52 protein-coding genes and 1 pseudogene (2 of these 53 running past the window's edge) are annotated in these 56,576 nt (G+C 71.4%); 25 read left to right on the top strand and 28 right to left on the bottom strand.

From position 1 onward, the window contains the following. On the top strand, window positions 1-193 hold the final stretch of the coding sequence (locus tag GA0074694_RS28120) for a transposase (protein WP_176737983.1). Its footprint begins 1,583 nt before the window's first position; 193 of the gene's 1,776 nt are visible here — the last part of the coding sequence; the start codon falls outside the window, past its left edge; the stop codon is at window positions 191-193. A gap of 166 nt (window positions 194-359) precedes the next feature. After that, the gene (locus tag GA0074694_RS28115; RefSeq protein WP_218105831.1) at window positions 360-665 is read left to right on the top strand and encodes a hypothetical protein; all 306 of its coding nucleotides are present in this window, start codon (window positions 360-362) and stop codon (window positions 663-665) included. A gap of 159 nt (window positions 666-824) precedes the next feature. On the opposite strand, the gene GA0074694_RS28110 is transcribed toward GA0074694_RS28115, so the two are convergent. The 4 genes from GA0074694_RS28110 to GA0074694_RS28095 are packed head-to-tail and all read right to left on the bottom strand — an operon-like array spanning window position 825 to window position 1,878. Further along, window positions 825-1,175, bottom strand: coding sequence for a hypothetical protein (locus GA0074694_RS28110; protein ID WP_091462952.1), 351 nt, complete (start codon window positions 1,173-1,175; stop codon window positions 825-827). Window positions 1,176-1,235: 60 nt separating this feature from the next. Then, window positions 1,236-1,436 (bottom strand): hypothetical protein, encoded by a 201-nt coding sequence (locus tag GA0074694_RS28105; protein WP_091462951.1) that lies wholly within the window; start codon window positions 1,434-1,436, stop codon window positions 1,236-1,238. Between the two features lie 35 nt (window positions 1,437-1,471). Then, window positions 1,472-1,693 carry a hypothetical protein gene (locus GA0074694_RS28100; RefSeq protein ID WP_245714953.1) on the bottom strand — a complete coding sequence of 74 codons (222 nt, stop codon included), beginning with the start codon at window positions 1,691-1,693 and terminating at the stop codon, window positions 1,472-1,474. Continuing rightward, window positions 1,690-1,878 (bottom strand): hypothetical protein, encoded by a 189-nt coding sequence (locus GA0074694_RS28095; protein ID WP_176737957.1) that lies wholly within the window; start codon window positions 1,876-1,878, stop codon window positions 1,690-1,692. The genes GA0074694_RS28100 and GA0074694_RS28095 overlap by 4 nt, the downstream gene beginning before the upstream one ends. A gap of 261 nt (window positions 1,879-2,139) precedes the next feature. Here GA0074694_RS28095 and GA0074694_RS28090 point away from each other — a divergent pair, with 261 nt between their 5' ends. Further along, window positions 2,140-3,915 (top strand): transposase, encoded by a 1,776-nt coding sequence (locus GA0074694_RS28090; protein WP_176737983.1) that lies wholly within the window; start codon window positions 2,140-2,142, stop codon window positions 3,913-3,915. Between the two features lie 7 nt (window positions 3,916-3,922). On the opposite strand, the gene GA0074694_RS28085 is transcribed toward GA0074694_RS28090, so the two are convergent. The 3 genes from GA0074694_RS28085 to GA0074694_RS32040 form a co-directional block, all read right to left on the bottom strand. After that, window positions 3,923-5,098, bottom strand: a complete 1,176-nt coding sequence (locus GA0074694_RS28085; protein WP_091464198.1) for an IS110 family RNA-guided transposase — start codon at window positions 5,096-5,098, stop codon at window positions 3,923-3,925. A gap of 656 nt (window positions 5,099-5,754) precedes the next feature. Next, on the bottom strand, window positions 5,755-5,961 hold the full coding sequence (locus tag GA0074694_RS33435) for a hypothetical protein (protein ID WP_245714952.1): 207 nt from the start codon (window positions 5,959-5,961) through the stop codon (window positions 5,755-5,757). Next, the gene (locus GA0074694_RS32040) at window positions 5,937-6,383 is read right to left on the bottom strand and encodes an AAA family ATPase (protein WP_176738146.1); all 447 of its coding nucleotides are present in this window, start codon (window positions 6,381-6,383) and stop codon (window positions 5,937-5,939) included. Before GA0074694_RS32040 ends, GA0074694_RS33435 begins: the two co-directional genes overlap by 25 nt. A gap of 130 nt (window positions 6,384-6,513) precedes the next feature. Here GA0074694_RS32040 and GA0074694_RS28070 point away from each other — a divergent pair, with 130 nt between their 5' ends. Further along, the gene (locus GA0074694_RS28070) at window positions 6,514-6,891 is read left to right on the top strand and encodes an SAM-dependent methyltransferase (protein ID WP_425413671.1); all 378 of its coding nucleotides are present in this window, start codon (window positions 6,514-6,516) and stop codon (window positions 6,889-6,891) included. 355 nt (window positions 6,892-7,246) lie between these two features. Here GA0074694_RS28070 and GA0074694_RS28065 read toward each other — a convergent pair whose 3' ends face one another. Continuing rightward, on the bottom strand, window positions 7,247-8,494 hold the full coding sequence (locus tag GA0074694_RS28065) for an IS4 family transposase (RefSeq protein ID WP_091464188.1): 1,248 nt from the start codon (window positions 8,492-8,494) through the stop codon (window positions 7,247-7,249). On the opposite strand from GA0074694_RS28065, the gene GA0074694_RS28060 reads away from it, so the two are divergent. Continuing rightward, window positions 8,493-8,834: an SAM-dependent methyltransferase gene (locus tag GA0074694_RS28060; RefSeq protein ID WP_091462949.1), complete on the top strand. Its 342-nt coding sequence runs from the start codon at window positions 8,493-8,495 to the stop codon at window positions 8,832-8,834. The genes GA0074694_RS28065 and GA0074694_RS28060 overlap by 2 nt on opposite strands. A 161-nt stretch (window positions 8,835-8,995) precedes the next feature. On the opposite strand, the gene GA0074694_RS28055 is transcribed toward GA0074694_RS28060, so the two are convergent. The 6 genes from GA0074694_RS28055 to GA0074694_RS28030 form a co-directional block, all read right to left on the bottom strand. Further along, window positions 8,996-10,090, bottom strand: coding sequence for a terpene synthase family protein (locus GA0074694_RS28055; RefSeq protein ID WP_141714293.1), 1,095 nt, complete (start codon window positions 10,088-10,090; stop codon window positions 8,996-8,998). After that, a complete protein-coding gene (uppS, locus tag GA0074694_RS28050; protein ID WP_091462947.1) occupies window positions 10,087-10,833 on the bottom strand; it encodes a polyprenyl diphosphate synthase in 747 nt (248 codons plus the stop codon). The genes GA0074694_RS28055 and uppS overlap by 4 nt, the downstream gene beginning before the upstream one ends. 74 nt (window positions 10,834-10,907) lie before the next feature. After that, the gene (locus GA0074694_RS28045; protein ID WP_091462946.1) at window positions 10,908-12,347 is read right to left on the bottom strand and encodes a cytochrome P450; all 1,440 of its coding nucleotides are present in this window, start codon (window positions 12,345-12,347) and stop codon (window positions 10,908-10,910) included. Window positions 12,348-12,724: 377 nt separating this feature from the next. Continuing rightward, window positions 12,725-14,101: a cytochrome P450 gene (locus GA0074694_RS28040; RefSeq protein WP_218105830.1), complete on the bottom strand. Its 1,377-nt coding sequence runs from the start codon at window positions 14,099-14,101 to the stop codon at window positions 12,725-12,727. A gap of 750 nt (window positions 14,102-14,851) precedes the next feature. Beyond that, on the bottom strand, window positions 14,852-15,436 hold the full coding sequence (locus tag GA0074694_RS28035; protein ID WP_245714950.1) for a GNAT family N-acetyltransferase: 585 nt from the start codon (window positions 15,434-15,436) through the stop codon (window positions 14,852-14,854). Next, a complete protein-coding gene (locus GA0074694_RS28030; protein ID WP_218105829.1) occupies window positions 15,423-16,643 on the bottom strand; it encodes an RNA-guided endonuclease InsQ/TnpB family protein in 1,221 nt (406 codons plus the stop codon). The genes GA0074694_RS28035 and GA0074694_RS28030 overlap by 14 nt, the downstream gene beginning before the upstream one ends. A gap of 38 nt (window positions 16,644-16,681) precedes the next feature. On the opposite strand from GA0074694_RS28030, the gene tnpA reads away from it, so the two are divergent. Further along, complete coding sequence (gene tnpA, locus GA0074694_RS28025) at window positions 16,682-17,077, top strand: IS200/IS605 family transposase (RefSeq protein WP_091460663.1); 396 nt, start codon at window positions 16,682-16,684, stop codon at window positions 17,075-17,077. Window positions 17,078-17,323: 246 nt separating this feature from the next. Here tnpA and GA0074694_RS28020 read toward each other — a convergent pair. Next, window positions 17,324-18,078 (bottom strand): annotated as a pseudogene (locus tag GA0074694_RS28020) (IS5 family transposase); the annotation flags it as partial. Window positions 18,079-18,312: 234 nt separating this feature from the next. Next, window positions 18,313-18,552 (bottom strand): winged helix-turn-helix domain-containing protein, encoded by a 240-nt coding sequence (locus tag GA0074694_RS28015; RefSeq protein ID WP_245714949.1) that lies wholly within the window; start codon window positions 18,550-18,552, stop codon window positions 18,313-18,315. Between the two features lie 191 nt (window positions 18,553-18,743). Here GA0074694_RS28015 and GA0074694_RS28010 point away from each other — a divergent pair, with 191 nt between their 5' ends. Continuing rightward, window positions 18,744-18,941 (top strand): hypothetical protein, encoded by a 198-nt coding sequence (locus GA0074694_RS28010; RefSeq protein ID WP_091462944.1) that lies wholly within the window; start codon window positions 18,744-18,746, stop codon window positions 18,939-18,941. A gap of 16 nt (window positions 18,942-18,957) precedes the next feature. Then, the gene (locus GA0074694_RS28005; protein WP_141714292.1) at window positions 18,958-20,121 is read left to right on the top strand and encodes a helix-turn-helix domain-containing protein; all 1,164 of its coding nucleotides are present in this window, start codon (window positions 18,958-18,960) and stop codon (window positions 20,119-20,121) included. 26 nt (window positions 20,122-20,147) lie between these two features. Here GA0074694_RS28005 and glgA read toward each other — a convergent pair whose 3' ends face one another. Then, entirely contained in the window at window positions 20,148-21,350 is a 1,203-nt protein-coding gene (gene glgA / locus GA0074694_RS28000; protein WP_091462942.1) for a glycogen synthase, read from the bottom strand. 105 nt (window positions 21,351-21,455) lie between these two features. On the opposite strand from glgA, the gene glgC reads away from it, so the two are divergent. From glgC to wecB, 3 genes are all read left to right on the top strand, one after another. Then, entirely contained in the window at window positions 21,456-22,688 is a 1,233-nt protein-coding gene (gene glgC, locus GA0074694_RS27995; protein WP_091462941.1) for a glucose-1-phosphate adenylyltransferase, read from the top strand. Window positions 22,689-22,731: 43 nt separating this feature from the next. Beyond that, window positions 22,732-24,375 carry a phosphoglucomutase (alpha-D-glucose-1,6-bisphosphate-dependent) gene (gene pgm, locus GA0074694_RS27990; RefSeq protein WP_091462940.1) on the top strand — a complete coding sequence of 548 codons (1,644 nt, stop codon included), beginning with the start codon at window positions 22,732-22,734 and terminating at the stop codon, window positions 24,373-24,375. Between the two features lie 73 nt (window positions 24,376-24,448). After that, window positions 24,449-25,579: a non-hydrolyzing UDP-N-acetylglucosamine 2-epimerase gene (wecB, locus tag GA0074694_RS27985; protein WP_245714948.1), complete on the top strand. Its 1,131-nt coding sequence runs from the start codon at window positions 24,449-24,451 to the stop codon at window positions 25,577-25,579. A gap of 114 nt (window positions 25,580-25,693) precedes the next feature. Here wecB and GA0074694_RS27980 read toward each other — a convergent pair whose 3' ends face one another. Beyond that, window positions 25,694-28,804 (bottom strand): M14 family metallopeptidase, encoded by a 3,111-nt coding sequence (locus tag GA0074694_RS27980; RefSeq protein ID WP_091462939.1) that lies wholly within the window; start codon window positions 28,802-28,804, stop codon window positions 25,694-25,696. Between the two features lie 262 nt (window positions 28,805-29,066). Here GA0074694_RS27980 and GA0074694_RS27975 point away from each other — a divergent pair, with 262 nt between their 5' ends. Genes GA0074694_RS27975 through GA0074694_RS27960 form a run of 4 tightly spaced genes read left to right on the top strand, consistent with a single transcriptional unit; the run spans window position 29,067 to window position 34,614 of the window. Then, window positions 29,067-30,509 (top strand): oligosaccharide repeat unit polymerase, encoded by a 1,443-nt coding sequence (locus tag GA0074694_RS27975; RefSeq protein WP_091462938.1) that lies wholly within the window; start codon window positions 29,067-29,069, stop codon window positions 30,507-30,509. A gap of 47 nt (window positions 30,510-30,556) precedes the next feature. Beyond that, window positions 30,557-31,912, top strand: a complete 1,356-nt coding sequence (locus GA0074694_RS27970; protein ID WP_091462937.1) for an O-antigen ligase family protein — start codon at window positions 30,557-30,559, stop codon at window positions 31,910-31,912. After that, window positions 31,909-33,300 carry a hypothetical protein gene (locus GA0074694_RS27965; protein WP_141714290.1) on the top strand — a complete coding sequence of 464 codons (1,392 nt, stop codon included), beginning with the start codon at window positions 31,909-31,911 and terminating at the stop codon, window positions 33,298-33,300. Before GA0074694_RS27970 ends, GA0074694_RS27965 begins: the two co-directional genes overlap by 4 nt. Window positions 33,301-33,348: 48 nt before the next feature. Next, window positions 33,349-34,614, top strand: coding sequence for a glycosyltransferase (locus GA0074694_RS27960; protein ID WP_091462935.1), 1,266 nt, complete (start codon window positions 33,349-33,351; stop codon window positions 34,612-34,614). Window positions 34,615-34,617: 3 nt separating this feature from the next. Here GA0074694_RS27960 and GA0074694_RS27955 read toward each other — a convergent pair whose 3' ends face one another. After that, window positions 34,618-36,006 carry a hypothetical protein gene (locus tag GA0074694_RS27955; protein WP_091462934.1) on the bottom strand — a complete coding sequence of 463 codons (1,389 nt, stop codon included), beginning with the start codon at window positions 36,004-36,006 and terminating at the stop codon, window positions 34,618-34,620. Window positions 36,007-36,206: 200 nt separating this feature from the next. Between GA0074694_RS27955 and GA0074694_RS27950 the strand changes: the two genes are divergently transcribed. Both GA0074694_RS27950 and GA0074694_RS27945 read left to right on the top strand, forming a co-directional pair. After that, window positions 36,207-37,244, top strand: coding sequence for a polysaccharide biosynthesis protein (locus GA0074694_RS27950; protein WP_281190358.1), 1,038 nt, complete (start codon window positions 36,207-36,209; stop codon window positions 37,242-37,244). Beyond that, the gene (locus GA0074694_RS27945) at window positions 37,241-38,371 is read left to right on the top strand and encodes a polysaccharide biosynthesis C-terminal domain-containing protein (RefSeq protein ID WP_091462932.1); all 1,131 of its coding nucleotides are present in this window, start codon (window positions 37,241-37,243) and stop codon (window positions 38,369-38,371) included. Before GA0074694_RS27950 ends, GA0074694_RS27945 begins: the two co-directional genes overlap by 4 nt. Window positions 38,372-38,457: 86 nt before the next feature. On the opposite strand, the gene GA0074694_RS27940 is transcribed toward GA0074694_RS27945, so the two are convergent. Next, entirely contained in the window at window positions 38,458-39,045 is a 588-nt protein-coding gene (locus GA0074694_RS27940; protein WP_091462931.1) for a sugar transferase, read from the bottom strand. After that, window positions 39,042-40,196 (bottom strand): DegT/DnrJ/EryC1/StrS family aminotransferase, encoded by a 1,155-nt coding sequence (locus GA0074694_RS27935; protein ID WP_091462930.1) that lies wholly within the window; start codon window positions 40,194-40,196, stop codon window positions 39,042-39,044. The genes GA0074694_RS27940 and GA0074694_RS27935 overlap by 4 nt, the downstream gene beginning before the upstream one ends. A gap of 117 nt (window positions 40,197-40,313) precedes the next feature. Here GA0074694_RS27935 and GA0074694_RS27930 point away from each other — a divergent pair, with 117 nt between their 5' ends. From GA0074694_RS27930 to GA0074694_RS27920, 3 genes are read left to right on the top strand one after another with little or no spacing between them, the layout of a single operon-like run. Then, window positions 40,314-41,558 carry a glycosyltransferase family 4 protein gene (locus tag GA0074694_RS27930; RefSeq protein WP_091462929.1) on the top strand — a complete coding sequence of 415 codons (1,245 nt, stop codon included), beginning with the start codon at window positions 40,314-40,316 and terminating at the stop codon, window positions 41,556-41,558. Then, on the top strand, window positions 41,555-42,202 hold the full coding sequence (locus GA0074694_RS27925; RefSeq protein WP_091462928.1) for a GNAT family N-acetyltransferase: 648 nt from the start codon (window positions 41,555-41,557) through the stop codon (window positions 42,200-42,202). The genes GA0074694_RS27930 and GA0074694_RS27925 overlap by 4 nt, the downstream gene beginning before the upstream one ends. 57 nt (window positions 42,203-42,259) lie before the next feature. Then, window positions 42,260-43,234 carry a DUF389 domain-containing protein gene (locus tag GA0074694_RS27920; protein WP_091462927.1) on the top strand — a complete coding sequence of 325 codons (975 nt, stop codon included), beginning with the start codon at window positions 42,260-42,262 and terminating at the stop codon, window positions 43,232-43,234. Here the strand turns inward: GA0074694_RS27920 and GA0074694_RS27915 are convergent. Further along, the gene (locus GA0074694_RS27915; RefSeq protein WP_091462926.1) at window positions 43,197-43,631 is read right to left on the bottom strand and encodes a hypothetical protein; all 435 of its coding nucleotides are present in this window, start codon (window positions 43,629-43,631) and stop codon (window positions 43,197-43,199) included. The two genes, GA0074694_RS27920 and GA0074694_RS27915, sit on opposite strands and share 38 nt — an antisense overlap. Window positions 43,632-43,890: 259 nt before the next feature. Then, the gene (locus GA0074694_RS27910; RefSeq protein ID WP_091462925.1) at window positions 43,891-46,365 is read right to left on the bottom strand and encodes a Tex family protein; all 2,475 of its coding nucleotides are present in this window, start codon (window positions 46,363-46,365) and stop codon (window positions 43,891-43,893) included. Window positions 46,366-46,444: 79 nt separating this feature from the next. On the opposite strand from GA0074694_RS27910, the gene GA0074694_RS27905 reads away from it, so the two are divergent. Further along, window positions 46,445-47,956, top strand: a complete 1,512-nt coding sequence (locus GA0074694_RS27905) for a deoxyguanosinetriphosphate triphosphohydrolase family protein (RefSeq protein ID WP_091464163.1) — start codon at window positions 46,445-46,447, stop codon at window positions 47,954-47,956. 17 nt (window positions 47,957-47,973) lie between these two features. Here GA0074694_RS27905 and GA0074694_RS27900 read toward each other — a convergent pair whose 3' ends face one another. The 5 genes from GA0074694_RS27900 to GA0074694_RS27880 form a co-directional block, all read right to left on the bottom strand. Continuing rightward, entirely contained in the window at window positions 47,974-49,107 is a 1,134-nt protein-coding gene (locus GA0074694_RS27900) for an MBL fold metallo-hydrolase (RefSeq protein ID WP_091462924.1), read from the bottom strand. Between the two features lie 52 nt (window positions 49,108-49,159). After that, window positions 49,160-50,065: a serine hydrolase gene (locus GA0074694_RS27895; RefSeq protein WP_245714947.1), complete on the bottom strand. Its 906-nt coding sequence runs from the start codon at window positions 50,063-50,065 to the stop codon at window positions 49,160-49,162. 159 nt (window positions 50,066-50,224) lie between these two features. Continuing rightward, window positions 50,225-51,409, bottom strand: coding sequence for a zinc-dependent alcohol dehydrogenase (locus tag GA0074694_RS27890; RefSeq protein ID WP_091462922.1), 1,185 nt, complete (start codon window positions 51,407-51,409; stop codon window positions 50,225-50,227). A 77-nt stretch (window positions 51,410-51,486) separates the two neighbouring features. Then, the gene (locus GA0074694_RS27885) at window positions 51,487-52,665 is read right to left on the bottom strand and encodes a sensor histidine kinase (RefSeq protein WP_091462921.1); all 1,179 of its coding nucleotides are present in this window, start codon (window positions 52,663-52,665) and stop codon (window positions 51,487-51,489) included. Then, window positions 52,662-53,318 (bottom strand): response regulator transcription factor, encoded by a 657-nt coding sequence (locus tag GA0074694_RS27880; RefSeq protein ID WP_176738144.1) that lies wholly within the window; start codon window positions 53,316-53,318, stop codon window positions 52,662-52,664. The genes GA0074694_RS27885 and GA0074694_RS27880 overlap by 4 nt, the downstream gene beginning before the upstream one ends. Window positions 53,319-53,453: 135 nt before the next feature. Between GA0074694_RS27880 and GA0074694_RS27875 the strand changes: the two genes are divergently transcribed. The 4 genes in view from GA0074694_RS27875 to GA0074694_RS27860 are tightly spaced (at most 59 nt apart) and all read left to right on the top strand, a layout consistent with a single transcriptional unit that may run on beyond the window. After that, window positions 53,454-53,996 (top strand): hypothetical protein, encoded by a 543-nt coding sequence (locus tag GA0074694_RS27875; protein WP_091462919.1) that lies wholly within the window; start codon window positions 53,454-53,456, stop codon window positions 53,994-53,996. Next, complete coding sequence (locus tag GA0074694_RS27870) at window positions 53,993-55,147, top strand: peptidoglycan-binding protein (protein ID WP_245714946.1); 1,155 nt, start codon at window positions 53,993-53,995, stop codon at window positions 55,145-55,147. Before GA0074694_RS27875 ends, GA0074694_RS27870 begins: the two co-directional genes overlap by 4 nt. Then, window positions 55,140-55,853: an ABC transporter ATP-binding protein gene (locus GA0074694_RS27865; protein WP_245714945.1), complete on the top strand. Its 714-nt coding sequence runs from the start codon at window positions 55,140-55,142 to the stop codon at window positions 55,851-55,853. The genes GA0074694_RS27870 and GA0074694_RS27865 overlap by 8 nt, the downstream gene beginning before the upstream one ends. Window positions 55,854-55,912: 59 nt before the next feature. Continuing rightward, window positions 55,913-56,576: the 5' portion of an ABC transporter permease gene (locus GA0074694_RS27860; RefSeq protein ID WP_091464155.1), read on the top strand. Its footprint extends 512 nt past the window's final position; 664 of the gene's 1,176 nt are visible here — the first part of the coding sequence; the start codon lies at window positions 55,913-55,915; the stop codon falls past the right edge of the window.

The raw sequence follows: 56,576 nt of genomic DNA, 5'->3' as shown, positions 1-56,576 counted from the left end.
CACCATCCACCAAGCCATCTCCCACGGCGCCCGCCGCGCCCGCTACCGCGGACTACCCAAGACCCGCCTCGACCACATCTTCATGGCCTGCGCCCTCAACCTGCTCCGCCTCGAAGCCTTCTGGAACGGAACACCACTGGACCGACGAAGAACCAGCCACCTCTCACGCCTCGAACTCGGCCTCGCTGCATGACCCGTAATTAACCACCAGGATCTTTCTCCGCTGGTCGTAGCGGACGTGGCGACGAGGGCGAGCGGATCGTGGTGCGGGCCCGGACGCCGCAGGACACCGCGGCCAGCAACGCCCCGGCGGTGTCGGCCCCGACGCCCTTGATCGCCATGAGCTGCGGCGCCGCCTGGTGGGCGAACTCACAGGCTCGCAGGTTCGCATCGCTGGCCTGTTCGGCGGCGGCCTGCATACCACCACTGATGACGGCTGGACCCTCGACGTCGTCGCACCGGACTGGCCCCACCACCGCGTGCTGCTGTCCGACGACGGCGGCCTCTGCCGAGGCCCTGCTGGCGAGCACTGGTGGCACATCTTCCATGCGAACTACTCCGAGCTGCGCGCCGCAGGATTCTCTCCCTCCGGGCACACCCTCGTCATCGCCACCAGCAGCGACATCACATTCTTCGTCCGACCAGCAGCGGAGCCCTCGAAGTAGTCGTCACGGTCAGCGACCACGGGAAGGACCGCAGGCAGGAATACGAGACAGTTGGATTACATGACCCTGCCAGTCGGCTGGGCCTGACGGCGGCAGCAGACGGTGGGTACGGCACGAGGGGCATGGTCGCCAGCGAGGCCGGTTAGCGTCCCACCGCGCTCAGCGGGCCGGCGCCGCAGTCCGGGCCGACGGGGGGTCCGGCTGGACGTCTCCGCAGCCCGGCCAGCCGCAGGTGTGGATGATGTGGCCGCCGCAGGCGCACTCCCGCCAGCCGAGGGCGGCCCGGGTCGCGGATCCGCCGCCGTACCGGTGGCCGCGCCGGCAGACGTCCGGCGGGTCGCCGACCAGTTCCCGGACCCGTCGGTGCCGGACGGCGGTGACGTCGGGGTGCTGGCGGGCCCAGGTGACCAGCTGGCGGAGTTCGGCCACGGTGTCGACCCGGCGGGCGGCAAGCCGGTCACCGGGCAGGCCGGGCCGCCAGCGCACGTCAACCTGCAGCGGTGGGCCCATTCGGACATGACGCGACCCTACCGAACAGGTGTTCGATTGGATCGTGGGTCAAGGCCAGGTTCATGCAGCCGTCAGCTGGTCCGGGTCAATCCCGCGCTCGACCAGCCACGCCCCGAGCGCCTCAATGTCCCGAACGTCACCCAGGGGCGCGTTCGACACCCAGCGGTTCGTCATCCGGAACACCCGCACCCGCCCTCCCGGCCAGACCTCCAGCCGCCAACGGCAGCCCTCATGGTCGACGGGCGTCAGCCACACCCACACACCCGGACCGTACGGGCGGCACGGGTGAGGGAAGGTCAGATCGGGATGATCGGCCCGCCGCCGGCCAGGCCGGCATACAGGCCGGGCTGCCCGGTGAGTACGTCGCAGCCGAGGTCGATCGCGGCGAGTACCGCGCTGGCCGCGTCAAGCCGGCCCACGGTCTCGTAGGTGACCGCGAGGGCCCGCCAGCCTTCCGGGTCGGGGGTGATGACCAGGGCGGCGGGGTGGTTGACGACCCGGACGATGACCTCGTTCACGCGGCGGTCTGGTGGTGCAGGCCCAGCTGCTCACGCACGGCGGCGTCCAGCTCGGGCGTCCAGCGCTCACGGGCCGCACGCAGCCGGCGGCGCGCGCGTTCCTTGCCCTCGGGTGTGACCGTGATACCGACCGCGGCGAGCATCGCTGTGGTCTCGGTGCCGGTCTCCGGGGTGTCGCTGGACATGCTCGTGGTCCCCACCCGCTGCTCGGGATCCACCAGAAAGACATCCCAGGAGCTTGAATGTCAAGCAGCAGCCTCGTTGAGGTGATGCGACCAGGCGGTTGCCTCGTCGTACGGGGTGCCGGTTTTGAGGCATCCGTGGATCCTGGTGGTTAATTCGCGACGCGCCGGTCGGGGTGACGGCCCCGGGCCGTAGTGTGGGTGATGGTGTCGGTTCGCTGCCGGTGTTTCTCCCTTCGTCCCGGCTGCGGGATGGGGATTGTGGTGTCTGTGCAGCCCGCGCCGTGGCCGGAGCCGGACCGGCGGATCGCGGCGGCGATCGCGGCGAAGTATCGGGGTCGGCGTGCCCGGCCGTTGGCGGTGCAGATCCGTGACCGGCTGGGTGAATGGCTGCATGATGCGGACTTCGTCGCGGCGTTCGGGGTTCGTGGCCGGCCGGGTTGGTCGCCGTCGCGGTTGGCGCTGGTGACGGTGTTGCAGCGGGTGGAGAATCTCACTGACCGGCAAGCGGCCGAGGCGGCGCGTAACCGGCTGGACTGGCAGTATCTGCTCGGTCTGCCGTTGGACGATCCAGGGTTCGACCACACGGTGCTGGCCGAGTTCCGCACCAGGGTGGCCGACGCCGGTCTGGAACACCTCGTGCTGGACGCGTTGCTGACCCGGCTGGCCGAGGCTGGTCTGCTCTCCGCTGGCGGCAAGCAGCGCACCGATTCCACACATGTCGCCGCGGCGGTGGCCGCGCTCAACCGTCTGGAACTGGTCGGGGAAAGCATCCGGGCGGCTTTGGAGGCCCTGGCCGCGGCGCATCCACAGTGGCTGGCCGGGCGGATCTGCGTGCCGGATTTCGCCGATCGTTATGGCAGCCCGATGACCGGTTGGCGGCCGCCGGTCTCGCAGGCCAAACGCGACGCACTGGCGATCGTCTACGCCCGCGACGGCTACCGGCTGCTGGAGGCGGTCCACGACCAGCACGCACCGGCCTGGCTGGCCCAGATACCGGCGGTGGACGTGCTGCGCCAGGTACTGGTGCAGCACTACACCCGCACGGTCACCAGTCGCGGGCGGGAGGTGATTACCCGGCGGGAGAAAGCGCCTGAGGGCGACGGTCTCCCGCCCGGCCATATCCGCATCGCTTCCCCGTACGACACCGATGCCCGGTGGGGTGTCAAACGAGAAGAGTTCTGGCTGGGCTACAAACTGCACGTCACCGAGACCTGCGACGACGCTGCGCCGTGCGGCTGCCGACAGCCCGGCGGGCACACCCCGGCAGGGCGACCGGGGCGCACCGGCGACAGGCACGAGGCCGCCTGCCCACAGCTACGGCCGAACCTGATCACGCATGTAGCCACCACCGACGCGACCGTGACCGACAACCGGATGACCGAACCCATCCACGACGCCCTCGCCGATATGAGCCTCACCCCCGGCCGGCACTACCTCGACTCCGGCTACCTGTCCGCCGCGCTCGTGGTCTCCGAACTCGCCCGGCACGGCATCACGCTGATCGGCCCGTTGCTGGCCGACTGTTCCGCCCAGGCCCGCGCCGGCAAGGGCTACGCCCGCGCCGACTTCACCATCGACTACGACACGCGCACCGTGACCTGCCCACAAGGCAGAAAGGCCACCTCCTGGACACCGTGCACCCAGTACGGCAAGCCCGCCATCGTGGCCACCTTCGCTACCAGCGACTGCGGCCCCTGCCCCGCCCGGACCCTATGCACCACCGGAAGACGACGACAACTGTCCCTACTACCCCGGGAACTGGCCGAGGCCCAGACCACCATCCGGGCCGCCGAACACACCCTCGGCTTCCAAGCCGACTACGCCCGCCGTGCCGGAGTGGAAGGCACCATCCACCAAGCCATCTCCCACGGCGCCCGCCGCGCCCGCTACCGCGGACTACCCAAGACCCGCCTCGACCACATCTTCATGGCCTGCGCCCTCAACCTGCTCCGCCTCGAAGCCTTCTGGAACGGAACACCACTGGACCGACGAAGAACCAGCCACCTCTCACGCCTCGAACTCGGCCTCGCTGCATGACCCGTAATTAACCACCAGGATCTCCGTGCAGGATGCCGACGAGTCGGTTGGCGAGCTGGCGCAGCGCGGCGTTGTAGCTGGCGCCGCGGGCGCGTTGCCGGTCGTAGTAGGCGCGGGCGCCCGGGGAGGCCTTCAACGCGGAGAACGCCTGGGTCATCAGCGCGTCGATGAGCCGGTCGTTGTGCACGAACCGGGCCGCGACGGTCCTCTTCTTCCCGGACGCGCGGGTGATCGGGCTGGTCGCGGCGTAGTTCTTGCGGGCCTTCGCCGAGACGTAGCGGGCGTGGTCGTCACCGAACTCAGCGAGCACCCGGGCACCGAGAACCGTGCCCAGTCCGGGCTGGGACAGGATGATCTCAGCGTCCGGGTGCCGGCCAAAATGGGCCTCCACCTGCCCCTGCAGGACCTTGACCTGCTCGTTGAGGGTGGACAGCAGCGCGATCAGCGCGCGGACCGAGGCCGCGTAGGCGGCGGTGACCACGGCGGGCTGGCCGAGGTGCTCGGCGCGCAGCGTGGTCTGGATCGCGGCCGCCTTGGCCGGAATGTCACGCCGGCGGGCCCGTTTGAGGGCCGCGCTGATCTGCGCCAGGCTCAACCGGGCGGCGCTGGCCGGGTCCGGCGCCTTCGCCAGGAGTTCCAGGGTGTCGGCGGCGTCGAGGTCCTCGAACGCGGCGAGGGCGGCCGGGAAGTACTCCCGCAGCGCATGCCGCAGCCGCTGGCCGGCGCGGGTACGTTCCCAGATCAGCGTCTTGTGCATCCGCGAGACGACCTTGACCGCCTCCGCATCAGCGCTGTCACCGGCCATCGGGCGCAGTTGGTGCGAGTCGGTACGCACCATGTCCGCCAGCATGTGCGCGTCCGCCGCGTCGCTCTTGGCCCCGGACACCGCCAGGCGCTCCCGGTAACGGGCCGCCTGCAACGGATTCACCGGATACACCGTGTATCCGGCGGCGACCAGCGCTTGTACCCACGGACCCCGATCGGTTTCGATACCGATCCTCACCCGCCCGGACACGTCCTCGGCATCGATGTCGTCACCGAGCGCCTGACCGATCATCGCGTGCAGCCTCGTCATGCCCGCCATGCCTTCCGGCAGTCGGGCCTTGGCCAGCCGGCGACCGGACGCGTCCATCACCTCGACGTCGTGGTGGTCCTCCGCCCAGTCATCTCCCACGAACAGCAACACGTCTCCCACCTTCCGAGCCGATCACCTTCGGTAGCCAGGAGGAGAACCATCAGCGACCTAATGAAGCAGTGCTCACGCCGCGACCGGGCGGGCACGACATCCCATCAGCGATCAACTCTCCACACCGACCGACAGCGGCACGCTCTTTCATCAGGACTCCACGTCCAGGCACCACGAGTGCTCGCCTGCCGGCGGCTACCTACCCACCAGGAGTTTGCCGGATGGCTCACTCCCAGAACTCATTAGGCATCGCCGGGGTCGATCCGGCACGCGGCCTCACGCTCACCAAGGCCGGTCCACCGCTGGAGGACAGGATGATCACTTGCTACTACGGCGCCGTTCCTCGGCACCCAATGCACGCACCACTGGGAGATCAACGCGGCAACACTTGGAGTCGTCACACGAAGATCTAATAGGGAAGCCCACGCAGCACGACCGGGGCCAGTCGATGCCGTACCAGCGTCGCAGCTGGAACAGGCACCGGCCGCGGTCCCAGCCCTCGTCCACCAGCGGGTACCAGGGAGTCTTGCCGCTCTCGTCGGTGATGTCGCCCCGTACGGCGATGCCCCGCCGCCCGGCCTCCTCGATCAGCCGGACCGTGTCGCGGGCGTCGGCGGCTTCGGTCGCATCTGTCGCGTCGTGCCCGGCGGGGACTACTGCTGCTCAGGCTGACCCTGCGCGTACTGCTGGGTCGGATCCTGCTGGGTGTACTGGTCCTCGCTCACTGCCGTCTCCTCGCGCTCGCCGGCCGGGTCCTGCTCTGCCCTACCCTGCGGCGTCGCCCGGAAACAGCGGGCGTGTCCCGCCGCGCGGGCGGCCCCCGGCTCCCTGCCAGCTATCCGGCGTCGAGCACCCGGCACCGGCCCTCGTCGGCTATCCGGCGAATGACGTCTCCACCCACCAGCCGGCCACCGCCGGCACCACGGGCCGCATCTCGGGCGATGCAGGTTTCCACCGGCACCTCCCGCAGGTCGACCGCCACCAGGTGCGCCCCGGCCTGCTCGGCAAGCTGCCGCCACTGCTCCACCGACGCGTCCGGCAAGTTCGTGTCGTCCGCGATCACACTCAGGCCGGCGCGCAGCAGCGCGAGCACCTGCGCTTTCTGCGCGGTGGTCACCGCGTCCTCCTGCCACCGCACACCGGCCCTACCGCCGTGGCCCATGGCCCGCAGGTCGTCGCGGTTCACGCGGAAGCGGCGCTCAGGATCCTCGGCCACCCACCGCTTGGCGTAGGTGGTCTTACCAGAGCCGGGCAGGCCACGGGTAATGACAAGTGCGGGCATCATTCCTCCTTGGCGAACATGCGGCGGACAACTCCCGGTGATCGGCGAGCCGGGCGCGACGTGGAACTTAGTACCGGAACCACGTGCTCCCACCTGACTCACGGCCGGGAGCGCCTCGTGGTTCACGAAACTGTCGAGCAATCTCTCCCACCACCGCCACGTCACCTCTGCCTTTGCCCTCTGCCGCCGGCATGAGGCCGGCGACAACGATCCGAAGGTGCTGGCCCGCTCGCGCGCCTTGAAGATCACCGAGGCCGGGAACACGAGCGTGATCACGGCGGACCTGCGCGACCCGGATGTCATCCTCGACCACCCCGACACCCTGGCGCAGATCGACTTCGACCAGCCAGTGGCCATCCTGCTGGTGGCCGTCCTTCACTTCATCGACGACGAAACTGACCGTACGGGATCGTCGCCCGCCTCCGCGACGCCATGGCCCCGGGTAGCTACCTTGTCATCAACCACGCCACCGCCGACCCCAGACCCAATGCCACGTAGCCTAATTTGATCATGTTGTTGTGCTGGTCGTTTGTGCCCGGACGGGCTTCCGGCGGGTGTGGTGCGGCGGGCGGGTCAGCGTGTCCGGGCTGTGGTGTTGACGCCGGCTGGCTGGGCGGGTCTGGCCGGGTGTTTCTGGTAGTCCTTTCTGGCTGGTGGCGGCGGGCGGGTCCGCCGGTGGTGGGGGTTTGAGGCCCCAGAACCGGATGGTCGCTGGGCCGTCGTGGCGGATGCTGGCCGGTTCGTGGTGTTTCTTGACGCGGTAGCTGTTGTGGCGGGCTCGTTTGACCGCCCGGGGGCAGCTGCGGTGCCGGCGGGGCGGTAGCGGCTTGCGGCCCAGCTCGGCGAGTGCGTGGGGCAGGTGGTCAGTCCAGTCTCCAGGGGGGAATGCCCGCCGTCCCGGTGGCGGTACGGCGGGCGATTCGCAGCGCGCGGGTGAAGCTGATCCGGTCGGGGTCGAGGTCGGCGGCTTCGGCCGCGCGGGTGATCAACGCGGCGAGGGCGTGGTGGACGATCAGCCAGGCCCAGATTTCCTGGTAGGCCAGCTCCGGCAGCCTTGAGCGCAGCAGACGGCCCGGGCCGCGTAGGTGCGTCTTGAGCTGGTCGTTGCTGGTCTCTTCTTCCCAGCGCAGGTGGTAGGCCTCGGCCAGCTCGTCCGCGTGGGCCTCGGCCGGGTCGAGGACGGTGGTCAGCAGCACGATCAGCTCGCCGGTGCCGTTGCCGTCGCGGTCGGGCACGTCGTACTCGACCACTCGTACCAGATACGCCAGCTCAGGGGCCAGATCCTGCCCAGCGCGGGCAGCGGCGACGATGCGGTCCCGGCGGGCGCCGCGGATCTTCGGGTTGATCACCACGGACACATACGTGCCGTCGGCCAGCACCCGCACGACCGGCAGCCGCAGCCCGGTCGGCGCCCGCCACAGCAACGCCGCCCCGGTGCCCGCCGCAGCAGACCAGGCGTCGAAGGAGTAGAACCCCCGGTCGGCGGTCAGCAGCTCATCGCGGCGCAGCCGCGGGTACAGCCGCATCGCCAATGTCTGCTCCCCGGTGCCATAGCCGGACACCTCCCCGGCCAGGAACGCGTGCGTGCCGCACTCGGCCAACGCCACCACCCGAGCCTTCGGATACGCCGACCGGTTGCCCCCCGAGCCGGCGTAGCCAAACTCGGCGGCGTTACCCGGCGTGTCCGGCAGGTCCACATCGAAGCCGTCAATAGCAAGGACTCGCCACCGCCGCAGCCACACCCCCCGCGTATCAGTCGTGCCCACCGGCTGCACCACCGACTCGAAGATCTCCTCCATGACCGGCGCGCCCAGCCGCTGCCGCGCCTGGCTGATCCCCGACGCGGTCGGCACCGACCAAGCGGCGTCCCAGCAGCCGAACCGGGTCAACGCCCCGGTGACCTTCGTGGCGACCTCTTCGTAGTCATCCTCACCGAACAGGCACAACGCCATCGTCAGATAGGCCACCACATGCGGCGGAAGCTTCCCATCCGACCGCTTGGCCCCAACCCCAAACCGGGCCACCGCCGCGTCCACCGCATCCCGCGGCACCGCGGACACCAGCACCCCCAACGACACCTGATCCGCCGTCACCGCCACCGTCTCGGACATGACCGGCAAGCACACCAGCACCCGACCTGCCGGTCACGCCACCACGCCGACCATCCACAAAGACCCAGTCCAACCCCATGATCAAATTAGGCTACGTGGCATTGACCCCAGACCGGACAACGCCGGTGGCGCCAAAGATGTCTACAAGAACACCAAGTATCCGGCCACCCACCGTTCGCGCGAGCAGATCGAACGCTTCTTCGACGGCGTGCACCTCGTCGACTCCGGCCTGGTGTGCGTTTCCGACTGGCGGCCCGACACCGAAACCGACATCAGTCCGGAGGAGGTCTGGATCCTCGGCGGCGTAGGCCGGAAACCGACTGCGGATCAACCTCACTGAGGTGATCTCCGCAACCGCGTACGGGTTGATTGGTGCGACACGGGCGAAGGCGGCCACTCCGGCGGCAGGGGAAACAGGCGTGGAGCCAGCGATAGACACGTCCTTGCGACAGAAACACGTCTTCGAGAGGGCTCCACGTAATTGCCTAATTACGCCCGCACCTACCAAGGCATCCCGCTCGGCGCGGGGCTTGTGATGTCGAAGTGGCTGCGATGGTAGGTCGCGATGCCGGAGGTGATTCCGTCCCAGATGAAGCCGTCTCCCCGGTAGCGGGATGTGGCGAACTCGAAGAGGACGTCGCCGGGGAGCATCAGGCTGAGTTCGGTGAGGTAACTCTCCAGCCCTTCGAGGCCCGCCCACCGCCCCTCGCGGATGCGGTTCGAGCGTAGTGCCAACTCCTGTTGGAGCTTGCGCAGATGTGCGGCAAGCTGGTCCACGGACGCTTGGAGGTCGAGTCCTTCGGCCACGTGCCACACGGCCAGCGCGTTGGTCTGCCAGTGGCCGCAGGCAATCTCCTTGCCGAAGGAGACCAGGTCATTGACGAACGCGGTGTGCTCCGAGACGAGCGCCAGCGCTTCAACGACGTCAGGGTCCGTGAAGAACTCCTCCGGGAACGACAACCCGAGAACGAAATCCGCCACTCTCACATAGACCGGCGTGCCGACATTGAACCGCCTGAAGCGTCGGTAGTCTTCGAACCGAAAGATGTCGCCCGCGTCTGCCATTTCGATGCCCCGCAGTTCGGCTTCGACGAACTCCTTCAGGGCGGCTGTGAGCCGGGCCTTCTGCCCTGTGGTCATGTCCGAGGTGACGGACGTCCACGCATCGGCCAGCATCCCGGTAAGGGGGTCCAGGTCCGGGATTGACGAGCTGGACGAGAGGGAGACCAACCGCTTTGCGAGGCTGGCGGTGCGCTCCGACACCTCCTCGGCGTCCAACCGGTCGGTCAGGTCGTCGAAGGCACACATGAACTGGATGAGCCTGGCCATGGCGACCAAACGGTCGGGAACGCCGTGAGGATATATGAGGATCAGCCACCAGGGCTGGCGTCGCGCGAGAAATGCGGCGATCGTCTGCTCATCGAATTCCATTCGTTCCAGATAAGGGCGAGTCCACGCGTCGATCTTCCGCTCCATGTCGGCGGTTTCGGGGTGGAACTGCGGCTCGATCCCGGTAACTAGTTCCGGTACGACGAAAGGGCGTCCGAAGACATCGGGGCTGGGCGGAACGGGCATTTCAATCTCCTTGCCGGTCACAGACCGCTGCGGCGCTGGCGTTTGGCATAGACGGACAGAGCGTCGTCGAAGTCTCCTCGGCTGAAGTCGGGCCAGCATACGGGTGCGAAGTGGTATTCCGCATACGCCGTCTGCCAGGGCATGAAGCCGGACAGCCGTTGCTCCCCCGATGTGCGTATGACCAGATCGGGGTCCGGCTGCCCGGCCGTATACAGGTGCCGGGCCAGCTCCGATTCGTCCACGATCGGACCGGGCACGGCCCTCCCCGGCGACACGGCACCGGACGAGTGCTCATTCATCAGGGCGCGGGCCGCCTGCGCGATCTCCTGGCGTCCGTCGTAGGCGATTGCCACATTCGCCACCATGCCTTGAATGTCAGCGGTATCGGCCTCTATTCCAGACAGCAGATCCTGGGTGCGATCGGGTAGGGCCTCCAGTACGCCGATGGGTCGGATCCGCCAACGCCGCTGATCGGCAAGTTCCCGAAGCCCAGTTGTGATGACCTCGAGAAGCGCCCGCACCGCCTCATCGGACCGGCGCAGATTGTCCAACGACAACACCCACACGGTCACATAACCGATGCCCAACTCCTCGCACCAGTCCCACAAGTTACTCACTTGCACCGCGCCCCGCCGGTACCCCTCGACAGCGGGCAGCCCGTGACGCTGCGCCCAGCGCCGATTGCCGTCGAGGATGACGGCCACATGTTCCGGCATATCAAGACTCTGACCCTGCAGCCTGCCCAACGGTTTCTGCTCACTCATAACACTTCACGTCCCCTCAGGCGTTCTGATGGTGCGTGCGCCAGGGCACCTGGAGCACTCGGTCAGCGGAAGCGTCACGAGCCTTGGCCGGTCTCATGCGGGGTGCCGGCCGATCCCTCCTGCCCCCGTGCGGGCACGGGATCCTCCGTCGCGGAGGGGAGGGGACGGGTCGGCGTTCTCGGGGTGACACGCAGGCGCAGCCCCTTGGGATGTAGCACCACGCCGACCTTCAGCGTGGCCTGTGATCCGGCCACCGGCTGAACCCGCCAGCGCTGCAAGAGCACGGCCAGGGTCGAGGCGGCCTCGGCCAGGGCAAAGGCGTCACCGATGCACTTGCGGACTCCGGCTCCGAAGGGGAGGTACGCCTCGCGCTGTTCGCGTGTGCAGTTCCCTTGCCGCCAACGGTCGGGATCGAACCGGTCAGGATCGGCGTAGATCGTCGGATCACGGAGCAACGTACGAATGCTGAAGTAGAGTTCCGCGCCCTCGGGTATCCGGTAGCCGCCCAACGCGGTCCGCGCGCGGGTCACCCGGCTGACCACCCAACCCGGTGGGTACAGACGCAGTGTCTCGGTCAGGACACGCTGTAGCTGGGGCAGTCGTGCCAGGTCGGCATGGGAGGGCGGTGCTCCGTCGAGCACCGTGTCGATCTCCTTCTCCACCCGTGTGTACCAGTGCGGATGGCGGACCAGAAGGCTGAGGGTCCAGGCCAGCAGCGCGGCCGTGGTGTCGATGCCTCCGATCATGAAGCTCCAGATGTGGCCCTGGACCTCTTCGTCGCTCAGCGCGACGGTGCCGTCCGGTCCACGTACCAGAAGCAGGCTGAACAGGTCTTCGTAGTCACCTGGATCATCGCGGCGGTGGCGGATCATCGAGTCGATGGCCGAGCGCGTCCGCGCTTGCGCCTCGCGGTATCGGCGATTGGCCGGCAGCGGCAGTCGGCCATAGGCCGGCAGGATCGTCCTGGCAAGGAGACCGCTGCTGATGACCGGCAGGTCGTGCTGGAACTGATCGACACACCGGACCGAGACGGGATCGGTGAACAGTGAGTTCGTCAGCGTCTTCGTGGTCAGGCACGTCATTTCCCGGTCGATGTCGACTACCTGACCCGGTCGCCACCGCCCGACAATTTCCGTCGCGTTGTGCACCATCTGCCGGTTGTAATCCGGTATTCGGCTGGGGTGGAAAGCGGGCTGCATCAGCGGCCTTGCGACCCGGTGCGCCTCGTTCGGGCACGCCGCGAGGCCGCCGTTTCCGCCCCATAGCTTGATAAACGCCTCGACGACCCCGCCCCCTTTGTCGAAGTCGCCGCGGCCGGAGATCAGCATGTGCCGCAGCAGGGCGGGGTCATTTACTACACAGGCGGTCTTGGGGCCGAGCCCGATGCGGACCAGAGGGCCGTGCCGAGCTGCTCTGTCGAAGAAACCGAAGGGGTCGCGGGCCAGTCCCGGCAGGTGCCCCAGGAACGGCAGTTTTCTCGGCAGGTAGGGAACTTCCTTCAGCCGATCACTCATCGAACTCCTCGTATGAAGAGCGGACGTGGCTCAGCAGGCCCCGCCCTGGTTCGTAAGGCGCACCAGCGGGCGCACCACATTACGCATCACGTGCGCGGGTGGACAGCGAAGCGACCATTGCGTAGCCGGCTACTGTTCGGCTCCGAGTGTGCCGATTCGCCGCACTATCGCGAAGTGCACGGGCATTCCGCGGGGGACGCGCGTTTCGGTTCATGGGCTCTCACCCCCCCCCGGATTCCGCACCACCAATGAAGTGGTGAGGCCTGGGATCCGGTCGGCTTCATGCTGCCCTGAACGAAACGTCTGATGAAGACGGAGAACCCTCGGCAAGGGCGCGGCCAGCCAGGCGGTGCAGTGCGCCAACCGGAGCCGGAGAATCAGGTCCTGGAATGCCTGGGGTGTGGAATGATCCGTAGTTCGGTGGGGCTCAGGTCTGAGCGAAAGCGTTTGCGTACACGGCTGTTGGGCGCCGGCCGGAGGTGCCACCGGGTCAAAATCGTACTCAGAGCGATGGTTGCTTCCGCCATACCGAAGGTGTCGCCGATGCACTTCCGGCGCCCTTGGCCGAAGGGTATGTGCGCCTGCCGTGTGGAGGCGCTGACGGGTGTGTCCCAGCGGTCAGGGTCGAACCGCTCGGGTTGAGGAAAGTGAGCGGGATCGTGTTGAAGCTGGTAGGCGCTGAAGAGGAAATCGGTCCCGGCGGGGAAGCGGTGGTCGCCGAGGGTGACCTCTCGTGTGTTGACCCGGGTCATCATCCAGACGATGGGGTACAACCGCAGGGTCTCCTGTAGCACGTTGCGGGTCAGCCGGAGCTTTCTGAAGTCCTCCGGGCCGACCGTGCGCCCGTTCAGGACGCTGTCCATTTCGTCCTGAAGGCGTCGTTGGATGTCGGGGTGCTGGGTGAGGAGGTGTACGGCCCAGGCGAGGGTGCAGGCCGTGGGTTCCGTTCCGCCGAGGAGGAGGGTGATGATCTGGTCGACCAGCTCTTGGTCGGTGAGGGCGTCCCCGTCGGTATCGCGGGCTGCCATGAGGTTGTCCACCAGGCTTCCCGCGGTCGGCCGGGTGCGAGCCGCTGCGATGGCCCGGCGTGCCGAGGACTGTAGTTGGCTTCGGGCCTGCTCGAAGCGCCGGTTGGCGGGGAGCGGGAGCCGGCGGATCCAGGGATGAGGCAGGGCGGTGCGGATCAGCAGTCCGGCCTGGAAATCAGCGATCTTGTCCGCGAGCCAGCTGGACTCGGGCAGCTCGGCTTCGGGCAGCAGGGTCCGCGCGAGTGTCCGCGCGACCAATGCGTGGGCCTCGGCAAGAAAGTCGATCTCTTTTCCAGCTGCCCAGGACGAGATCATGGCGTCGCTTTCCTGCTGGAACACAGAGGCGTAACCGTCGATGAGGCCGGGACCGAAGGCCGACTGCATGATTCTCCGCTGCCTTCGGTGCTCCGCGTGTGCCGAGGTCACCAGCCCGTTGCCCACGAACGGCCGCGCGTTGTCCAGGATGGGGCCGCCCTTGTCGAATGCCTCGACATCAATCACCAGCATGCGGTGCACCAGTTCGGGGGCACAGACGAGGTAAGCGGGTCGTGGGCCGAGGCGAACTCGCACGATGGAGCCGGCCTGCCGGCAGGCAGCCAGCCAGGGCGGCGGATTCCTCGCCAGGTAGGGCGCATGCCCCACCAGGGGGTATGCCCCCGGAGCGTCGGGTATGGAAGAGCCCGAGCGGATCACTGCGCGGTCGGATTCGCGCGTCATGGCAACCATCACCGCCTCATAGAGCGAAGTGTCGGATGGGTGAGGGCGGCCCGGAGAAGCCCGCCGTCGGCCAGGAGACTCTGATCGTCACCTCGTACGCGAACCCGCGCAGAGTCTCGATGACGTGGAATCTCAGAGCACACGTAGGGTCACAAGTTGCTGATGTTACGTTGTGAAACCGAATGTTACAGCTGTGAACTATAGCCTTGACCTGGTGCGTCGCACCAGAGAAGACCCGCTGCCCCTGACGCCGCCGCTCACGAAACTGGCGTGAGTCGCTGTCGTCCCCTTGCGTCAGCGGCCGGGGTTGTCGGGAGTAAAGGTCGTCTCCGTACGGCACGACACGGGCCGCCGAAACAACCTGCACCCCGAGACGATCCACCACGGACCAGCCACCGAGTTACGAGACGTCCCTTAGGTGTTCCTGGACTGTCCGGGCTGCGAACCTGCTGAGCGCCATCCCCCGTCTCCACCCTCCGCCGTCAGCACTGAGGGGGTCGGACGGGCCCCTTCACCGTGGCCACGGTTCGCCCGTGCGTACCTCTCAGGCGACGACCTACCGCCTGGCCTGGCGCGGCGGCTCCCACAGATCCCGGTCCGTGCCGAGCTGACAGAGGAAGGCGGGTGGTAGTCCGCAGGAGGGGTTCTGGCCGGTGTGGAGGGGTTGCCCAGCCGGTGCGGGAGTGCAATGGGCCGACCCCAACAACTCAGCGGAACGAGCGCCCGGAGGCCGGACGCCGTCTCGCGAGCGAGGAGGATTCAGCGGGCGGAAACCGGCTCGGACGACGGCCGCCACTCCCGCATGAGCAGCCCGTACACCCACGAGTCCGAGACCTCGCCGTTCACGATGCAGTCCTCCCGCAACGTCCCTTCACGCACGAAACCGAGCTTCTCGAGGACGCGGGCAGATGCCACGTTTCGCGTATCGGTCTCGGCCTGGACTCGATTCAGGTCCAGCGTGTCGAATGCCCACCGCAGCAAGGCGTGCGCGGCCTCCGTCGCGTAGCCGTGGCCCCATGCTGCATCGTCGTAGCAGTAGCCCAGCGACGCGCTGCGGTAGTCGGGGTTCCACCGGGTCAGACTGCACCAGCCGATGAAGCCCCCGTCGGAAGCACCGTCCACGGCCAGCCGCGTCCCGGTGCCTTCTTCCGCCATCTGCCGGCAAGCCGTGATGAACCGCTCGGCGCGCACACGTTCGGTCCAGGGCGGCGCGTCCCAGTAGCGCAGCACGTAGGCGCTGCTGTGCAGCGCGAAGAGGGCGGTCGCGTCCGCGTCGTTGAAGGGACGCAGTCGCAGGCGAGCGGTGTGTAGCGTGGGGATGGGCAGGGACTTAACGATCCCCACGAATGAATCCGGGGGATTTTCCTCCGGGGCCAGGCCCTGGGTTCCCAGCTCGGACCGCAGCTGATCCACCGTCCCGGAAGGAGGCGATCAGATGTCTTACGTCGTCGGCACTGGCACGGTCGCGTTCGGCCGTGGCGAGGATCGTCCTCGCGGCGTTTCGGTCGCGGCATGCGGTATAGCCGCATGCCGCGCACTCGAAGGTACGGATACCCAGTCCGAGGCGAAGATTGGCTCTCTCGCCGCACTCGGAGCAGGTCATCGTGGTGTAGGCGGGCGGTACCAGCACCACCTTGCGGCCCGCCCGCGTACCACGCTCGATCAGTTCTTTCTTACATGCGCCGATCGCCGCGTCGGCCGCTTTGCGGGCCATCGTGGTGCGGGCGAGGAATGTCGGCTTGAAGTCCTCGACCGCGATCAGCGCGTGGTGGTCAGTGACGTTCTTGGCCCAGACGCGGGCGTCGTGGGTGTTCTGTCGGGCGGCCTTTGTCGCGACCCGGGCGGCCTGCCGCTTCGCGGTCTGGTAGCCCTTCGACGGGGCGTGTCCCTTGGGACGACGGCGGCGGGCCATCGTGCGCTGGGCCTTGGCCATCTCGGCGGCGCACCGGCGGCGATGGCCGAGGTGCGGCAGGTCGAACGCCGGGTCGGTCGTGGCGGCGGTGGTCTTGATACCCCAGTCGACGCCGATACCCGGCGAGTCCGACTCGGGTGCGGTGGTGATCTCACGGCGGACCACGAACGAGGCGTACCAGTGGCCGAGGGTGTCTTGGTAGACGCGCACGCTGGTCGGCTCGGACGGCAGTTCCCGCGACCAGACGACCGCAACGGTCACCGTGCCCGGCAGGCACAGCCGGCCGTCTTTGATCCGGAAGCCGCGGGTGGTGTACTCCAGGGTCGGCAGCGAGTCCTTGAGCCGCTTGACCTTCGGTCGGCCCCGGCCCTTGACCGTGAACGAGTGGGCCAGGGCGGCACCATAGGTGCGCAGTGTCTGCTGCTGTGCGACCTGCGATCCCTCGCGCAGCCAGGCATGACGGCTGCGGGCCTCGGCCAGCAGTTTCGACAGCCTCCCGAACGTCGGCTTGCGGCCGGTCTTCTGCTGGTGCACAGCTTCGTTCCACAACCACCGGCACCGGCCCCACTCGTCGAGCAGTGCGGCCTGCGCGATACGGCCGGGCCGCAGGCGACAGGTGTAACGCACTGTCTCGTCCACCCCGAACACTATACACCACACTGCTATATAGTCTCGGCGTGGACGAGGTCAGGTCGAACAACAACGTCGTGTACCGCTGCCACTACCACGTCGTCTGGTGCCCGAAGTACCGGCGCAAGGTCATCGACGGCACGGTGGACGAGCGGCTCAAAGAGATCATCCGTGAGGTTTGCGCCGAGCGGAACGCACCGATCGAGGCGATCGAGACGATGCCCGACCACGTGCACCTGCTCGTGGTCGTGGACCCGCAGTACGGCATCCACCGCCTGGTCAAGCAGATCAAGGGTCGATCCTCCCGTCTGCTGCGCCAGGAGTTCCCGCACCTCAAGTCCCGGATGCCGACCCTGTGGACCAACTCGTACTTCGTCGCCACGACCGGCGGCGCCACTTCGGAGGTGGTCAAGAGGTATGTCGAGAACCAGCGCAACGTGTGACCAGACGCCCATCCGCCTTGGCAGCGAACGGGCTATCCCTGACCTGCTCCGCAAGGGTTCCGTTTCCTCCCCACGGCCAAAGCCGGGGGTTTCCACGGAAGACATCCGATGAGTGCCATGATGCCTCTCTGGCGGGCAGTAAGAGACCGTCGGGTAACCGGGTGACTACGTGGCGAGAAGTCGCTCAACGTTGATGCGTTGGGCGGCTTCGCGCTCGGTGGCGTTGGCCCAGCGGACTGTTTGACCGGCCAGACGTATCGTCATGAGTCGAATCATCGCTACCTTGATCATGGCCTCGGAGTTGGCGGTGAGCCGCTCGTAGTCGCGGGCCAGACGCCGGTTGCGCACCAGCCATCCGAGAGTCCTCTCACCATCCACCTGCGTGGGAGGACCTGGAAGCCCTTGACGTCGTCGGTGCGCTTGACGATCTCCAGCAGCATGCCGAGCTTGTCTTTCGCCCAGCTCACCAAGGTGGAGTCGATGCTGTTGGCATACCCGCCGTCGGCCCAGACGAGGGCGATGGTGGTGAAGGTCTCGGCCAGTCGTTGCAGGATCCGGAGGCCGCCGGGACGGTCGTTGACCGAGGCGGAGGTGACCATCACGACCAGGATCAGCCCCATCGTGTCCACCACCAGGTGCCGCTTGCGGCCGGTGGTCTTCTTGCCCATGTCGAACCCGCGGCATTCGCCGCCCTCACTGGATTTGATCGACTGGGCGTCCAGCACCGCCGCTGTCGGCTCCGGCTCACGACCGGCCGCGACCCGCACCTGCCGGCGAAGCTCGTCGTGGATCGCGTCCCACGTCCCATTCTTCCGCCACGTCGTGAACCAGCGATGTGCCGCGTCCGGCGGCGCCAGATCCCGCGGCATCATCCGCCACGGACAGCCCGACCGCAGCACATAGAAGATCGAATCCAGGATCAACCGATCTCCCCACTTGCGCGGCCGGCCGCCTTTACGCAGGTCACGGACCGGCATCAAGGGCGCGAGGACCGCCCACATCGCATCGGTCAAGCTCGACGGATAGCATGAACGGGCGTCATCCCCGCCACAGTTGCAGTTGCGCACACAACGCGATCACGGCGGGGATGATCTATTTATCGAGCACCCGGCATCGACGTGTCTCCCCGTAACAGAAAGCTCCGAGCTGGTTACCCGACGGTCTCTAAGACGTGCCGCCCATCCGCGCGCCTCTCCACAGACGAACTGATGGAACCGCTGCGCGGCCCGTAGAACCTAGGCGGGCGGGCTCGCTGCCACGAACGACCCCTTGCCCTGCCGGGTGATGATCCAGCCCCGCTCTTCCAAGATCCGGAGGGCGTATCGGACTGGCCACGCGCTCGACTGGTACTGCTCGCGCAACTCGGCGATGGACGGCAACTTGTCGCCAGGTTGGAGCGTGCCCTCGCGGATCGAGGCCGTCACGTCGGCGATGACCTGCTCGTAAAGCGGTGCCTGCGGCATGGTGATGCCCACCTCTCGTCAGCGATCCGATCTTCGCACCAGAGGTGACGCGCTGTGCATGCTCTGTTGACTGTGCAGGCAGTGCCTTCTAAGTTGATTGGCGGTGGAGGTCCTCTCGTCAGCAGCGGAGTACCTCCGTACCGGGCGGGGTGGTTCCCCCGTGCCACCCCGCCCCTCCCACCCACGACCCCGAGGAGGCACGGATGCGTGAGCGTCCGCATGACGGACCGTTGCCGGCGGCGCACCCGGTGCCAGGTGCCCGACCGCCCCACCCCGACGGGGACCGGGTGCCGGGTCCGGCGCGTCCGGGCCGCGCGCCGCTAACCCGGAGGCAGTACGCCTACGGTGTGACGGTCGCGCTGCTCGTCCTGGTCCTGCTCGTGGTCGGGATCCTTCGGTGAGCGGGACGGGCCGGCGGTGAACGAGCTACCGGTGGGCCGCCGGGTCGCCCAGTGGCGGGTACGGCGGAACATGACCCAGCAGCAGTTCGCCGACCGCCTCGGCAGGTCGAAGAGCTGGGTGGACAAGATCGAACGCGGGGTGCGTCGGCTGGAACGGGTGTCCAGCCTCCGGGAGGTCGCCGACGCGCTCCGGATCGACCTGGGACTGCTGCTGGCCGACCAGCCCAGCCGACCGGACCCCGCCGCCGCAGGTGTGGAGGGGGTACGGACCGCCCTGTCGCGGTACCACGTCGAGCCTTCGACCGGGCCGGTCGACGTCGCCGAGTTGCGGGCCCGGCTGGGCCACGCGGAGCAGAGCTACCGGCACGCCCGGTACCCCCAACTGCTCGCCCTGCTGCCCGGCCTGCTCGACGCCGCCCGTGCGGCGCGGGCCGCCCGCCCCGACCGGTCGACCGCCGCGCTGCTGGTCTCCGGGTACGGGCTCACCGCCCTGGCGCTGGTCAAAGTCGACCAGGGGGAGCTGGCCTGGCTGGCCGCCGACCGGGGAATGGCGCTCGCCCTGGCCACGGGTGCCCCGCAGGTCGCCGCCGCTGCCACGGTGCCCCTGGCGCAGGTCCTGCGGCACGGTGACCGCCGACGCCCGGCGATGGAGACGGCCGTCGTCGCCGTACATCGGCTGAGGTCGGCGCGGTCCGGTGCCGCCGCAGATCCGTCCCTGCTCGGGACGCTGCTGCTCCAGGCCGCCCTCGCCGCCGCCGGCCGAGGGCTGGACCGTGACGCGCGGCAGTTGCTCGACCGGGCTGCGGAGATCGCCGGGGACGTCGGGGCCGGTGACGGCGGGTTCGGTCGGGCGGCGGTCGAGGCCGCGCGGGTGGTGGCCGAGACGGCCCTCGGGGACGTCACGGCGGCGACGGTACGACACGAGCGGCTGACGGCCGGCGGCGAGTGGCGGCGGCTGCCGACCGAGCACCGGGCCGCCTACCTCCTCGACGTGGCCCGCGCGTACGTGCTGGCCGGCGACCTGCGGCGGGCGGGCCGGGTGCTGCTGGAGGCGGAACGCACCGCCCGCAGCGAGGTGCACGACCGGCCAGCGGTACGGGACCTGGTCGCCGTCGTGGCACGGTCCGCTGACGCCCCGACTGACCTGGCCCGCCTCGCCGCCGCCCTCTACGTCACCTGAGTCGCGACCTTCACGCCAGCCGAGCCCTACGACAGCAGTGAGCGGTAGACCTCGACGGTGCGTTCGGCGATGGCGTCCCAGGAGAAGTGCTCGACCGCCCGGCGGCGACCGGCGCGGCCGAACGTCTCCACCCGCTCCGGGTCGGCGAGCAGCGCGTTGACCGCCCCGGCCAGGTCGGCCACGAACCGGTCCGGGTCCAGCGGGGTGCCGCTGCCGTCGGTCGCCTGCTCGATCGGCACGAGCAGCCCGGTCTCGCCGTCGGCGACCACCTCGGGGATGCCGCCGGTGGCGGTCGCCACCACCGCCGTCTCGCAGGCCATCGCCTCCAGGTTGACGATGCCCATCGGCTCGTAGACGGACGGGCAGACGAAGACGGTGGCGTGGGTGAGCACCTGGATAACCTCGTGCTTGGGCAGCATCTCGGCCACCCAGACCACCCCGGACCGCTTCGCCCGCAGCTCGTCGACGAGCCCCTCCACCTCGGCGGCGATCTCCGGCGTGTCCGGTGCGCCGGCCAGTAGCACGAGCTGCGCGTCCGCCGGCAGCGACCGGGCGGCCCGGAGCAGGTACGGCAGGCCCTTCTGCCGGGTGATCCGCCCGACGTAGACGACGCTGGGGCGGGACGGGTCGACGCCGAGCCGGGCCAGCACGTCGGTGCCGTGGTCCGGGGCGTACTGCGCGGTGTCGATGCCGTTGTGCACCACCCGGACCTTCGCCGGGTCCACCGCCGGGTACGCGGCCAGCACGTCGCGCATCATGCCGGCGCTCACCGCGATCACCGCGTCGGCCGCCTCGATGGCGGTCCGCTCGCACCACGAGGAGAGCGCGTACCCGCCGCCGAGCTGCTCGGCCTTCCACGGGCGCAGCGGCTCCAGGCTGTGCACGGTGACCACGTGCGGCACCCCGTGCAGCAGCTTCGCGGTGTGCCCGGCGAGGTTGGCGTACCAGGTGTGGCTGTGCACCACGTCGGTGCCGGCGCAACCGGCGGCCATCGCCAGGTCGACGCCCATGGTGCGCAACGCCGCGTTCGCTCCGGCCAGCTCGGCCGGCTCGGCGTACGCGGTGACACCGGGTTCGGTACGCGGCGCGCCGAAGCAGTGCACCCGCACGTCGGCGAGTCGGCGCAGCTCACGGGCCAGATACTCGACGTGTACCCCGGCCCCGCCGTACACCTCCGGCGGGTACTCCCGGGTGAGCAGGTCGACGCGAAGCGGCGCGAAGTCGGTCATGTCCGCAATCTAGTGCACACCCGGTCGCGCCACCCGGCGTGGAACCAGCCGTGAAGTGTGCCCGTACGAGTGGTGAAGTCGGACGCGGATGGTTAGCGTCGGTGCATGGCTGAGAAGGTGCTCGCGATCGTCCTGGCCGGCGGGGAGGGCAAGCGCCTGATGCCGCTCACCGCCGACCGGGCCAAGCCCGCCGTGCCGTTCGGTGGGATGTACCGGATGGTGGACTTCGTGCTGTCCAACCTGGCGAACGCCGGGTTCCTGAAGATCGTCGTGCTTACCCAGTACAAGTCCCACTCGCTGGACCGGCACATCACCAAGACCTGGCGGATGTCGACCCTGCTCGGCAACTACGTCACCCCGGTCCCGGCCCAGCAGCGACGCGGCCCGTGGTGGTTCGCCGGCTCGGCCGACGCGATCTACCAGAGCTTCAACCTGATCCACGACGAGCAGCCGGACTACGTGATCGTCTTCGGCGCGGACCACATCTACCGGATGGACCCCCGGCAGATGGTGGAGGACCACATCGCCTCCGGGGCCGCGGTGACCGTCGCCGGCATCCGGCAGCCGCTGTCGATGGCCGACCAGTTCGGCGTGATCGAGGTGGCCGAGGGCGGCCGGCGCATCCGGGCGTTCCGGGAGAAGCCCACCGACGCGGTCGGGCTGCCGGACGCCCCGGACCAGATCTACGCCTCGATGGGCAACTACGTCTTCACCACGAAGGCGCTCTGCGAGGCCGTCGAGCGGGACGCCGAGGACAAGACCAGCAAGCACGACATGGGCGGCAGCATCATCCCGATGCTGGTCGAGCGGGGCGAGGCGAACGTCTACGACTTCCGCGACAACGAGGTGCCCGGCAGCACCGACCGGGACCGGGGCTACTGGCGTGACGTGGGGACGCTCGACTCGTTCTACGACGCGCACATGGATCTGATCAACGTCCACCCGGTCTTCAACCTCTACAACTTCGACTGGCCGATCTACACCGGGCAGCAGACGTACCCACCGGCCAAGTTCGTGCACCAGTGGGGCGAGCGGGTCGGCCGGGCGGTCGCCTCGATGGTCTCGCCGGGCGCGGTGATCTCCGGGTCGCTGGTGGAGAACTCGGTCGTCTCGCCGAAGGTGAAGGTGCACTCCTGGGCGCAGGTGGACGGCGCGGTGCTGATGGAGGGTGTCGAGATCGGCCGGCACGCGGTCGTCCGCCGGGCCATCCTGGACAAGAACGTGTACGTCCCCGAGGGCGCCGAGATCGGCGTCGACCTCGAAAAGGACCGACAGCGCTACACCGTCTCGGACAACGGCGTCGTCGTGATCGGCAAGGGTCAACGCGTCGAGGTCTGAGACCGCCGTCCCCGTCCCACCCTGTCAGCAGGAGGTTGCAGAAGTGGCCCACGCCCGTGCCGGAAAGCCCGCCGAGCCCGCCGACCTGGTCGACGTGCCCCGGCTGGTCACCGCCTACTACGCCGCGCACCCCGATCCGGCCGACCCGGCGCAGCAGGTCTCCTTCGGCACGTCCGGGCACCGTGGGTCGAGTTTGCGCAACGCCTTCAACGAGCACCACATCCTCGCCGTCACCCAGGCGCTCTGCGACTACCGGCGGGCCAACGGCGTCGACGGTCCGCTCTTCCTGGCCCGGGACACCCACGCGCTATCCGCCCCGGCGGCGGTGACCGCCCTGGAGGTGCTCGCCGCCAACGACGTGACGGTGCTGGTGGACAGCCGGGACGGCTACACCCCGACCCCGGCCCTGTCGCACGCCGTGCTCACCCACAACCGGGGCCGCACCGCCGGGCTCGCCGACGGCATCGTGATCACCCCGTCGCACAACCCGCCGGACGACGGCGGGTTCAAGTACAACCCCACGAACGGCGGCCCGGCCGACACCGACGCCACCCGCTGGATCCAGGACCGGGCGAACGCGATCCTCGCCGCCGGGCTCACCGGGGTGAAGCGGGTGCCGTACGCGCGGGCGCGCGCCGCCGACACCACCGGGGAGTACGACTTCCTCGCCGGCTACGTCGACGACCTGCCCGCCGCGCTGGACATCGCGGCGATCCGGGACGCCGGGGTGCGTATCGGCGCGGACCCGCTCGGCGGGGCGAGCGTGGCGTACTGGGGCGAGATCGCCGAGCGGCACAAGCTCGACCTGACCGTGGTGAACCCGACGGTCGACCCGACCTGGCGGTTCATGACCCTGGACGGCGACGGCAAGATCCGGATGGACTGCTCGTCGCCGAACGCGATGGCCTCGCTGATCGCCGCCCGCGCCGACTACCAGGTCTCCACCGGCAACGACGCGGACGCCGACCGGCACGGCATCGTCACCCCGGACGGCGGCCTGCTCAACCCCAACCACTACCTCGCGGTGGCGATCGGGCACCTCTTCCGTACCCGTACCGAATGGGGTCCGGACGCGGCGGTCGGCAAGACCCTGGTCTCCTCCTCGATGATCGACCGGGTCGCGGCCGACCTCGGACGGCCGTTGCTGGAGGTGCCGGTCGGCTTCAAGTGGTTCGTGCCGGGGCTGCTCGAGGGCACGGTCGGCTTCGGCGGTGAGGAGAGCGCGGGGGCGTCGTTCCTGCGCCGGGACGGCAGCACCTGGACCACCGACAAGGACGGCATCCTGCTCTGCCTGCTCGCCGCCGAGATCATCGCCACCACGGGCCGGACGCCGAGCCAGCACTACGCCGACCTGACCGAACGGTTCGGCGCACCCGCCTACGCCCGGATCGACGCCCCGGCCGACCGGGAGCAGAAGGCGGTGCTCGGGAAGCTCTCCCCGGAGCAGGTCGGCGCGACCGAGCTGGCCGGTGAGCCGATCACCGCGACGCTCACCACCGCCCCCGGCAACGGCGCGTCGATCGGTGGCCTGAAGGTGACCACCGCCTCGGGTTGGTTCGCCGCCCGCCCCTCCGGCACCGAGGACGTCTACAAGATCTACGCCGAGTCGTTCCAGGGCCCGGAGCACCTGGCCCGGATCCAGGAGGAGGCGCGGGAACTGGTCTCGACGGTGCTCCGACAGAGCTGAGCGCCGGGGTGGCCCCGCGTCACCGCAGCGACCGTCCCCTCGTTGGCCTCTCCGTGGCGTCGACGAGGGGAGCGTGACCGTGACCAGGGTGATGACGGTGGTCGGCACCCGGCCGGAGATCATCCGGCTGTCCCGGGTGATGGACCGGCTGGACCGGACCGTGGACCACGTCCTGGTGCACACCGGGCAGAACTGGGACCACTCGCTCTCCGAGGTGTTCTTCAGCGAGCTGCGGCTGCGCCGACCGGACCGCTTCCTCGACGTGGACACGGCGTCGCTCGGGCGCACTCTCGGCGGCGTGCTGGTCGGCATGGAACAGGCGATCGCCGACGTGCGCCCGGACGCCCTGCTGGTGCTCGGCGACACGAACAGCTGCATCGCCGCGCTGATGGCCCGCCGGATGCGGGTGCCGGTCTACCACATGGAGGCGGGGAACCGCTGTTTCGACCTGAACGTGCCGGAGGAGACCAACCGCCGCCTCGTCGACCACGTGGCCGACTTCAACCTGGTCTACACCGAGCACGCCCGGCGGAACCTGCTCGCCGAGGGGCTGCACCCGCGCCGGATCCTGCTCACCGGCTCGCCGATGCGGGAGGTGCTGGAGCACCACCGGCCGGACATCGACGGCTCGACCATCCTCGACCAGCTCGGCCTGGCCCCACGTGGGTACTTCCTGGTCAGCGCGCACCGGGAGGAGAACGTCGACGCGCCCGCCCGGCTCGGCCGGCTGCTGGACTGCCTGCGGGCGGTCCGGGACGAGTGGGGCCTGCCGGTGCTGGTCTCCACCCACCCCCGCACCCGCAAGCGGCTGGAGGCGCTCGCCCCGGACGACAGCACCCTGGACGGGATCACGTTCCACGAGCCGTTCGGCCTCTTCGACTACGTACGCCTCCAGCTCGGGGCCAGTTGCACCCTGTCGGACAGCGGGACGATCAGCGAGGAGGCGGCGATCCTGGGGTTCCCGGCGGTGACCCTGCGGGAGTCGATCGAACGCCCCGAGGCCCTGGACGCCGGGGGGATCATCATGACCGGGCTCGACCCGGCCGGTGTGGTCGAGGCGGTCCGGGTGACGGTCGACCAGGTCACCGCCGACGGGGTGCCCTGCCCGGCCGACTACCGGGTGCCGGACACCTCCCGCCGGGTGGTCGACTTCATCCTCTCCACGGTCCGCCGGCACCACGAGTGGGCCGGCGTCCGGCGCTGACCCACCCGGCCCTCCACTCCCGCCGGCCCGAGCCGGTCGGGGTGGAGGGTCGTTCCGCGTGGGGCCGTCGGGTCAGCGGCGGGGGTGGAGGGCCGTCCCGCGTGGGGCCGCTGGTCAGCGGCGGGGGCGGCCGAGCAGGTGGGTCAGTGACCGGGCCACCAGGTCGTCCCGGGCCGCCGGGGCCAGTCCCTCCAGCCCGAACCCGAGGTAGACGGTGTCGGCGGTGACCACCGCCGCGCCCTCCTCGAAGGCCCGCTCGCTGCGCGACCAGTCGTTCGAGCCGGGCAGCGAGCCGGGTGGCGGCCCGGCCACCGTCCAGCCACCCAGGTCGGCCGTCTCGAACGAGGTCTCCGCGACGGTGACGCCGTCGACGACCACCCGGGTGTCGTCCAGGAAGACGCCGAGCCCCTGGGTGCCCCAGTCCGAGACGTACGAGATGGACACCTCGACCCGCTTGCCGGCGTACGCCGACAGGTCGACCGAGAACTCCTGCCAGCCGTTGGAGGCGCCGGTGGCGGCGTGCCACTGCCCGGTGCTGCCGGTCGGCGAGCAGTCCGTGCCCTGGTAGTGCAGGAGGAACGGGTGCAGTTCGGTGGCCAGGCCGCTCTCGCAGCTGTCCCCGGTGTCGGTGCCGGTGTGGCCGTTGCGGTCCGGCAGCGTGGTCCAGCTGTCGGTGCCCACCTCGTGCGCCTCGACGATCATGAAGTCCCAGTTCGGCTCGATGTCGTACGAGGTGAAGAAGCGCAGCTCACCGCTGGTGGCCGAGGCCAGGTCGACGGTCCGGGTGAGCCTCTTGTACGCCTCGTCGGCCCGCCCGCTGTAGACGTACCACCCGCCGGTGCGCGGGTCGAAGGGCGCGCCGCCGGGGCGGACCCAGTCCACCGTCGTGGCGGCGGAGAACTGCGGGAACTGATCCGGCGGCAGGAAGCTCGACGTGCTGAGCAGGGACGCCGTGTGGTCCTGGTTGCCGGCGGAGCCGGGGGCGTTGAGGGTGCCCTGCCAGCCGGCGAACGCCCCCTCGGAGCCCCGCAGCGGGTACGGGACGCCGTCCGCGCTGCCGCCGTCGCTGACGTGGTTGTACGCGCCCAGCCAGTACTGCTGGAAGTCGTTGGACAGCGGCAGGCAGGTGGGGTCGTCCGGGTCGGTGCACTCGGCCGGGGCGGTCGGCTGGTACACGTACCCGCCGTCGGAGGCCTGCGCGTACAGCGCGTACTTCCCGCTGACCAGGAGCTTGCCGCCCTCGTTGAGGTAGTCCCGGACGGCCAGCTCGGTCTCCGCCGCGGCGCGGGCCGCCGTGCCCGGCACCTGGCCGGGGGAGCGGGGGATCACGTCGTCGCCGGTCTCCCAGACCACCGCCCGGTAGTGGGCGAGGACGCCCAGGTGGTGCGGGGCCTTCCGGCCCATCGCGTCGAGGTCGTAGACGTCGCTGCTGCGCCCGGCGGCGGTCAGCGCGGCGGTGACTTCGTCGGCGTACTTCGCGCCGGTGCCCTCCTGCACCGGGCTGAGCCCGGTGACGTCCTCGGCCGCCAGGACCAGGACCTCGCCGCCGATGTCGGTGTGCACCCGGTAGGTGAAGTGCTCGCTGGCGACCACGCCCCGCCCGCGCCTGGTGCCGGTGAACCAGACCTCGACCCGGTCGCCGGGCTTCGCGCCGGTGACCGTGCCGCGCAGTTCGGCGTAGTAGTCGTCGTGGGTGTCGCCGTACCGTTCGCCGCCGCGCCACTCGCGCACGCCGACCGTCCTCGGCCGACCGCCGTCGACCGTGTAGTGCATCCGCACGTTGGTCAGCGCCCGCCGGGTGGTCGCGGCGACCTGCTGGGTGCGGCCGTACGAGGTGTCGAACGCGTCGACCACGAAGTCCGGGGTGCTCCGGCCGACCACGGAGACCGGGTCGTCCGGGTCGTGGGTGGACTGCGCCACCGCGAGCGCGAACGGCAGGTTCTTCGCCACCTCGGCGGCGATCAGCTTCTCGTCGTCCGGGAAGACGAAGCCGCTGACGCAGTCCTCGGGACGCCACTGGTCGTCCGGGTCGGACGCGGCGACCGTCCGGCAGGTGGACATCTCCGGGGTGAAGCCGAGTGCGCCGTACCGGACGGTGGCGTGGCTGTCGGTGTCGCCGTTGGTGGTGTACAGCTCGGCGGAGAGGTCCGGGTCGTAGCCGGGCACCGCCGGGTGGTCGTCGTCGCCGACCATCGCCTGGTAGATCAGGTCGTCCGGGCTGGGCGTGGCGACCTGCCAGCCGACGCCGTAGAGCAGCAGTTCGGCGGCCGAGTGGTAGTTGACGAAGAACTCGAAGCCGATCCGGCGGAAGAGCCGGTCCAGCGCCTGGGTCTCCGGCTCGAAGTTGGGGCCGGGTCCACGGTAGGTGTCACTGGCCGGGTCCGGTGAGGAGCCCTCGTTGTCGTACCCCCACTTGTAGGCGAAGTTCCGGTTCAGGTCGACGCCGTCGACGGCGGTGATGCGTCCGTCGCCGTCGTTGTCGCGCAGGTTCTTGCGCCACAGCCGGTTGCCCGGGGTGAAGGTGTGGTCGTACCCGTCGGGGTTGACCACCGGCAGGAACCACAGCTCGGTGGTGTCCACCAGGCGGGTGATCTCCCGGTCCCGGCCGTAGTTGTCCAGGACGTGGTGCATCAGGCGTCGGGTCATCTCCGGGGTGATCCACTCCCGGGCGTGCTGGGTGCTGGCGTAGAGCACCGCCGGCCGCTGTCCGTCCGGCAGGGTACGGGCGTTCCTGGTGACCTTGACCGCGCGGATCGGCTTGCCCTGGTGGGTGCGGCCGATGGTCTCCACCTTGGTCAGCTTCGGGTACCGGGCCGCGGTGGCGGTGATCTCGTCGGAGATGCCGCCCGGCCCGGAGTACGGGCGGAACGCCGTCCAGCCGTCGGCGGCCTCCTCGCGCAGGACCCGGGAGGCGTCCCTGCCGTCGACCTGCTTGATGCGGAGCCGGACGCCCTGGCCGGCCAGCCGATCGGCCTGGCGTCGGCTGAGCACCGTCTCGACCGTGGTGTCGCCGGTGGGGCTCGTGGCCCGGTGGTCGTGGCCGAGGTCGACACCGGCGGCGCGCAGCTTGTCGAGCTGCTCCGGGGCGACCGTGCCGACGTAGACCTCGAGGCTGTCGTCGCGACCGCCCGGGTCGGACGGTGGCCGCGCGCTCGCCGGAGCGGTCAGCGCCAGCGCGCCGACCAGGGTGAACACGCCGGCGACCGCCAGCCGTGTGCGCCTCATCGGGCTCCCTTCGAAAGGGCGGGGACCTGTAGCGGCGAGCCTTCCGCATTGTCTTTACGCATGTCAATGAGTCGATCGGTTGCGATGTCGTGGTCGACCCCGGCCCCGTGGCCGGGTCGCGGCCGACGCGGTCCGGTCGCACAGCGTGATCGGATCGTTACCGAGAGGCGGTCGAGTCGTTGACCGGAGGGCACGGGTCGTACCGTCCCGGCGGCCGGCAGTCCGCCGTTCCCCGGTGCGTCGGCAAGGAGTTGATCAGGACATGCGCACGCTCGACAGGCCCGGTGCACCGTCCCGGCTGAAGCACCCGTGGCCGGGACCGAAGGCCGGTCGGGTCGACGAGCCGTCACCGGACCGCCCACGCCCGGAGCGCCGGTGGCTGCTCCTGATTCCGCTGGCTGGCTACGTCACCCTGCTGCACCACGTGTACCAGCACGAGATCGTCCCGTTGTTCGAGTACCTGAACCTGGTGTACCGCACGCCCGACACCTGGAACTACGCCCTGGCGCTCGGCATGGTCGCGGTGGTGGCCGTCCTGATGCCGCAGCGGATCCGCCGACCGTCGGACTTCGTGCTCTGGGTCCTGTTCGTGATGGCGGTGGTCCCCAGCATCGTGGTTCCGCAGTACGCCGACATCCTCCCGGCCTCCGAGTCACTGGAACTCGCGGCGGTGGTGGCGGCCGTCTTCCTGCTGGTGGTGGGGGGTGCCCGGCTCGGTCCGGTCGGGAGCCTGCGGGTCAGGGGAATCCAGTTCTTCGACGTCTGGGCGATCGTGGTGGTCCTCTCCCTCATCACCTACGCCTACATGACGTTGACCGCCGGGCTGAGCTTCCGTCTGGTGGGCCTCGGTGACGTGTGGGAGATCCGGTCGGCGTACCGCGACCAGGTCGCCGCCAGTGGTCCCGTGCTGGGGTACCTGGTGCGACTCCAGGGCAATGTGCTCAACCCCCTGCTCATCGCCCGGGGCATCTACGCGCGGCGGTGGACGATGGCGCTGCTGGGCGGTGTCGGCCAGATCCCGATCTTCGCCGCCACCGGTTTCAAGCTGACCCTGCTCTCGATTCCCGCGATCGTCGCTCTCGCCCTGCTCTTCCGGGGGCGGGGAAGTCCACGGGCGTGGACGATCGTGGCCGGTGTCGTCGGGATCATCGCCGCCGCGCTGGTGGCCGACGCGCTGCTCGGCTCGTTCCTCTACACCCAGGTCTTCGTCAACCGCTTGTTCATCGCGCCGGGTGTGGTCACCGCCGCACACGTCATGGTCTTCGCGGATCTGCCCAAGGCGCGGTGGGGGCACAGTTTCCTCCGGCCGTTCGTCGACTATCCGTACGACCAGGTACCGGACCACATGGTCGGCGCGGTGATGTTCGAACAGCCCCAGACCTCGGCGAACGCCAGTCTGTTCGGCGACGGGTACAGCAACCTGGGGTACGGGGGCGTGCTCATCGAGGCGGCCGTTCTCGTCCTGCTGCTCTGGGCGATCGACGGCGCGGCCCGGCACCTGCCGCTGAAGGTGAGTGGCGCGATCCTCCTGGTGCCCGCTGTCGCGCTGGCCAACATGAGCGTCTTCACCAGCATCCTGTCGAACGGCTTCGCCTACGCGATCGTGCTGATGGCCTGCCTGCCGGCCGCCGGATGGGACCGCGCCGAGCACGTGCGCGGGAGATCCGGCGGCCCGCCCGGAACGTCACCCGGCGTACCCCGTTGATGTCTCCGGCCGACGTGGGGGAGTGCGTGCCGGACACGAGGAGCCGGATGAGCGTCGGGCAGGGCGGCCCCCGGCCGTTCGTGACCGAAGCCGGCGGCCGACCGTCGAAGGCGCGACCGGACGCCGGTGCGACGACCGACGTCCGGGTCCGGGTGCGCGACGTCGCGACGGTGCTCCCACTCGTCGCCTTTCCCGCGGCCGCCGCGCTGGACGCCTCAGGGGTGCTGACCGACCTGGTGGCGCCGCTGTCCGGCGAGGTCGGCCCGCTGCGGCACCTGCTCCTCTACGCCGACCTCGGCGCCGTCGCGCTGCTGATCGTGGTGACCTGGGCCGCGCGGGGCTTCCGGGCACCTGCGGGAGCGCTGCCGTTCCTGGTGCTGTTCCTGTCGTTCCTGCCCGGCTTCGCGTTGACGTCCCTCGGCGGGTATCAGTCCTGCAAGGCGTTGCAGATGCTGACCACGACCCCGGCGTTCGTGGTCGCCACCCTCCTCGTGGTCGACCGACCGGCCCGACGGGTGGCGCTGCTCTGGGCCAGCGCGGGGATCGGCGTGCTCGTCGCGCTCCTGGTGATGGTCCGCCCCGATCCGGCCTCCCAGGCCGTCGACACGGTCGTCCTGGCCGGCACCGTCTCGATCACCACGGCCCGGCTCATCGGGCACGGGGTGGTGGGCCTGCTGTGTCTGGTCGTCCTGCTGCCCAGGTGGCGACTGGCGGCGCTGTGCGGTGCCGTGGCGCTCGAGGTCCCGCTGCTGATGACGGGTTCTCGGGGGCCACTCGTCGCGGTGGCCCTCTCCAGCCTGGTCCTTGCCGTCACCGTCAGCGGCAAGGGTCGCTGGCGGCTGCTGCCCCCGCTGGTCGGGCTGGGTGGCCTCATCGCCCCGACCGTCGCGACGGCCCTGCCGGAGACGTTGACATCGCGTTTCGCGGTGCTCTGGGGCGGGCCGCTGGACGCCTCCGCCGAGGTCCGGGTGATGCTCTCCCGGCTGGCCGCCGAGGTCTTCCTGGAACGCCCGCTCGGACTGGGCTGGGGTGGCTTCGGTTCGGTGGTGCCGGACGGCTCGCTGATCGTCCTGCCCGGCCTGGAGGACGCCATCTACCCGCACAACCTGCTCCTCGAGGTGGCGGTGGAGGGCGGTCTCGCCGCGCTGGCCGGACTGGCGCTGCTGTCCGTGGCCCTCGCGCGGGTGCTGTGGACGCGCCGGGCGGATCCCACCATGGTCGCCGTCGCCACCCTGCTGACCTTCGCCTTCGCCAACTCGCTGTTCAGCGCGGACCTCAACGGCAACTACCTGGTGTGGGTGTTCGCCGCCGCCCTGCTGGCCGCCGGCCCGGGGCGTACGCCCCGGTCGGAGCGGGCACGCCGGGCAGTGGTGGTGTCGCCCCCGGGTGTCGGCACACGATGAGGCGGCCCACCGTGGCGCTGTCCGTGCCGAGCCGGAGCCGCGTGCACACGGCCGCGATCATGATGGCGGCGCAGGCGGTGAACCTCGGCAGCATCCTGCTGGTCACCCGCCTCTACACCCCCGCCGTCTTCGGTCGGTACGCCACGGTGGCGGCGGTGGCGGCGGTGGCCGGTGCGGCCGGCGCGCTTCGGCTCGACGTGGCCGCCACCACCGCCGCCGACCGGGACGCCGCGGTGCTCCTGCGGATCGCCGCCCGGCTGAACGGCGTCGTCGGCGTGGTCGTGGGGCTCCTCGCGGTGGCCTGGGCGGCGGTCGCCGGGGACCTCGACCGTTCCGCGCTCGTCGAGGCGGTCGCGCTCGGCGCGCTGACCACCGCCCTGGGCCTGTCCGGCACGATGGTCTACGCCCGGGTCCGGGACCGCCGCTACCGGCTGGTCGCGGTGGCGAAGCTGGTCACCACCCTGGTGCAGACCGCCGCGATGGTGGCCTTCGCGCTGCCCGGTGACCGCTCGGCGGCCGCGTTGCTGGCCGCGATGGCACTGGGCTACGCGACCGGTGCGCTGCTGCTGTTCCGCCCGCTCCGGCCGGCTGCCGACGTCGGTGTCCGGGAGGTGCTGCGGCGGCACCGGCCCTTCATGACCGCCTCCGCCCCGGCGAGCCTGATCAACGGGCTGACGCTCAACGTGCCGCTGTTCTTCGCCGCCGCCGTGAGCAGTGTCGCCGCGGCGGACCTGGCCCTGGCCCTGCGGGTCGGCGCGCTGCCGTCCGCACTCCTCGGCCAGGCCCTGATGCCCATCCTGTTCGGCGAGATCGCCCACCAGTTGCGGTCCTCGCCCCGCCGCGCGCGCACCAGCTACGACCGGGCGCTGGTCGGGCTCTCGGTCGCCGGTGCCGTGCTGCTGACACTGCTCGCGGTCGGGACGCACCTCGCCGCGCCGCTCGTGTTCGGTGCGGAGTGGGCCGGTGCGGCGGCGGTGCTGCTGCTCCTGTTGCCGTTCCTGGTCGGGCAGTTCGCCGTCGTCCCGCTCAGCCAGACGCTCGCCGGCACCGGTGGCAACCGGCAGCAGTTGCTCTGGGACGTCGGGCGGCTGCTGACGACGGGGCTGGTCTTCCTGCCGGCCCTGGCCGACTGGATCAGCTGGTCGGCGTCCCTGCTGGTGTTCTCCCTCGCGATGGTCGGCTGGTACGGCGTCCACGTCCTGCTGACCCGTGCGGCCCTGACCCGGGCCTGCGACGTCGGGGGCCGGCACGCGGGCGGGGAGCGCGCTGCGGAACGCCCACCGGACGGGGGCCGCGTCGCGGACCGTCCGGTCGGGACCGCCCAGCGGAGCACCGTCGATCCACTGACGCCGGTCGGGAGCAACCTGCCCGCCGGTGAGCAGGCGTGACGGGGCGACGCGGTACCCGGCCACCCCACGAACCCACACGGAGGAAACATGATCGTCGACGCAGACATGATCACGACCGCGCACTGGCGGCTGCGGGTACCGACGGTGGCCCCGGTCGACCGGACGGTGTGCGTGCCGACCGTCCACCCGGTCGGCGACCGGCGGGTGCTCCGCTGCGCCCAGGCGGTGCTGGACGACGGTTTCGACGTCCACCTGATCTGGCTCGGGGGTGAGCCGGGCGAGTCCCGTCCCCACCCCCGGGTACGGGAGACCCGCCTGCCCGAGCCGACCTCGGCGCGGCAGCGGTTGCGGCTGGTGCCGGCCGTCGTCCGGGCCGCCGAACGGGTTCTCGCCGACCTGTGGCACATCCACGACTACTACCTGCTGCCGCACGCCCGGCGCTGGTCCCGCCGGACCGGTCGGCCGGTGCTGTACGACGTCCACGAGTACTACCCCGAGTACTACTCGCAGCGGTTCGCCGCGCCGTCGTTCGTGCAGGACGCCGGCCGGCGGCTGGTGGCCGGCGTGGAGCGGCACTACGCCAGCCGGCTCGGGGCCGCCAACGCGGTCAGCGAGCAACTGGCCGACCGGTTCCGGGCGCTCGGTGTGCCGGCCGTGGCCACCCCGAACTACCCGTCGGTCGACGCCTTCGCCCGGCCGCCCCGGCCGCTCACCCCGGACCTGCTGCGCCGGGTCGTGCACACCGGCAGCCTGACCACCGACTACGGGGCGGACGTGCTCGTCGGCCTGGCGGTGGAGTTGCAGCGGCTGGCGCCCGACGTGGAGGTCCTGGCCGTCTCCCGGTTCCCCAGCGAGGCGGCCCGGCGGCGGTTCTACGACACGGTGGAGCGGGCGGGTCGCCCGGCCAACCTGCGGATGCTGGACCCGGTCCCGGCGCACGAGGTGGCCGACCTGCTGGCCACCTGCGGGATCGGCCTGTCCCTGATGCAGGACGTGGGGGAGGCGCGGCTCTCGGTCAACTCCAAGTTCTACGAGTACGCCATCATGGGCCTGGCGGTGGTGACCTCCGACCTGCCGGCCGCGCGGCACTTCGTCGAGCACTCCGCGGCGGGGCGCTGCGTGCCCCCGGCCCGCCCCGACCGCTTCGCCCGGGCGATCACCGACCTCATCGCCGACGCCGAGGCGACCTGCGAGGCGGTGAACCGGGCCGCCGCGCGGGCCCGGGACGAGTTGTCCTGGGAACGGACGTGCGCGCCGCGACTGCGTGCGCTCGTCCGCGACCTGGTGGGCCGGGCGGGTGGGGTGCCCGGTCAGGTCGTTGGGTCCACCTCGGTCACCGCGAACCGGTCGTAGTGGTCAGAGACGTGGCGTGGCGCCGGGGGTGGGACTGACCGCGTACACCAGGTTGTTTCCGGCGTTGCTGCCGACACCTTCCGCGCCGGCGGCGACGTCGCAGTCGTGCAGGCTGTTGCCCGGTGCTTCGAGGATCCAGCCGAAGCGGACCCGGAAGGCGATGCCCGCGATCTCGTTGCCCCGGCAGGGGGCCACCGAGCCGTCGGCGGTGGTGCCCTGCGTCCCGTTGCTCAGGGAGACGCCGTAGCCGGGGCTGGAGACCGTGCCGGTGACGAACCGGTTGTGGCTCCCCCCGACCACCGCCAGGGCGGGGGCCCGGGATTCGGTGATCCTGACGGTGAAGTCGGAGATCACGTTGTCGTCGTTCGGGCCGTCCCAGCCCTCCTGGGCCGTCGTGGTGCGGTCGTCGAGGTAGACGGCCGTCCAGGTCGATCCGGTGACGCACGCGCCACGGGCCCGGTTGCGGCGGCATCCCTGGTACATCCAGAGCGCGCTGCCCTTGGCCGTCTCCGGTGTGCCGCAGTCGTGGAGGTGCAGGTCCACCAGCGTGCAGTCGCTGGCCCCCCGGGTGAGCGCGAAGCCGTTCTCGGCGTTGCGCACGGTCACGTTCTCCACCCGGCCCCACCGGACCTGGGGCCAGGAGACGGCGAAGAGGGAGCGGGCCGCACCGCCCCAGACCTTGTTCCCGTCGACGGTGAGACCGGTGAGGGCGGGCCGGACGCAGCCGACCGAGACGGCCACCCCGGCAGCGCCGATCAGGGCGGGTGTGTCGATGGTGACCGTCGTGCCGATCACCCCGAGGACGAGGGCGTACAACCGGCGGGCGACGCCGATGCGGCTCGTCGTGGTGTGCGCGGCGGGGGACGTCCCGTACGCGCCACGGGTGACGCCGGTCAACGTCGCGCCGTCCAGCCCGGTGTAGGTGAGCAGTTCGCTGTCCACCTGGAGGGTGCCGGCCGTGGGGAACCCGGTGGTGGAGGCCAGTGCGATGCCGCTGCCCTGCGTCGCGGTGATCGGCTGGACCAGGCGGGTGAACTGGGTGTCGAGGATGCCGCCGGCAGCCTGGACGGCGATCACCGCGTCCACCCGGATACCGGTGCTGGAAGCCACGATGAGCTGCCGGCCGCCGGCCGTGGTCGAGCCGGTGGTGGTGACCACCCGGGTGGCGAGCACCTCGGGTAGTTGTCCGTCGGGGCTGCGCAGGGTCACCCCGGGCATGACGAACCCCACCCCGCCGTCCTGGACGACGCCCTTCACCTGGTAGACACCGGGCGGTGCGGTGACCTCGCCGCCTCCGGCGTTCCGGGCCGCGTCGTCGGCGGCCTGGAACGCGTTCCGGTTCACCGTCCAGGACGCGGCCGGGCTGGCACCGAAGTCAGCGGCGTTGAACATCGATCCTCCTTCGTCGGGGGGCGGACGGAGTCGGTCCCTGTCGACGACACGCTATGGCCGGCTCCGTCCACGCCGGGTCTACCGTCCGTCAACCCGACTCCGGTTCAGGCGATTTACCCCGTTATGCGTTTCTTCGCGTTTTCAGTGGTCGTTGAGCCAGGTGTCACGACATGTGGGAAACGACGAAACGGGGGCTCCGCGTGACCGTGTTGCCTGCCGGGTGCCGGGTGTTGATCACCGGCGGTACCGGCTCCTTCGGACGGACGATGGTGCGACGCCTGCTCGACCGGGATGTCGCCGAGATCCGGGTGCTCAGCCGGGACGAGGCCAAACAGGACGCCATGCGCCGGATGCTCGGCGACGACCGGGTTCGCTACCACGTCGGTGACGTCCGGGACCTCGACTCCGTCCTGAACGCCACCCGCGACGTCGACCACGTCTTCCACGCCGCCGCGCTCAAACAGGTGCCGTCCTGCGAGTTCTTCCCCCTGGAGGCGGTCCGGACCAACGTCCTGGGCAGCGCCAACGTGATCGAGGCGGCGGACCGCCACGGCGTCGGGTCGGTCGTGCTGCTCAGCACGGACAAGGCGGTCCACCCGGTGAACGCCATGGGCATCAGCAAGGCGCTGATGGAGAAGGTCGCCCAGGCGTACGCCCGCAACAACCCGCGCAGCCGGACCACCGTTTCCTGCGTCCGGTACGGCAACGTCATGTACTCCCGGGGCTCGGTGATCCCGCTCTTCGTCGAGCAGATCCGGGCCGGGCGCGCGCCGACGGTCACCAATCCGGCGATGACCCGGTTCCTGATGTCGTTGGAGGACTCGGTCGAGCTGGTCGAGCACGCCTTCACTCACGCGCGCCCCGGTGACGTCTTCGTCCGCAAAGCGGTGGCGTGCACCATCGGCGACCTCGCCGAGGCCGTCTGCCAGCTCTTCGACGTCCCGGCCAAGATCGAGATGATCGGCGTACGGCACGGCGAGAAGCAGGACGAGACCCTCGCCAGCCGGGAGGAACTCGCCCGGGCCGACGACTTCGGCGACTTCTTCCGGGTGCCGGTCGACGTGCGCGACCTCAACTACGCGCTGTACGTCACCGAGGGCGACCTCGGCGGCTCCCCGGCCGAGGACTTCACCTCTGCCAACGCGCCCCGGTTGGGCGTACCGCAGATCGTGGACCTGCTCCGCACGCTCCCCGAGATCCGCGCGGAGCTGGCGCTGCGGGATCCGGTGCTCGCATGACGAGGGTCGCGGTCACCGGGGCGGGCGGGTTCCTCGGCTGGCACGTCCGGGTGCTCGCCCGGGCGCTCGGCTGGCCGGAGCCGGTCGTGCTCACCCGCGCCGACCTGACCGACCCGGCGACCGTGGCCACCCGGATCGCCGGCGTGGACCGGCTGCTGCACCTGGCCGGGGTCAACCGGGGCGACCCGGCGGAGGTGGCCGCCGGCAACGTCCGGCTGGCCGCCGCCCTGGCCCGGGGCCTGGAGCGCTGCCCGGAGCCGCCGGGTGCCGTGGTCTACGCCAACTCGACGCAGGCCGGCAACGGCACCCCGTACGGCGACGCGAAGGCGGTCGCCGCGGCCACCCTCGCGGCCGTCCGCCCCGACCTGGTCGACCTGCGGCTGCCCAACCTGTACGGCGAGCACGGCCTGCCGTACTACAACTCGGTGGTGGCCACCTTTTGCCGGCTGCTCGCCGAGGGCGGCCGGCCCGAGGTGCACGACGACCGCGAGCTGACCCTGGTGCACGTCACCGACGCGGCGGCCCGGCTGCTCGGCGCTCCCGCCGGCCACCCGTGGGACGCCGGCATGCCCGGACTGCGCATCGGGGTGCGGGACCTGGCCGCGCTGCTCACCGGCTTCGCGGGCACCTACCACACGGGGGAGGTCCCCGACCTGCCGGACCGGCACGCGGTGCGGCTGTTCAACACCTACCGGTCGCACTGCTTCCCGGCGCACTACCCGGTGCCGCTGACCCGCCGGGCCGACGCCCGGGGTGAGCTGGTCGAGACGGTGAGGGTGCACGGTGGCGGGGGACAGACCTTCTGCTCCACCACCCGCCCCGCAGCGGTACGCGGGGAGCACTTCCACCTGGCCAAGCTGGAGCGGTTCTGCGTGCTCCGGGGCTCGGCGGAGATCCGGCTGCGCCGGGTCGGCGACGACACGGTGGTCCGCTTCCCGGTCAGCGGTGACGAACCGGTGGTGGTGGACATGCCGACCATGTGGGCGCACCACATCGTCAACACCGGCCCGGACGACCTGCTCACGCTCTTCTGGACCAACGAGGTCTTCGACCCGGGCCGCCCCGACACCTGGCCCGAGCCGGTCGGGCAGCCGGCCCCCGAGCCGGCCCCCGCCCTGGCCGGCTGACCGTCCCGCCGCCCGCGGACACCGCCAACCCCGCCGACCCACTCCGGTCGGCGGGGTTGTCCGCGTGGCGTCCGGCCCGGCGGGGCTCAGCGGCCCAGGACCGCCTGCACCGTACGGGCGAGGATCAGCAGGTCGCCGAGGAAGCTGCGGGTCTCGACGTACCGCACGTAGAGTTCCACCTTGCGGGGCAGCACCACCGAGACGTAGTACTCCTCCGGCCGGTCCGCGCGGGCCAGCTCCGCCGACTCGTCGCGGTAGGCGATCGACGCCGGGTCGGTGATGCCCGGCCGGACCGACAGGATGCGCCACCGCGCCACCGACGGCCAGTGGTCGACGTAGCGGCGGACCTCCGGACGGGGACCGACCAGGCTCATGCGGCCGAGCAGGACGTCGTAGAGCTGCGGCAGCTCGTCGAGCTTGCTGGCCCGCAGGAGCCGGCCGACCCGGGTGATCCGGTCGTCGCCGTCGGCGGTGACCTCCGGGCCCGGTGCGGCGCGCATGGTGCGGAACTTGTGGATGTGGAAGGGGCGGCCACGTCGACCGGTGCGTTCCTGCCGGAACAGCACCGGCCCGCCGTCCTCCCACCGGATCGCCACGGCGATCACGAGCAGCAGCGGGGCGCAGAGCACCAGCCCCACCGCCGCGGCGACGATGTCGAAACCTCGTTTGATCATTGCAGGACCTTGCTGACGGTACGGATGACGAGATCCACCTGGTCGTCGTCCATCGCCGAGAAGAGCGGCAGGCTCACCACCCGCTCGAACTCGCGGCTCGCGACGGGGAACATGTCGTCGGTCAGCGCGAGCCGACGACGCCAGTGGGTGTGCTGGTGCAGCGGGATGAAGTGGACGCTGCACCCGACGCCGAGCCGGGACATCTCGGTGATGAACCGGTCCCGGTCGACCGGGGCGTCCGGACGTAGCCGGACCACGAAGAGGTGCCAGGCGTGCACGTCCCGCTCCGGGGCGGGCGGGGGCGGGTCCAGCGGCAGGCCGGCGAACGCCGCCCGGTAGCGGCCGGCGATCTCCTCCCGTCGCCGCCGCATCGACTCGGCGCGGGCGAGCTGCACCAGCCCCATCGCCGCCGCCGGGTCGGTCAGGTTGTTCTTGAAACCGGCCTCGACCACGTCGTACCGCCAGGCGGGCCGGTCGCTGCGGTAGCGGTCGAAGCCGTCCCGGTCGAAGCCGTGCAGCCGCATCACCCGGGCCCGGCGGGCGAGGTCGGGATCCCGGGTGACCAGCATGCCGCCCTCGCCGGTGGTGATGGTCTTGGTGGCGTAGAAGCTGAAGACGGTGGCGGCGGTCGGGCCGGCACCCACCGGGACACCGCCACTGGCGGCGGGGAAGGCGTGCGCGGCGTCCTCGACCACGGCCACGCCGTGCCGGCGGGCGAACTCGTGCAGCCGGGTGGCGTCGACCGGCTGGCCGGCGAAGTGCACCGGCAGGACGGCGACGGTGCGTCCGGTGACCTTGCGGGCGGCGTCGTCGAGGTCGATGTTCAGGGTCGCCGGGTCGACGTCCACCAGGACCGGGACCGCACCGACGTGCACCACGACCTCGGCGGTGGCGGTGAAGGTCCAGGTCGGCACGAGGACCTCCGTGCCGGGCCCCACCCCCAGGGCCTCCAGCGCCAGGTGCAGGCCGGCGGTCGCCGAGTTCACCGCGACGGCGGTGAGGCCCGGCCCGCAGTACGCGGCGAACCGCTCCTCGAACTCGCGCACGAGCGGGCCGCTGGAGAGCCAGCCGGACCGGATCGCGGACGTGACAGCGGCGATCTCCGCCTCTCCGACGTCCGGCAGCGCGAAGGGAAGAGTGCGGTCCTGCATCCGGGTCCTCCTGTTATGCGATTTACGCACTAATTGCTGCGGCTGAGGATAAGCTGCGCCTGTCCGCTAGAGGGGCTATTCCGGCTTATTGCACCGTTTTGGCAGTGAGGTGAGGGTATGCGGCTCGGCCTGCTCAGCCAGTGGTTCGACCCGGAGCCCGGTCCGGCCGCACTGCCCGGCGTCCTCGCCCGTGGCCTGGTCGCCCGGGGCCACGACGTGCAGGTGCTCACCGGTTTTCCGAACTGGCCCACCGGCCGGATCGCCCCCGGTCACCGGATCACCCGTCGCGCCGACGAGGTCGCCGACGGCGTCCACGTCCGGCGGGTGGCCCTCTACCCCAGCCACGATGGTTCGGCCCTGCGCCGGCTGGCCACCTACGGCTCGTTCGCCGCCTCCGCTCTCGTCTCCGGCACACCCGCGTTACGGGGACTCGACGCGCTCTGGGTGAGCAACTCGCCGATCACCGTCGCCGCGCCGATGTGGTTCGTCCGGTACGCCCACCGGGTGCCCGTGGTGCTGCACGTGTTGGACCTGTGGCCGGACAGCGTCCGGGCCAGCGGCTTCCTCGACGCCGGACGCCGCGGGCGTCCGCTCGCCGAACGGGCGATGCACACCTGGTGCGCGGCGATGTACCGGGCCGCCGCCCGGGTCGCTTACATCTCGCCCGGCGTCGGCGAACTGCTGGCCCGGCGTGGCGTGCCGGAGGAGAAGCTCGTGCACATTCCGATGTGGGCGGACGAGACCCCGACGCCCCCGGCTCCCGACCTGCGCGCCGAGCTCGGTATCCCGGCGGACCGGGTGGTGCTGGTCTACGCGGGCACCCTCGGCGAGGCGCAGGGCCTCGACGTGCTGGTCGACGCGTGTGCCCTGGTCGACGACCCCCGGTTGCTCTGCCTGGTCGCCGGCTCCGGCACGGCCGAGCGGCGGCTGCGGGACCGCGCCTCGACGCTCGGCCTGACCAACCTCCGCTTCCTCGGCCGGCTGCCCCGGGAACGGATGCCCGCCCTGATGGCCGCGGGTGACGTCCACTACGTCGGTCTCCGGCCGGGTGGCATGTCGGCGTACACCATGCCGAGCAAGGTGCAGGCCACCCTCGCCGCCGGTCGGGCCCTGCTGGTGGCGGCGGAGGGGGACGCCACCACGGTGGCGCGGGACAGCGGCGCGGGCATCACCGCCCGACCCGGCGACCCCGGCTCGGTGGCCGCCGCCATCCGCGAGTCCTGCCAACTCGGTCGGGAGAAGCTGCACCTGCTGGGCGTGGCCGGCCGGGAGTACTACGAGCGGACCTTCTCCGTCGCCGCCGGGGTCGCCCGGATCGAGGCGGCGCTGCGGGCGGCCGTGGCGACCGGGCGGCGTCGATGACCGGAGCCGACCTGGTCGACCTGGCCGCGCTGGCCGACGACGACGTGCCCGCCGCAGCCGCCCTGCACCTGCGGGCCTTTCCCCGGTTCTTCCTGTCCAGCCTCGGCGCGCCGTTCCTGCGCGAGTTCTACGCCGGGTTCGTCGACGACCCGGACGCGGTCACCGTGGTGTCGCGGGGCGAGGACGGCCGGCTGCTCGGGGTGGTGGTCGGCACCGTCAGGCCCGACGGCTTCTTCCGCCGGCTGCTGCGTCGGCGCGGCCACCGGATGGCCGTCGCCGCCGTCCGTCCCGCCCTGCGCGACCCGCGCGCCGTCGGGCGCCTGGTACGCGGCATCGCGTACCGGGGGGACGTCCCGGTGGCGGCGCGTGGGGCGCTGCTCAGCTCGATCTGCGTCGACCCGGCGGCGGCCGGTGGTGGCCGGGGCCGGCAGCTGATCGACGCGTGGTGGCGACGGGTGCGGGAACGCGGGGTGGACGACGCCTACCTGACCACCGACGCCGAGGGCAACGACCCGGTCAACGCCTTCTACCGCCGGGCCGGATGGACCCTGGTGGGGGAGTACGCGACCCGGGAGGGCCGGCGGATGAACTGCTACGCCATCTCGGCCGCCCCGGTTTTCCGGACGCGTCGGAACGGCCCCTGACGGGTAGAGTGCTGCGGCCGGCGGCAGGTACGCCGCCCGACCGCAGGGAGCCCGTCCGTGCTGCACTTGAGGATCATCGCACCGGCCGACCGGTCCGAGGCGGTGGCCGACCTGCTCGCCGCCGACCCGGGCGTGGCCCACCTGGCCGTCCTGCCGGGAGCCGCCCGCCAGCCGGCCGGCGACCTGATCCTCTGCGACGTGGTCCGGGAGAGCGCCGACCACGTGTTGCACCGCCTCCAGGAACTCGGCGTGGAGGCCCGGGGCGGGGTCAGCGCCGACGACGTCGAGCTGACCCTCTCCTCGGCCGCCGAGCGGGCCGCCCGGGAGGCCCCGGGGCACGCCGACGACGCCGTCGTCTGGGACGAGATCGCCGCCAAGACCGGTGAGCAGACCGAATTGTCGGGCACCTATCTGGTGCTGATCGTCGTGGCCACCATGCTCTCCGGCATCGCGGTGCTGCTGGACCAGCCCATCCTGATCGTCGGCGCGATGGTGGTCGGCCCCGAGTTCGGGCCGCTCGCCGCGCTCTGCGTCGCCCTGCTGCGCCGCAAGCCCCGGATCATCGTCCGGTCGGTGCAGGCCCTGGTGGTCGGCTTCCTGATCGCGATCGTGCTCACCATCCTGAGCACCTGGGCGCTGACCACCGCCGGCCTGGTCAACCGGGGGATGCTGCTCGCCGAGCGGCCGGTGACCGACTTCATCTGGCGTCCCGACGCCCTCTCCTGGGTGGTCGGCCTGCTCGCCGGGGTCGCCGGCATGCTCTCGCTCACCTCGAAGAAGTCCGGCAGCCTGGTCGGCGTGCTGATCTCGGTGACCACGGTGCCGGCCGCCGCGAACGCGGCGGTCGCCCTGGCCTACGGGGTGTGGCACGAGGCGGGCGGCTCGATGCTGCAACTTTTGATCAACATCTGCGCGATCGTGGTGTCCGGGCTGCTCACCCTGGCCGTGCAGCAGTTCTGGTGGTGGCGGGTGGCCCGACGCGCCACCGGACCGGTCACGGCCAGTCGTCGCCCGCGTCGAGCCGTCGGCTGAGCAGTTCCCGCAGCGGGACGGAGTCACCGTCCCGGCCGCCCTCCCCGACGATCAGTGGCGCGGGGTGCGGGCGCGGCGTCGCCCCGAACAGCCGGGCCCGCAGGCCACCCGGCACGGTCAGCAGGTAGAACCGCCCCTCGACGTCCACCGCCCGCGTCGCGGCACGGTCGACGTACCAGCCGGTCAGGCCGGTGCGGTACCGCCCACCGCCGGAGTAGGAACCGGCCACCAGCGGGGTCGGTCGCAGTCCGCGCCGGATCGCCTCGGCGACGAACCCGGCGACCAGATCGGCGGCCTCGGCCCGCTCGGCGGCGCGTCGCCGTTCGTCCGCGGCGGCGTGCGCCCGCACCGCCCGCTGTCGCTGCTCCCGCCAGTCCCGGCCGTCGCCCTCACCCACGACCCCGACGGTACGCCGCCGGCCGTCCGCTGGCGGCGCGGGCTACGGTGCGGTTCCGTCGTGCCGAGCAGGCAGCGTCACTGTGGGCCTTCCGGGGCGCGCGCGTCCAGCTGTGCCGCCACACAGCCTTACCAGATCTCCGGCGGGCGGCAGCAGAGCGGGCCACCTGCCAACCCACCTGTGAGTCCGGCCGGCCCGACCGGGGAACGACCAGACTCACAGGTGGCCCGACGCCTCGCCGGATCGGACGGCCTTCGGATCAGGCCAGGCCGGCGCGGCGGAGGGCGTCGGCCATCGCCCCGGACGGCGGCGGCGTGGCACCGCCGCGCCCCTGGCGCTGCGGCGCGCCGCCGCGTGAACCCCGGGCACCGCCCCGGTCCGTCGCCGAGGATCCCCGGTCGCCGCGTCCGCCCTGGTCACCCCGGGAGTCGCGGCCGCCCTGGTCGCCCCGGGGGCCGCCGCGCTCCCGCCGGCCACCGTCGGCCGGGCCACGACCGGTGGGCGTGCCCGGCTCGTCGTCCAGCCGCAGGGTCAGCGAGATCCGCTTGCGCGGCACGTCCACGTCGAGCACCTTGACCCGGACGACGTCCCCGGACTTGACCACGTCGCGAGGGTCCTTGACGAAGGTGTGCGACATCGCCGAGACGTGCACGAGGCCGTCCTGGTGCACGCCGACGTCCACGAACGCGCCGAAGGCGGCCACGTTGGTGACCACGCCCTCCAGGATCATCCCCGGGGTCAGGTCACCGATCTTCTCCACGCCCTCGACGAAGGTCGCGGTCCGGAACTCCGGTCGCGGGTCGCGTCCCGGCTTCTCCAGCTCCGCCAGGATGTCGGTGACCGTGGGCAGGCCGAACGTGTCGTCGACGAAGTCGGTCGCCTTCAGCCCGCGCAGGATGGTGCTCTTCCCGATCAGCGAGCGCACGTCCTGCCCGGTGTGGGCGAGGATGCGCCGCACCACCGGGTACGCCTCGGGGTGCACGCTGGAGGAGTCCAGCGGGTCGTCGCCGCCGGGGATGCGCAGGAAGCCGGCGCACTGCTCGAACGCCTTCGGCCCGAGCCGGGGCACCTTTTTCAGCTCGGCCCGGGTCCGGAACGGCCCGTTGGCGTCCCGGTGCAGGACGATGTTCTCGGCCAGCCCGGCGCCGATGCCGGAGACCCGGGTCAGCAGCGGCGCGGAGGCGGTGTTGACGTCCACGCCGACCGCGTTCACGCAGTCCTCGACCACGGCGTCCAGCGAGCGGGACAGCTTCACCTCGGACAGGTCGTGCTGGTACTGCCCGACGCCGATCGAACGCGGGTCGATCTTGACCAGCTCGGCGAGCGGGTCCTGGAGGCGGCGGGCGATGGAGACCGCCCCGCGCAGCGAGACGTCCAGGCCGGGCAGCTCCTGCGAGGCGTACGCGGAGGCGGAGTAGACCGACGCGCCGGCCTCGGAGACCACCACCTTGGTCAGCGTCAGCTCCGGGTGCCGCTTGATCAGGTCACCGGCGAGCTTGTCGGTCTCCCGGCTGGCGGTGCCGTTGCCGATCGCCACCAGCTCCACGCCGTGCGCGGCGGCCAGCGTGGCCAGGGTGGCGATCGAGGCGTCCCACTGCCGGCGCGGCTCGTGCGGGTAGATGGTGTCGGTGGCGACCACCTTGCCGGTGGCGTCCACCACGGCCACCTTGACCCCGGTCCGCAGGCCCGGGTCGAGGCCCATGGTCGGGCGGGTGCCGGCCGGTGCGGCGAGCAGCAGGTCCCGCAGGTTGGTGGCGAAGACCCGGACCGCCTCGTCCTCGGCCGCCTGCCACAGCCGCATCCGCAGGTCCGCGCCGAGGTGGATGAGGATCCGGGTACGCCAGGCCCAGCGCACCGTGTCGGCCAGCCAGCGGTCCGCCGGCCGGCCGGAGTCGCTGACGCCGAAGCGGCCGGCGATGGCCGCCTCGTACCGGGTCGGGCCGGTGACCGGGGCGTCGGCGTCGCCGCCGGGCTCCGGGTCCATGGTCAGGTCGAGCACACCCTCCTTCTCGCCCCGCAGCATCGCCAGGATCCGGTGCGAGGGGAGCTTCGGGAACGGCTCGGTGAAGTCGAAGTAGTCGGCGAACTTCGCGCCAACCGTCTCCTGTCCCTCGCGTACCCGGGCGACCAGGCGACCCCGCGACCACATCTGCTCGCGCAGCGTGCCGATCAGGTCGGCGTCCTCGGCGAACCGCTCGATGAGGATGGCCCGCGCACCCTCCAGGGCGGCGGCCGGATCGGCGACGCCCTTCTCCGCGTCGACGAAGCCGGCGGCGACGGCCTTCGGGTCCTGCGTCGGGTCGGCCAGCAGCGTGTCCGCCAGCGGCTCCAGCCCCGCCTCCCGGGCGATCTGCGCCCGGGTCCGCCGCTTCGGCTTGTACGGCAGGTAGATGTCCTCCAGCCGGGCCTTCGAGTCGGCGGCCACGATCTGCGCTTCCAGGGCCTCGTCGAGCTTGCCCTGGCTGCGGATCGACTCCAGGATGGCGGCCCGCCGCTCGTCCAGCTCGCGCAGGTAGCGCAGCCGCTCCTCGAGGGTGCGCAGCTGCGCGTCGTCGAGCAGGCCGGTGGCCTCCTTGCGGTAGCGGGCGATGAACGGCACGGTGGCGCCGCCGTCGAGCAGCTCCACGGCTGCGCGTACCTGACGTTCGGTGACGCCGAGTTCCTCGGCGATCCGCTGATGAACGGACTGGGTCACTGTTCTGATCCGCCTTCTCCGGTGGGTTCCGTCCTGCATTGTGCCGCCCCACGCTGACACGGTCGTCGTGGCGGTACGTGGGCGCGCCGGACGGTGTCGCTGCGCTAGCGTGGCGATCATGGAACAACCTGCGGACCCCCGGGCCCGGCGGCTCTTCGGCGGCAGCGCCCGCGCCCTGGGTGACCTCGCGGCGAGTCCGTTCCGTGCCGACCGGGACCGGATCGTGGGCTCGCCCTTCTTCACCCGCCTCGGCGGTGTGACCCAGGTGGTCAGCCCCGGCGGTTCCGGCCTGCTGGTGCACAACCGCCTCACCCACAGCCTCAAGGTCGCCCAGGTCGCCCGGGCCATCGCCGAGCGGCTCACCGCCGACGACCGCTACCGGGACCTGCTGGCCGCCCTCGGCGGCTGCGACCCGGACGTGGTGGAGGCTGCCGCGCTCGCCCACGACCTCGGCCACCCGCCCTTCGGGCACCTGGGGGAGCGGGTGCTGGACCGGCTGGCCCGCCAGCGTCTCGGCCTGCCCGACGGCTTCGAGGGCAACGCCCAGTCGTACCGGATCGTCACCTCGACCGAGATCGGCGGCGCGGCCACCATCGGCCTCGACCTGACCGCGGCGGTGCGGGCCGCGATGCTGAAGTACCCGTGGACCCGGCTGGACCACCCCGACCCGCATCCCCGGCACCTGGACCCACCGCCCCGGGGTGCCGCCGCCCCGGCGGACGACCCGGCCAGCGGCTCGGCGAAGTTCGGCGCCTACCGCACCGAACTGGACGACCTGCGACAGGCCCGGGAACCGTTCGTGGGGCGGATCGCGGACTGGCAGCAGACCGTCGAGGCGTCGGTGATGGACACCGCCGACGACGTCGCGTACGCCATCCACGATGTGGAGGACTTCCACCGGGTCGGCGTGCTCCAGCAGGGCGCGGTGGCCGCCGAGCTGACCGCCTGGCAGAAGGAGCACGGTCACTACCGGTCGGTCACCGACGCGGCGCTGGCCAGCACCGCACGCCGTCCCGGCGCGGCGATCGAGCGGTTGCGCCGGCAACTGCACCGCAAGGACGGCTGGATCGCCGACGACGAGGCGTTCGCCGCCGCCGTCGAGCACGTCCGCCGGGAAGTCGTCGAGGGCCTGCTCGCCCTGCCGTTCGACGGCTCGATCGAGGCGGAGCAGTACGTGGCCCGCTTCTCCGCCCGCTGGACCACCCGCTTCGTCGACGCGATCCAGGTGGTCCGGGAGCCGTCGGTGCGCTCCGGGCACGTGCAGCTCGCCGCGCCGCAGTGGCACGAGGTGCAGGTGCTCAAGTTCGTCCACCACCGGTTCGTGCTGGCCCGGCCGGACCTCGCGCTGCACCAGCGCGGCCAGGCCCGGCTGCTCGGCACGCTGGTCGAGGCGCTCTGGGAGTGGCTCCTCGACCCCGAGGAGGAGTCCCGGCTGCCCCGCCGCCTGCACGACCTGGTCGAGCTGGCCGAGGCGGAGCTGCACCCGCGCACCGCGGACCGCTCGGCGCGCGCCCGGGGCCGGGCCATCGTCGACTTCGTCGCGCTGCTCACCGACTCGCAGGCGGTGGCGATGCTGGACTCGCTCTCCGGCCGCTCCGGCGCGCTCTGGACGGACGCCTTCGTGCTCTGACCGGCACCGCCAGGCGCTCAGGCGACCTGGTCCCACCAGGCGTCCACCGCTGGCGGGTCGTCCACCACCACCCGCTCGCCTGGGCGGGGCACGGCGATCCGGACGCCCCGGGCCTTCGCCTCCCGCCAGAGCCGGTTCACCGGCTCGGCCCAGTCGTGCAGGGCCAGGTTGAAGGTGCACCAGTGCACCGGCACCAGCAGCCCGCCCCGCACGTCGAGGTGGGCGACGACCGCCTCCTCCGGGAACATGTGGATGTTCGGCCAGGCCCGGTCGTACGCGCCGATCTGGGTCAGCGTCACGTCGAACGGTCCGTACGTCTCGCCGATGTCGGCGTACCCGGGGAAGTAGCCGGAGTCGCCGGTGTAGAAGACCCGGCGGTGCGTCCCGGCCAGCACCCACGAGCCCCAAAGCGTGCCGTCACGGCGCAGGCCCCGGCCGGAGAAGTGCTGCGCGGCGGTGGCGGTGATCGTCAGCCCGGCCACCCGGTGGCTCTCCGCCCAGTCCAGCTCGACGATCCGGTCCGCCGGCACACCCCACCGGTCCAGGTGCGCGCCGATGCCGAGCGGCACCAGGAACGGCGCGGCCTGGGTGTCCCACAGGCGGCACACCGTCGCCATGTCGAGGTGGTCGTAGTGGTCGTGGGAGATCACGATCGCGTCCACCGGGGGCAGTTCGTCGAGGCCCACCGGCGGGGCGTGCAGCCGGCGCGGGCCGACCACCTGCGACGGGGAGCAACGGTCGCTCCACACCGGGTCGAGGAGCACCCGCCGTCCCTCGATCTCGACCAGCGCGGACGCGTGGCCGTACCAGACGACGGCGAGTTCCCGCTCGTCGCCGCTGCCGGGAGCCGGCCGCAGCAGCGGCACCGGCCGCGTCGGCCGGCGTCGCTGCTGGCCGAAGAGCAGTTCCCACAGCAGGTTCCGGCCGGGGTCGGCGATCGTCGTGCGGACGTCGGCGGGGTTGTGGAACGCGCCGTCGTGGAACTGCGGCGATCGGCGGACGCGTTCGGCGCGGGCCCCGGTGAGCCGGCCCCCCAGTGCGGCCGGCACGTCCCGGGCGGCCCAGGCGAGGGTAGCCAGCGCGGCCAGGCCCACCACCCCGGCCACCCGACCGCCCCGGCCCCGTCGTGCCCGCTGCTCGCGTCCCCCCATGAACCTTCCCTCCGCCCGGTCGAACCCCGGGTGCCACGGTAGCCCCGACGCGTCAGCCGCCGTTGCTCGGGCGCTGGCGGCTGACCCGGTGAGCCGTTCCGGTGCCGGTCAGGCCGTCCACCGCGTCGAGGAAGCTCCGTCCCATCTTCGCCCGTGCGGTGACCGCCGGGTGGGTTCCGCCGAAGTTGCCCGGGTCGGCCTGCCCGGCGGCGAAGAGGGCGTACGTCAGCACCGGGGCCCCGGCCCGGTCGAAGATCACGCCGGCCTCGTTGCGCGCGTCGGCGTACCAGCCGCCCTTGGTGGCGACGCGGGCCCGTTCGTCGGAGGACATGGTGCGTCGGACGCCGTCGGTGTGGGCGATCGGGGCGCGCAGCTGACGCAGCAGGAACGCCGTGGAGGCGGGGGCGAGCAGAGTGCCGGCCACCAGCGCGCGGAGCAGGCCGTGTGTCTCCCGGGGGGTGCTGGTGCCGAGGTAGAACCGGTTCGGGTTGGCCACCGGCTGCACCTGCGTGTTCGGGAAGCCCTTGGCCTGGAGGATCGTGTTCAGCTCGGCCGCCGGGCAGACCAGGCCGCACAGCCGTACGGCGGTGTCGTCGGAGACGGTGAGCAGCGCCGCGAGGGCGTGGCCGAGGGTGACCGAGCTGGGGTACGCCCCGTCCAGGCTGAAAATGCCGTCCCCGCCGGGGATCACGATCGCGGAGGTGACGTCGAGTCGCTGGGTGAGCGTGAGCAGTCCCCGGTCGACCTTGTCCAACACCGCCACGGCGACGGCGATCTTGTTCACGCTGTACGCCTCGAGCAGGCGGTCCGGTTCGTCGGCGACCGCCGGCAGCGGTGCGCCCGCCGGGTCGGCGACGCTGACGTACGCCTGCCAGCTGCCACCGGCGTCCAGGGTGTGCTGCTGGTACGCGGCGGCGACCAGGGCGGCGGCCTGGGCGGGGGTGCCCCTGGCAGTCACGCGTGTCTCCTCGTCCCGTGCGGCCGGAGTGTCCATCCGGTCACCGTAGGCGATGGAGCGTGTGCGGTGGGTACGGCCTGATCGTCGCCGACGGTGGAGCGTGGTGCCGACGGTGGCCGGAGCGTCACCGTCCCGTCGCGCCGGTGACGACCATCCGACTCACGGGGCGAGCACGACCTTGACGCAGCCGTCCGCCTTCTTCTGGAACATCTCGTACGCCTTCGGCGCGTCATCCAGCGGCAACCGGTGGGTACGCAGGTCCGCCACGCCCAACGGGTCGTCGTCGCCGGACAGCAGCGGCAGGATCTCGTCGGTCCAGCGGCGGACGTGGCACTGGCCCATCCGCAGCTGCACGCCCCGGTCGAACATCTCCATCAGCGGCAGCGGGTCCACCTCGCCGCCGTACACCCCGGAGACGGAGACGGTGTCACCCCGCCGGACGGCTTTGAGCGCGGCCTTGAGCACGACGAGCCGGTCCACGCCCACCTTGTCGGTCATCGCCTGGGCCAGCCGGTCCGGCAACAGGCCGGCGGCGGTCTGGGCGATCCGCCCGGAGGTCGAGCCGTGGGCCTCCATGCCGACCGCGTCGATCACCGCGTCCGGCCCGCGCCCGTCCACCAGGTCGATCAGTGCGCCCGGCACGTCCTCCAGCTGGGTCACGTCGAGCACCTCGATGCCGTGCCGGCGGGCCATCTCCAGCCGTTCCGGCACCAGGTCCAGCCCGATCACCCGGCCCGCGCCGAGGTGGCGGCCGATGCGGGCGCAGAACTGGCCGACCGGACCGAGCCCGAAGACGGCGAGCGTGCCGCCGGGCGGGGTGTCGGCGTACGTCACCGCCTGCCAGGCGGTGGGGAGAATGTCGGAGAGGTAGAGGTACCGCTCGTCCGGGCCGTTCTCCGGGACCTTGATCGGCCCGAACTGGGCCTGCGGCACCCGCAGGTACTCGGCCTGCCCGCCCGGCACCGAGCCGTACAGGGAGGTGTAGCCGAACAGCGCCGCGCCCTTGCCCTCCGAGGTGACCTGCGTGGTCTCGCACTGCGCGTAGAGCTGCCGGTCGCACATCCAGCAGGGCCCGCAGGCGATGGTGAACGGCACCACCACCCGGTCGCCCGGCCGGAGCCGGGTCACCCCGGAGCCGACCTCCTCGACGATGCCCATCGGCTCGTGCCCGAGGACGTCCCCCGGTTTCAGGAACGGCCCGAGCACCTCGTAGAGATGCAGGTCCGAGCCGCAGATCGCGGTCGAGGTGATCCGGACGATCGCGTCGGTGGGCTCCTCGATCCTCGGGTCCGGGACCTCCTCCACCCGTACGTCCCGCTTCCCGTGCCAGGTCAGTGCCTTCATTCCGGTCCCTCCGCCGTCTCGGGTCGTCCTTTTCGGGACTGCTACCCGGGCAGCGACCGGTGAACCTCCCCGCCGTTTCACCCCGCGCCGGGGGTGGGCAGGGAGACGGTGACGACCAGACCGCCGCCCGGCCGGGGCAGGGCGTGCACCGTGCCCCCGTGCGCCCGGGCCACCGCCCGGACGATGGACAGGCCGAGCCCGAAACCCCGGTTGCCGGCCGCCCGCTCCCGGTTCAACCGCCGGAAGGGCAGGAAGATCGACTCGACCTCGTACCCGGGCACGACCGGTCCGGTGTTGCTGACGGTCAGCACGGCCCGGCCGTCGGTCGTCGTGGTGCTGACGGTCAGCCACCCGTCCTCGCCGAGGTTGTGCCGTACCGCGTTCTCCAGCAGGTTCTGGGTGAGCCGCTCCAGCAGCACCGGGTCGCCGACCGTACGAGCCGGGGCCAGCTGTCGGGAGACCGCCAGTGCCGTCCGGGCGGCGGTCTGGTCGGTCAGGTGACCGGCCATCTCGGCGAGGTCCACCTCGGTACGTTCGGTCAGCGTGTTCTCCGAGTCGGCGAGGGTGAGCAGACCGTCGATCAGCCGTTCGTGCCGTTCGTTCACCGTGAGCAGCACCTCCCCGAGCTGGCGCAGCTCCGCCGGGGCGTCCGGTCGGGTGATGGCCAGTTCGACCAGGGACCGGTTGATCGCCAGCGGGGTGCGCAGCTCGTGCGAGGCGTTGGCGACGAACCGTCGTTGGCCGTCGAAGGACCGGTCGAGCCGTTCCAGCATCAGGTCGAAGGTGTCGGCGAGTTCCTTCACCTCGTCGGTCGGACCGTCCAGGGCGATCCGCTCGTGCAGGCCCTTGCCGGCACCGTCCGCGCCGGCGATCCGGCGGGCGGTCCCGGTGATCTGGTTCAGCGGCTGCAACGCCCGCCCGGCGACCAGCCAGCCGAACGCGACGGCGGCGACCGTCACCACGGCCAGCGCCACCCCGCCCTGGGTCAGCAGGGAGTCCAGCGCGTCCTGCCGGACGTCCTCCTGCACCTGCCGGACCAGTCCGCGCAGGGTCTCCGCCTGCTCGGAGGTGATCTTGGTGCCGGACTGCGGCAGCGACACCTTGCCGGAGTCCCGGCTGCGCAGGTCGAACCCGAGACCACGGGTGAGCCGCTGGTCGACCAGCACGTAGGTCACCGCGAGCAGCACCGTGCCGGCGAACAGGAACAGCCCGCCGTAGACCAGCGTGAGCCGGGCGCGGATGGTCAGCTTCTTCACCGGATGCGGTACCCCGCGCCGGGCACCGTCTCGATGACGGGCGGCTCGCCGAGCTTGCGGCGCAGCTTCATCACGGTCACCCGCAGCACGTTGGTCAGCGGGTCGATGTGCTCGTCCCAGGCCCGTTCCAGCAGTTCCTCGGCGGAGACCACCGCCCCGTCGGCCCGCAGCAGCTCGGCCAGCACCCCGAACTCCTTGCGGGACAGCGGCACGGGGCGCCCGTCCCGGGTCACCTCCCGCCGGGCCGGGTCCAGCACGATGCCGGCCCGGGTCAGCCTGGGGGGCGCGGCCGGCCGGGTACGCCGGGTCAGTGCGTGCACCCGCGCGCTCAACTCGATGAACGCGAACGGCTTGGTCAGGTAGTCGTCGGCCCCGATGGCCAGCCCGGCGACCCGCTCCCGGACGGCGGCGGCGGCGGTCAGCATCAGCACCCGGGTCTCCCGGTCGGAGTCGACCACCGCCCGGCACACGTCGTCGCCGTGCACCACCGGCAGGTCCCGGTCGAGCACCACCACGTCGTACCCGTTGACCCCGAGCCGTTCCAGCGCGGCGTCCCCGTCGTACACGACGTCCACCGCGAAGGACTCCCGGCGCAGCCATTCGGCAATCGCGTCCGCCAGGAGCCGTTCGTCTTCGACCACCAGTACCCGCACCGTCACATCCTCGCCCATCGCGGCGTAACCACGCCGTTAACGGATCCGCGGCGTTTACGCTCTGGCTACGCCCCGTGACGTTGACTTCTCCGTGGACGCCGGTTTCACCGGCGGAGGAGAGAGGAGCACGAGACGATGCGGAGACGGCTGACGGGCGTACTGCTCGCCCTGCCCCTCGCGGCGGCCTTCGGTCTGGCCGGCTGCAGCGGGGGCGACCGGGACGACGAGGGGGTGGCCAACGCCGGTGGTGGCGGTGCGCGGCCGACGCTCACCGCCGTCGCGTTGAGCGACGAGGAGCGCCGGATCAGGTTCACCAGATGCCTGCGCGAGCAGGGGCTGGACGTGGCGGATCCGGAGCCGGGCCAGAACGGCCCGCGCTTCAAACCGGGTTCCAACGTGGACCGCACGAAGGTCCAGGCGGCGCTCCAGGCGTGCCGGGAGTACGCCCCGAACGGCGGACAACCCCGGCAGCTCAACGCCGACCAGGTCGAACAGGTCCGCAAGCTGGCCCGCTGTATGCGGGAGAACGGCGTGCCGAACTTCCCCGACCCGGACGCCGACGGCCGGATCCAGCCCGGCAAGGCCGACATCGACCGGCAGGACCCGGCGGTCCGGGCGGCGTTCGACAAGTGCCGCGAGGTGGTGCCCAACCTCGACAACCGTCTGGGGACGCCGTGAGCGCGCCGATGGGCACCGACATCGGGGTCACCCCGGTGGGCGGTGGCGACGGCACGACGGAGGCGCCGCACCGCCGACGTCGGTGGCGGCCGGTCACCGTGCTGGCCGCCGGGGCGGCCGTCGTGCTGGCCGGCGGCGCGGTCGCGGTCGGTGTGTCCTCCGACGGCGGCGCCGGGGAGTCGGCCGGGGCCGCCCCGCTCCCGCCGACCACCACCGCCGTCGCGCGGCAGACCCTCGTCGACCGGGAGACCAAGACCGGCGAGCTGGGGTACGGCACCCCGCGCGCCCTGGACACCCGCTACAGCGGCACGCTGACCTGGCTGGCAGCCACCGGGACCACGGTCGCCCGGGGCAAGGCCCTGTACCGGGTCGACGACGAGCCGGTGGTGCTGCTGCACGGCAGCCTGCCGGCGTACCGGGTCCTGCGGTCCGGGGTCAGCGGCCGGGACGTCCGGCAGTTCGAGCAGAACCTCACCGACCTGGGCTACACCGGCTTCACCGTCGACGAGGACTACACCTCCGCCACGGCCGACGCGGTCCGCCGCTGGCAGGAGGACCTGGGGGTGCCCGAGACCGGGCAGGTCGAGCCGGGCCGGATCGTCTACGCCGCCGGTACGGTCCGGGTGGCGAGCCAGGGTGCCGAGGTGGGGGACGCGGTCACCCCGGGCCGGGCGGTGCTCTCCACGACCGGCACCACCCGGTTGGTCACCTGCACACTGGACGTCGACGACCAGCGGCTGGCCCGCAAGGGCGCGGAGGTGACCATCACGTTGCCGGACGGCCGGCGCACCACCGGCCGGGTCGGCGCCGTCGAGACGGTCGTGCAGACCTCGGCGGGGGCGGCCGGACAGGATCCGGTCACCGAGACGAAGGTCGAGGTCTCGGTGACCGGGGACGACCCGGCCGCCCTGACCGGCTTCGAGCAGGCGGCGGTCGACGTCGGGTTCGTGGCGGCCCAGCGGGCGGACGTGCTCACCGTGCCGGTCGCCGCGCTGCTCGCCCTCGCCGAGGGCGGCTACGGCCTCCAGGTGGCCGACGACACGGGTACCCGGATCATCGCGGTGAAGACCGGCCTGTTCGCCGCCGGCCGGGTCGAGGTCTCCGGCGACGGGGTCGTCGAGGGGCTGACGGTGGGGATGCCCGGTGACTGAACCGATCCGCGCCGCCGCCGGCCCCGTCGTGCAGTTGCGGGACGTGACCAGGCGGTACGGCGACACCGTAGCCGCCCTCGACCGGGTCGACCTGACCATCGGTCGGGGCGAACTGGTGGCCATCGTGGGCCCCTCCGGATCCGGCAAGTCCACGATGCTCAACGTCATCGGCACCCTGGACCGGCCCACCTCGGGCACCGTGCTCGTCGACGGGTACGACACGTCGCGGCTGACCGACCGGGAACTGTCCGCCTTGCGGGCCAGCCGGATCGGTTTCGTGTTCCAGCAGTTCCACCTCGCGGTGGGCGTACCGCTGGTGGAGAACGTCGCCGACGGCCTGCTCTACGCGGGCGTACCCCGGCGGGAGCGGCACCGGCGCGCGGAGGTCGCCCTGCGCCGGGTCGGACTGGGCCACCGCCTCGACCACCGTCCGCACCAACTGTCCGGCGGCGAACGGCAGCGGGCGGCGATCGCCCGGGCCGTGGTCGGCGAACCGCCGTTGCTCCTGGCCGACGAGCCCACCGGCAACCTGGACTCCACCTCCGGAGCCGGGGTGATGGAGCTGCTGCACGGGCTGCACGCGGCCGGCACCACGGTCGTGGTGATCACCCACGACCGGGAGATCGCGGCGATCCTGCCCCGCCAAGTGCGGATGCGCGACGGGCGGATCGTCTCCGAGGGCGTCCCGCTGGGGGTGCTCCGGTGACCGCGACGACGACCCGGCCGCCGGGTGCCGACCGTCCGGAACGGCTGCGACCCGCCCGGATGCACCCGCGCGACGTGCTGCGTGTCGGCGGGGTGGGTCTGCGCACCCGTCCGCTGCGGGCCTTCCTCTCCGCGCTGGGCATCGCCATCGGCATCGCGGCGATGATCAGCGTCGTCGGGATCTCCTCGTCGTCCCGGGCCGACCTGGACCGGACCCTGGCGGCCCTGGGCACCAACCTGCTCACCGTCGCGCCGGGCAGCACCCTCTTCGGGGCGGACGCCCAACTGCCGACCGAGTCGGTGGCGATGATCTCCCGGATCGGGCCGGTGCAGCAGGTCGCCGCGGTCGCCCAGCTCGCCGACACACCGGTCTACCGGTCGGACCGGATTCCGGCCGCGCAGACCGGCGGCCTGGGGACCCAGGCGGTCACCCTGGACGTCCTGGACACGGTCGGTGGCACGGTCGCCCACGGCACCTGGCTCAACGACGCCACCGCCCGGTACCCGGCCACCGTGCTCGGCGCGGTCGCCGCCGAGCGGCTCGGGCTCGGCGCGGCCGGGCCGGACATCCAGGTCTACATCGACGGCCGGTGGTTCATCGTGATCGGGATCCTCCGGCCGGTGCCGCTCGCCCCGGAACTCGACTCGGCGGCGCTGGTCGGCTGGCCGGCCGCCACCACCTACCTCGGGCTGGACGGGCACCCGACCCGGATCTACACCCGCT

It is taken from the genome of Micromonospora inyonensis, from assembly GCF_900091415.1.
Lineage (GTDB): Bacteria > Actinomycetota > Actinomycetes > Mycobacteriales > Micromonosporaceae > Micromonospora > Micromonospora inyonensis.
Note: the sequence above shows the minus strand (reverse complement) of the source record. Positions and strands in the feature narration are given on the sequence as shown.

What these genes read in the sequence shown, in the direction of transcription:
- GA0074694_RS27955 (WP_091462934.1), bottom strand. Translation starts at nt 36,006, where the DNA reads ATGTTCAACGCCGCTGACTTCGGTGCCAGCCCGGCCGCGTCCTGGACG.
- GA0074694_RS27960 (WP_091462935.1), top strand. Translation starts at nt 33,349, where the DNA reads ATGATCGTCGACGCAGACATGATCACGACCGCGCACTGGCGGCTGCGG.
- GA0074694_RS27980 (WP_091462939.1), bottom strand. Translation starts at nt 28,804, where the DNA reads ATGAGGCGCACACGGCTGGCGGTCGCCGGCGTGTTCACCCTGGTCGGC.
- GA0074694_RS27965 (WP_141714290.1), top strand. Translation starts at nt 31,909, where the DNA reads ATGAGGCGGCCCACCGTGGCGCTGTCCGTGCCGAGCCGGAGCCGCGTG.
- GA0074694_RS32040 (WP_176738146.1), bottom strand. Translation starts at nt 6,383, where the DNA reads ATGCCCGCACTTGTCATTACCCGTGGCCTGCCCGGCTCTGGTAAGACC.
- GA0074694_RS28110 (WP_091462952.1), bottom strand. Translation starts at nt 1,175, where the DNA reads ATGGGCCCACCGCTGCAGGTTGACGTGCGCTGGCGGCCCGGCCTGCCC.
- uppS (WP_091462947.1), bottom strand. Translation starts at nt 10,833, where the DNA reads ATGAGTGAGCAGAAACCGTTGGGCAGGCTGCAGGGTCAGAGTCTTGAT.
- glgA (WP_091462942.1), bottom strand. Translation starts at nt 21,350, where the DNA reads ATGACCGACTTCGCGCCGCTTCGCGTCGACCTGCTCACCCGGGAGTAC.
- GA0074694_RS28065 (WP_091464188.1), bottom strand. Translation starts at nt 8,494, where the DNA reads ATGTCCGAGACGGTGGCGGTGACGGCGGATCAGGTGTCGTTGGGGGTG.
- GA0074694_RS27905 (WP_091464163.1), top strand. Translation starts at nt 46,445, where the DNA reads ATGGAACAACCTGCGGACCCCCGGGCCCGGCGGCTCTTCGGCGGCAGC.
- GA0074694_RS27910 (WP_091462925.1), bottom strand. Translation starts at nt 46,365, where the DNA reads ATGCAGGACGGAACCCACCGGAGAAGGCGGATCAGAACAGTGACCCAG.
- GA0074694_RS28045 (WP_091462946.1), bottom strand. Translation starts at nt 12,347, where the DNA reads ATGAGTGATCGGCTGAAGGAAGTTCCCTACCTGCCGAGAAAACTGCCG.
- GA0074694_RS27900 (WP_091462924.1), bottom strand. Translation starts at nt 49,107, where the DNA reads ATGGGGGGACGCGAGCAGCGGGCACGACGGGGCCGGGGCGGTCGGGTG.
- GA0074694_RS27890 (WP_091462922.1), bottom strand. Translation starts at nt 51,409, where the DNA reads ATGAAGGCACTGACCTGGCACGGGAAGCGGGACGTACGGGTGGAGGAG.
- GA0074694_RS27930 (WP_091462929.1), top strand. Translation starts at nt 40,314, where the DNA reads ATGCGGCTCGGCCTGCTCAGCCAGTGGTTCGACCCGGAGCCCGGTCCG.
- GA0074694_RS28095 (WP_176737957.1), bottom strand. Translation starts at nt 1,878, where the DNA reads ATGTCCAGCGACACCCCGGAGACCGGCACCGAGACCACAGCGATGCTC.
- GA0074694_RS27975 (WP_091462938.1), top strand. Translation starts at nt 29,067, where the DNA reads ATGCGCACGCTCGACAGGCCCGGTGCACCGTCCCGGCTGAAGCACCCG.
- glgC (WP_091462941.1), top strand. Translation starts at nt 21,456, where the DNA reads ATGGCTGAGAAGGTGCTCGCGATCGTCCTGGCCGGCGGGGAGGGCAAG.
- GA0074694_RS27945 (WP_091462932.1), top strand. Translation starts at nt 37,241, where the DNA reads ATGACGAGGGTCGCGGTCACCGGGGCGGGCGGGTTCCTCGGCTGGCAC.
- GA0074694_RS27940 (WP_091462931.1), bottom strand. Translation starts at nt 39,045, where the DNA reads ATGATCAAACGAGGTTTCGACATCGTCGCCGCGGCGGTGGGGCTGGTG.
- GA0074694_RS28040 (WP_218105830.1), bottom strand. Translation starts at nt 14,101, where the DNA reads ATGGTTGCCATGACGCGCGAATCCGACCGCGCAGTGATCCGCTCGGGC.
- GA0074694_RS28060 (WP_091462949.1), top strand. Translation starts at nt 8,493, where the DNA reads ATGACCGGCAAGCACACCAGCACCCGACCTGCCGGTCACGCCACCACG.
- GA0074694_RS27935 (WP_091462930.1), bottom strand. Translation starts at nt 40,196, where the DNA reads ATGCAGGACCGCACTCTTCCCTTCGCGCTGCCGGACGTCGGAGAGGCG.
- GA0074694_RS27925 (WP_091462928.1), top strand. Translation starts at nt 41,555, where the DNA reads ATGACCGGAGCCGACCTGGTCGACCTGGCCGCGCTGGCCGACGACGAC.
- GA0074694_RS27970 (WP_091462937.1), top strand. Translation starts at nt 30,557, where the DNA reads ATGAGCGTCGGGCAGGGCGGCCCCCGGCCGTTCGTGACCGAAGCCGGC.
- GA0074694_RS28010 (WP_091462944.1), top strand. Translation starts at nt 18,744, where the DNA reads ATGCGTGAGCGTCCGCATGACGGACCGTTGCCGGCGGCGCACCCGGTG.
- GA0074694_RS27875 (WP_091462919.1), top strand. Translation starts at nt 53,454, where the DNA reads ATGCGGAGACGGCTGACGGGCGTACTGCTCGCCCTGCCCCTCGCGGCG.